This is a genomic window from Shewanella sp. MF05913, from assembly GCF_059758095.1.
Map to the genome: position 1 here is coordinate 115,344 of NZ_JCAYNT010000009.1, position 57,671 is coordinate 173,014.

The window sequence follows — 57,671 nt, forward strand, 5'->3', positions numbered from 1 at the left end:
GTGAATACAGAAGTACGTATTGAAATTGCGGCCTGGTTAACGAGCCTAGGTATTAACAGCCAACCTACAGATGGGTTAGCGACCTCGATATTAATTTTCTCCTGTTTATTGATTGCTGGGGTCGGTTATTACATTGCACATCGTTTTGTGGTGCATGGGTTAAATGTGATTATTCGTCGTTCGTCGGTGACGTGGGACGATATCTTTATGCGTTTCAATGTACTCGAACGCCTTGCGCTATTGGTACCAATAGCGATTCTCGACTTGCTCATACCGATAGTGCTGACGTCACATGACCTTGCCAGCATGATTATTGATCGCTTGCTGAGCTCGTTATTAGTGTTTTTCATCTTACGCGCTATTTACAGCGCATTGAATGCCGCTGATGAAATTGCCGACGTTAATCATATTAACCGCCGCTTACCCGTAAAGAGCTTTGTTCAGTTAACCAAATTATTCTTGTTTTTTATTGGTTTAATTGTTGTCTTCGCGATCTTAGCCGACCGGTCGCCTATTTATTTCTTTAGTGGTTTAGGTGTTGCCACTGGTTTAGTGATGTTGGTGTTCCGCGACACTATTTTAGGTTTTGTCGCGGGTATTCAGTTAGCGGCGAACCGTATGGTGAGTAAAGGCGACTGGATCCAAATGGATAAGTACGCTGCAGACGGTGCGGTAGAAGATGTGACGCTAACCACGGTCAAAGTGCGCAATTGGGACAATACCATTACCATGATCCCTGCCTACGCGTTGGTGTCTGACGCCTTTAAAAACTGGCGTGGCATGTCTGAGTCTGGCGGTCGCCGTATTAAACGTTCAGTGAATATCGACGTTAACAGTATTCAGTTTTTAACCGATGAAGAACGTATTCGCTTAGGCAAAGTTAATTATTTAAAAGAATACTTGCCGCAAGCGTTCAGTGAAATCAGTGCCGCTAATGCCAGTATTAGTGACATTGAGATGAAAGTGAATGGCAGAAGACTCACTAATATCGGTACTTTTAGAGCGTATTTACAAGAGTATTTGCGTCGTCATGACAAAATTCATAAAGACATGACGTTAATGGTAAGGCAGTTGGCTCCGACTACCGAAGGCTTGCCGATAGAGCTGTATATTTTTACCAATGATATCCGTTGGACTTATTACGAGGCGATTCAAGCGGATATTTTTGATCATATTTTTGCGGTATTACCCGAGTTTGGCTTACGTGCATTTCAAATACCGACCGGAAATGATATCCGCAGCATTAAACAAGGTGCTGAATAAAATTGGTCATCGTGCAATATAAAGGAATTTGAAGTGGGTAAGTTATTTGCGCTGATGTGCTTGGCTTTGCTAATGGTGCCTGCACAGGCTAATTGGTTAAACGACATCAATCGGAAAGTCCGTTCTTTGGGTGCAGAAGAAGCACAATTCGCCACACCACTTTCAGCGTTAGAGTTGGCAGACTACCCATCTCAATATCAATATCAACGTGTGATGGTTCCGAGCCATGACACGCCTTTATTTGTGCTCCAAGCAGGGCTTGAGCATCAAGATACCGTGGTACTCATACATGGCCTAGGTGATTTAGCCTCTAAAGATTGGCTTAGAGTTATCCCTGCATTAGCCGAAAAATACCATGTAGTGGCGATTGATTTACCAGGTTTTGGTTTGTCGCAAGGCGTGGTATTTACTTACTCTCCAAAAGAATATGCCAAAGTGATTGACTGGGTTATTGGACAGTATCGTCATGCTGGGCAACTGCGCTTGGTTGGTCATTCAATGGGGGCAGCGATTAGTTTGTATTATGCCAGCCAATATCCTGGGCGTATTGAACAACTGGTATTGGTCGATGCCGCAGGCATTTTAGATCGCACTGCATATATTAAACATCTTTCCACCCGTGATAATGATCAGGCTGATTTACCACAAGGCATGAGGCGAGTATTAGCGCGAGTCGATAACTTTGCCGATAAAATGCTTGAAAAAACCGGCACCGGATTTGACCCAACACGGTTATTTAGCGCTGATTCGTCAGTGCGTAATATGACCATTGGCGAGCAAACGAATATGAATGCCGCATTGGCGCTCATGGAGCAAAACTTTTCGGTGCTCAGTTACCAACAATTGCCTGCCACCCAGATCATTTGGGGGGCACAAGATACCGTAGCACCACTTCGCACAGCCTATGCTTTGCAACATGTGTTGCCTTTGTCTCAATTGCATGTGATTAACGATGCTGGCCATGTGCCGATGAAATCTCACCCTCAGGTATTTAATTCATTATTACTGGCTAGCTTGCAAGCCTCTGCTACCGTGCGCCCATTACGCACGGCTAATCTTAGCCAGCGTGTTGGACGATGTTTTCAAGATGATCAAACCCAATTTAGTGGTCAATACCAACAGATTATATTGAATGATTGTAAGCTCGTGCGTTTTGATAATGTGGATACGCAACAACTCATCATGACTGATTCGATACTCAACATGGCAAAGAGTCGGATTGGTGCAGTAGGCCAAACAATGACAGTCACTCGCAGTGTTATTACTGCAACAGATACCGACATAGTGGGCAGAATGAAAAGTGATCGCAGTCGTTTTGATTTTGCCGGAGTGACTTTTTACGGCGAGTCGCCAGTGTTTGTATCGCAAGCATCGACTCGGCTGGTATTGTCGCTAACAAGAATTATCACTGCTACCCACTCAACACGACTGGGTGGCAGTTACGTATTGGCCGAACAAAGTTTAGAAAGCGCCTTATAAATCGTTTACCGTCGCTCTGTGGGCGCTTGTAATTGGTAAACGGGGATGTTTTTGGGGCGATAACCTGTAATTGAGCGGTAAAAATCCATTAATTGATTCATTTCAGCTTCAATATTACCGGTAGACACCATTGGCGCCGAGAGCACAATTTTTTTACGGCCAAAATCTAATCCCACAGGAATAATCTTAACCTCAGCTTTAACGGCAATATGATAAAAGCCACTTTTCCAGCGGGTAACTGGGCTGCGCGTACCTTCTGGTGCCAGAGCTAATTTATAGTTGGGGTTTTGTTGAAACAGTTGGGCAGCGGCATCTACTAAATTGTTATGTTTGCGTCTATCCACAGGGCTGCCTCCCATTGCACGAAATAACCATCCCCAGGGGGCGATAAACAATTGGTGTTTACCTAAAAAGTGGATTTTAGTGCCTAATGCGCTGCGGGCCATAATACCGATGATAAAATCCCAGTTACTGGTATGAGGGCCGACTATCATCACGCACGGTTGAGTTTTATCGAGTTGTCCTTCAAACGTCCACCCCAGTAGACGCAGTAATCCTGAGCAAAGTGTAGTTAACATATTGAGTCCTAATCAGAGCATTTATGCTTCTTGTTATTAGTTTTTCGCACCCAATCGGTGCGTTTAGTGATTAAAGCATATAACCCATTATTAGCCAATTGTGTATGAGGATGAACGCTGCGGGCTGACTAAGTGAGTCGCGTCCGCAGTGATGTTGCTAAGGGAGTGTTAATGAGTGGTCGGTTTATTAAATTCAGCAATACGTTTGGCTTCGTCTAATATGACTTGTTCTCGCTCTGATTCTGATTTCATTCGTTCAAAATCAAATTTCATCCGTTGCTGTTTAGGCAGCGCTTGGCGTGCGTCCATAATCGGATGGTCTCTGATAATGTCATAGTGAGCGAACAAATTAGGGAAATCAGTGGCGACTTGTTCCGACATTGATAATGCATCAAACAATTTACCGATGCGTACGACACCTTCAGAGAGCTCGCAACGGTCCTCTAGCATGGCCGCCGCAATATAGCGGATATCGGTTAGGATTTGTTGTCTTCGCTCTTCTGCCTTGGCTTGACGTTCAGCTTGCGCTTGTTGGTTAGCCTCAGTACGACGCTTAAGCGTTAATAATAGGTGAGTAGCGTACGCGGCAAGGGCGATGATAATGAGTAATGCAATAACTATGGCGATTGTTGGCACAATTTATCCTTTTTTGAATACAAAACTGGCGCGTACCTAGTTGATTTGGTATTTACCCAATCAACTCGGTGTGCGCCAGTTTATCCCATTCAAATGAAATTCATTGAGTGGTTTAGTCTTCTTTTTGATAATCTTTTAGCAGATCGGCACCCGATTCAAAACGATTCATTAACTCATCGTCAGTCAGTTGCTTTTTAGGGCTTGGCGCTGGCGACTCATCACCTTCAGTTAAGCCTAAGCGTTGCATTAACTGTTCAATTTTATCTAATTGAACGTCTAGCCACTTTTGATCAGCATCAGGAAGATCACGACCTTCTTCAAGTTGATCAAGCAATTGATTCAGTCTTGGATCGTCTTCTAACTTTAATAACTTTTGCTCGTCAGTTAAGTTAGGCTGTTTAGGCTTAACCACTAATGGCTCTGTAATTGATTTAGGCAATGTTAATGCAACCGGCTTTTTACTGCCATGGCGTGCATCTTTTTTTACCGCTGCGCCACTACCTGATGCTTTACTGAGTAAAGCTTCATTGTGGCGGCTGCCAGATTTACGGCCCGTTTCTGATTTCTTACCATCGACCGTGTTGCGATCGGCTTTTTTTACTCTTGGGGCAAACTTAGGGCCGTTTTCGCCGCCTTTGCGAGTTTTTTTACTGCGAGCCATGATGTTCTCGTTAGGTTTTCTAAACACGTCCTTACAGAGCAATTTCTATAAGGCACTAAATATGGATGCGCTTTATATCAGGTTTTGACGATTTTTGCATCAAAACCAGATCTTTCGATGCAAATAATAGCTCAAAATCGCTATTGGAGGCTAAATATTCGAATGTTACTTGCTGATAAAAGCTGACATGAGTGGGATTGTTTTTATAGTGCCACTTTGCAAATAAGGCTTTGTCGGTCATCAATGGCGTACTAATGGCTAACCAACCATTAGGTTTAATCAATTGATTGAGTAATTTCCATTCTCGGTATGGATGCCTAAAGTGCTCAAAAACGCGATAACAGCAAACAAAATCGTAGCTTTGATTTAATACAGATTGATCTGCTGCGAAGAACGGGTCGTATTGATTAACTCGATGACCGGCCTCGGTAATGGTTTGTTGGCTTTTTTCATCTAATACTCTGCCAAAGTTTAACCCTGTTAAACTGCCTGTTTGTTGTTGCGAGATTTGTTGTAATAACGGTAATACAAATTGTGATAATTGCTTTTGTTTTGAGGAACGTTGCGCTCGACCATAGCGTTGTCGTTCTAGGTTAGGCATAAGGTGTGATTTTGGATTAGCGAAAATTAAGCCGCACTGTGAGCAGGCGTAGAAAGCTCTTTTTTTGTCTTGCACAAAAAACGCAGCTGAATGATGACAAAGTGGGCATGGGCTCATTAACGACAGCAGCACCTTAGTAAACAATATATATAGTGATAACAGTAAATTATATCAATGTCCAAATTCTAATGCAGATTATACCATTCCACATTAATAAGTGACCACTCAGAATGCGTCCAGCGGTTTTTGATTAAGGCGTTGCTATGTAGTAATGGTTGTTCCCTTTCAAATAGCGAGAACGCAGAGCAAAAGCGGCTGGTGCATTCCTTTCAGGCGAGTTTTAAAAGGGCTTACACTGCGTTGCATGACTTCGAAAGAGAACAACTATTCATTCAGTCATTCGCCTTGTTTAAGCCCTTTTAAATTCTCGCTAAGAGATCATTTACTAACGCGCAATGATATTAGTAGAAATAGACTTGCAGACGATAGAACCCTAAAAAAAGCATAAAAAAAGGTGGCAGTAAACTGCCACCTCGTAAAACAGTGCTTATACGCACCTTATTCTGATTCCAAGTATCCGTACTTGCTATGTGACTATCCCGGTCAGATCGTAACTTTTATTGTGCTTTCCGTGCTTTTTTAGTTGTTATTGGTCATCTCTGACGCTTTTTTATATTCTGTCGCCGTCCTGACTACAGCTTCCGTAGATGGTCTTCAATGACGCATCATTATCCTAATTGTCTTCTGTGACTAACAGTCAACCATCCTTGTTTTAATGTACCTTCGAGTAAGCTTCTTGTGGGCGCATCTTCAACAATATGTTGGATTTGCGGTTATTTGAATCATTCAAATAACACCAAAAGGGTTACTCTGTTGTGTAAGGCAGTGCTAAATAGCAAATTGACCAGTCGGTCTGTTCCTTACAAATTTTACGACCTGGATTTCAAATTGAAACCGCGACTCATATTATTATTGTTGAGTGGCCTTAAATTATTATTGTTATGTGTTTTCTTTATTCTTATATCTTAAATGTATCAGTCCGAAATCTGCTTGATGTTATTAGATTTATGGTTCAAACAGTTGGGTTTACCTCGGTACGGGGTGTATTTAACTCTAAAACCGTGAACTGTGTCAAGTAATAATCCGTGAAGTTGACGTAAACGTAAACTTCGGGTGGTAAAAAAAGGGCATTTAAATGCCCTTTTTATTATTCAATATTAAGCTAATTACTTCTTAATGGTTGAAATATATTTAGATAATGCTTCGATATCTGCATCAGATAATTTTTTAGCAACATCTTGCATCATGCCATTCAAATCGTTGTTACGAGTACCGTCACGGAACTTAGTTAACTGGATTTTGATGTAGTTAGCATGTTGACCACCAATCATAGGGAAGCCAGCTGCGCCAGCGCCACTACCATCTGGGCCATGACATGCGATACAAGAGGTGATGCCGCGAGCTGCGTCGCCACCTTGGTATAGTTTTTCGCCTGCTTCAGCCCCTTCAACCGCTGGATTAGCTGATTGAGTTTGACTCGCAAAGAATGCAGAGATGTCAGCAATGTCTGTATCGCTTAATCCCATTGCCATACCGCCCATAATAGGGTCCATACGGCCTTCTTTACCACCCGTTTGCATGGCAGCGCGGAATTCTGTTAATTGCTTTTCAAGATATGCAGGGTGTTGGCCTGCAATTTTTGGGTACATATCGATCATGCTATTGCCGTCAACACCGTGACAGGCAGAACATACGATTACTTTAGTTTTGCCGACTTCAGCATTACCTTCAGCCATAGCAGGTGATGACATAGTGGCTACTACAGACAGCGCAAGAGCTAACTTTTTCATGGCGTTCCAACTTCTTGTTAATTTATTGTCCTGAGCTTACTAGGAAGACCCGCAAGCGTGGTAAAATAGTTTTTCCAAGCGCTAATGATGTAGTTTACGTCGTTCGAGTAGAACGAGATCAAATATTACTACATCACACATATCAGCGTTACTTGGGTATATAATGTGATCAAGCTAATATTTTACACGAAAACGTGCAAAAGTAAGCAATTGTTAAACATTTATGGTAATGCGTTTACTGAAAGTAATTAAATTGGAGTGACTAGTGACCGAATCTCGTATCGATTTCCGTAAGGCAAAATTTTTAATCAGTGCGCCAGATATTGCACATTTAGATCAGTATCTACCTGGGGATATCGGGGTTGAGATTGCGTTTGCTGGCCGTTCAAATGCGGGTAAGTCGAGTGCGTTAAATGCACTAACAGAGCAAAAAAGCTTAGCCAGAACCAGTAAAACGCCTGGTCGTACTCAGCTGATTAACGTATTTGAATTAGATGCCGACCGTCGTTTAGTCGATTTGCCGGGTTACGGTTTTGCCCAAGTACCATTGGCATTAAAAAATAAATGGCAGCAAGCATTAGGCGAATACTTGCAAAAACGCGCCTGTTTAAGTGGTGTTGTGGTGTTAATGGATATTCGTCATCCACTGAAAGATCTCGATATGCAGATGATTGAATGGGCGGTATTAAGCCATATTCCGGTGTTAGCGCTGTTGACTAAGTCAGATAAGTTGACCCAAAGCGTCAAGATGAAAACCGTTAATGATGTACGTAAAGCGTTAGGTGAGTTTAGTGACAAGGTACAAATTGAGCCGTTTTCGTCACTGAAAGGCACGGGTAAGCCTAAAGTGCTGAGTATTTTGAATGAATGGTGCCATCCTACATGGTTGGCTGAGCAAAAAGCGTTACGTGAGCAAACCGAACAAGAATAGCCTCTGATGTAATGCTGGCATGTTTTTGAATTAACCGACTTTATGTCGGTTTTTTTATGTAAAAATTCGGATGAAGAAATTGAGGCAAAAAAAAACCGACAACCAAGAGGCTATCGGTACAAAAATTAGCTCTTTTGGGGAGAAGCTAAATTCAACAAGACTCAAGTGCCACCAACTCAATTTGATGACCCTCAATAACCATAGAATAACTGCTTTTTTATCAAAGTTAAAGTATTTACTCTAAATATTTTTAGGTACGAAAAAAAACCAAAAAAAAGCCCCAGCAACCTAAGTTGCTGGGGCGCCGAATTTGGCTAGTCACTATTGCTAGTGAAATAAAGGTTTGAAAGATTGAACATCTTAACCTCTGTACCCTACGACTGAGATAATAGCGCATTCGCCTTAAAATGAAAAACTGTTTTTCATAAAAAGTAACAATAACTGTGATTGTCACTACAAAATTTTGCTTAATTGTTAACCATGTCGTGTGGATTGTTGAGTGTTTTACAAAGTCGTTAAGATTTATAACCATCCGCATGGCGCTTATTTTTAACGAAAGAAATTTTTGTAAAAATAGTGTGCAGGTTTGTAGAGTCCGGCTTATTGAAGACAATTCGCGGTTTGCAACGACGAAGGTATCACTTCATTTGTGTCCTTACCGGCCAGTACAATAAACAACAATGCCGTATTATCAAATACGGCATTGTGGATGGGTGAGTTAATACATTACAAAATGTCAGTGATAAGCTTAATGTGGATTAGTGGGCTTCATCCCAGTTATCGCCCACACCGGCTTCTGCCAGTAACATCACATCAAGTGATGCCGCTTGGGCCATTAGGTCGCACACTTTGGTTTTAAGTGCGTCAGCTTGTGCTTCATCAACTTCAAATACTAATTCATCGTGTACTTGCATAATGAGAGTGATTTCACCTTGCGTGTCTTGATTAATCCACTGGTGAATGGCAATCATGGCTTTTTTGATGATATCGGCAGCTGTGCCTTGCATCGGTGCGTTAATCGCGGCGCGTTCAGAGGCTTGGCGGCGCATTGCATTACGGTCGTTGATTTCTGGCAGGTACAGGCGTCGACCAAATAGGGTTGATACATAACCTTGCTCAGCCGCAGCAGCACGCGTTTCTTCCATATATTTCAACACACCCGGATAGCGAGCAAAATAGGTGTCGATATAAGTTTGTGCCTCGTTACGCGGAATATCTAATTGCTTGGCTAACCCAAACGCAGACATGCCGTAAATTAAGCCAAAGTTAACCGCTTTCGCGCGGCGACGTTGTTCGGTAGTCACTTCTTCAAAGTGAACGCCAAAGACTTCAGCAGCGGTTGCTCTATGGATGTCTTTACCTGCCGCAAACGCGGTTAATAAGCCGTTGTCTTGGGATAAGTGGGCCATAATGCGTAATTCTATTTGCGAATAGTCGGCCGCTAAAATTTTACGCCCGGCTGGTGCGATAAAGGCCTGGCGAATGCGGCGGCCTTCTTCGGTACGAATAGGGATGTTTTGTAAATTAGGCTCGCTAGACGACAAACGCCCGGTTGCGGCATTAGCTTGATGATAACTGGTATGAACGCGGCCGGTGGTGGCATTGACCATGAGCGGCAATTTATCTGTGTAGGTGCTTTTTAGTTTAGCCAGGCTACGGTGCTCAAGAATAATTTTAGGCAGCGGATAGTCTAGTGCTAATTCTACTAACACTTCTTCAGAAGTTGAAGGCGCGCCTTTCGGGGTTTTCTTTTTAATTGGGTAGTTAAGCTTTTCAAAAAATAGCGTTTGCAACTGCTTAGGTGATGCGAGATTAAACTTTTCGCCGGCAATTTCATACGCTTTATTTTCAAGGTCATCGAGTTTTTTGGCCAGTTCACCACTTTGCTGACTCAGTAGCATTGAGTCGATCAACACGCCTTGGCGTTCGACGTCTGACAATACCTGCATTAACGGTAATTCTAATTCGTTAAATACTGAGGCTAATTCTGATTCTTTTTCTAAGCGAGGCCATAAATGCTCATGTAAACGGAGCGTGATATCGGCATCTTCTGCGGCGTATGGTCCAGCAGTCGCTAAGTCAACTTGATTAAAGGTGATCTGTTTGGCCCCTTTACCTGCAACTTCTTCAAAACTGATATTTTTGTGGCCTAAGTATTTGAGTGCTAAGCCATCCATATCATGACGTGATGCCACCGAGTTAAATACATATGACTCAAGCATAGTGTCAAAGCGTACGCCGCCAAGCTTAATGCCGGCATTGGCTAAAATACTCATGTCATATTTTAGATTTTGGCCCACTTTTTGTGGCATTTTACCTTCTAAAATAGGACGCAGTTTTTCTAGTGTTGCGGCTTTATCTAATTGTTGTGGGGCATCCAGGTAGTCATGGGCTAATGGCAGATATGCAGCCTTGCCTGCCTGAGTGGCAAAGGATAATCCCACAAGCTGGGCTTCCATGTAATTGAGACTGGTGGTTTCAGTATCAACAGCAATCAGTTCAGCTTTGCTAAGCTCGGCTATCCATTTATTTAATGCATCTTCGGTGAGGATGGTTTCATATTCTGTTTCTATAGGCGCAGATACAGTGATTTCTTCATCGGTGTCCTGGCTAACAGTGCCAGCGGGTTGCTTGTTGTCTAATACTTCTGCTAACCAGCGCTTAAACTCCATTTCACCAAAGCATTTAATGAGTTCATCGCGGTCTTGAGGTTTAACATTAAGTTGGTGCCAGTCTTGTCCTAACTCAACATCTGTTTTGATGGTGGCAAGTTCGTATGACAGCTTAAGCATATCGGCATTATCGATAATTTTAGCGGGCATGGTTTTTGAGCCTCTAAAGCCTACCGCTACCACACTTTGTGGATCGGCAAGTAGCTGCGCCACACTGCCAACACCAGTTAACATGGCTAATGCGGTTTTTTCACCCACACCAGGCAAGCCGGGTATATTATCGGCTTTGTCGCCCATTAATGCTAAGAAATCGATAATGCGATCTGGGCCAACGCCAAATTTAGTTTTCACTTCTTCTGGGCCCATGATGGTGTCGGTCATGGTATTGATTAAGGTGACGTGTTCGTTGACCAACTGCGCCATGTCTTTATCGCCAGTACTGATTAACGTAGCACGGCCTTCTTTGCTCGCTTGTAAGGCTATGGTGCCAATGACGTCATCTGCTTCAACACCTGAAATGCTAATCAGTGGTAAGCCCATTGCGTGAATAATACGGTGCAGCGGTTCTATTTGACTGCGAAGATCATCTGGCATAGGTGGGCGTTGCGCTTTATATTCGCCATACATGTCGTTACGGAAAGTTTTGCCTTTAGCATCAAAAATCACTGCAATATGGCTAGGGCTATAACGGCTCAATAAACTCCGAAGCATGTTAACAACGCCATAAACCGCACCTGTCGCTTCACCTTTTGAATTTGTTAAATGAGGCGGCGCATAATAAGCGCGATAAAGATAAGAAGAACCATCGACGAGGATAAGCGGATTATTCGGAATTGTTGGCATAATTTGATTTTTCGTATTGTGTATTTTGCGAGACTGATAGGATGACATTATACCCACAGCACCTCAAGGTACTTGTGAGATTGTCGCCAATTTATCTCTTTAAGTGAGGAAGAGATTAATGGTCCGACAAGCCGCACGGTTGGTGAGTTTAGCTTATGTGGTTACAGGGTAAAATGTTGAATTTTATCGACGAAAAATGACCCGCAGCCTGTGGATAAGTCTGTGAGTGAAATAATCAACGTTGCTGGATAGATTTTCTTACGGCTTGAAATGAAATCAGTAACCTGTTGAATTTTATTTATTATTTTTATTTTTGTGAGCTATTTATTAATTTCAATAAATATAACTAATTTGTGGACTTTTTTATTGATGTCAGTTAAGCCACAATGAATTTTAATAATGTTTTATGGCTAAAAAAAGCCCATCAGGTAAATTTGACGTTCTAAGTTAGCACGATTTTTAATCAGATCAACCGTTTTGTTGGATTTATGTTGTAAATTTTACATTATCAATTAAAAGTACAATGAACAGTACAACTAAACGCTCAATTCAAATGCGTCACTGCATAAGGCATTAAGCCGAAGAACCAACGTTATATTACAAATGAAGGTGAATAACATGAAAAAGATAGCCGTGTTACTGAGTGGATGTGGGGTGTTTGATGGCACTGAAATTCATGAAGCCGTGTTGAGCTTGCTGGCCATTACCCGTGCCGGTGCACAATATCAATGTTTTGCCCCAGACATTGCCCAAATGCACGTCGTGAATCATTTAACCGGTGAGGTCAATACTGACGAAACCCGTAATGTATTGGTCGAATCTGCCCGTATTGCGCGTGGAGAAGTGCTTAATGCCAGCCATTTAGATGTCAATGATTACGATGCGTTAGTGATCCCTGGTGGTTTTGGCGCGGCGAAAAACTTATCAAATTTTGCAACAACGGGTAGCCGCTGCCATATCAACCCGATTGTGGAAAACTTTATTCGTGATTTTGCCAACGCCCGTAAACCGGTTGGTTTTGTGTGTATTTCTCCGGTGATGATCCCACTGATTTACGGTCAAGGTGTGACGGGGACTATTGGTAACGACAGTGATACCGCGCAGGCATTTAATGAGATGGGAGGCTTACATCAGGCGGTTAAGGTGGATGATATTGTGGTGGATGAAGTGCATAAAGTGGTGAGCACGCCTGCATATATGTTGGCAACGTCGATTTTAGAAGCCCATGTAGGTATTGAAAAACTAGTTAATAAAGTGATTGAAATGATTGATTAATGGTTGCTGTTGTTAAAACAAAAACCATCGATTAAGGTGGTTTTTTGTTTGAGGCTATTGGCTGTTTTGCTGTAGTTTACGGCTGTCAAACAGTGCTTGTGCCAGGCCGACGAGTAAACCGCCGATGTGGGCGCCATTCGCAATTGGCATACCGAGTAAATCAGTGAATCCAAGCACTAACCATATCATCATAAAACCCATATACGCCTGTGGTAAACGAATGCCGCAGCTAGGTTTTCGAATGCCCATTAACCAGGTGTATCCTACTACAGCATAAACTACGCCAGACAAGCCGCCAAAGTTTGGCCCCGTCATATAAAACTGCACTACGCTCGGTAAGGTGCCAGCAACAAGCAGTAAAAATAGCAATGGCCTTGTGCCAATGTTGGTTTCGATTTTGCCACCTAAATACCACCACCACAGTAAATTAAAGATGATATGCATGGCAGAAAAGTGCATTAAACTTGGGGTAAACAAACGCCATATTTGGCTTATGTCACTTTGTGGTACGGCGCTGAAAAACGATAGTTGAGTGTATATTGCGTCAGCAAAGCCTAGATTCATCCCTACAAATACCGCGACACAAGCAAAAAACGTAATGAGTGTAAGTGGGCCTGCACCGCTTAAAAATTGTTGCAGCAATCCTTTAGCGCCTGGGCCATAGTTAAACTTTGCTGAGGTGTCACCATTGTCCCATGAGGCTTGTAAATATTTGCTGTCATAGGGATTTTTAGCAAACAGCTCGAGCTCCGCACGCGCTTGTGGTTCATCTGCAGGATTGCTAATGATTAGGCCAACACCTTGGGCATGTTGCACAGCATGGCATTGAATGTTCAACCCTTTAAGGTAATCAATAAATGCTTGCGCAGCGCGGGCGTTAGGAAGTTGGCCTATTTCTATCATGAGTTGGCGAGGCTCCAGGCACTGAAGCCACCGTCAAGACTGTAGACGTCATCAAAGCCTTGCTCATTTAAATAACTTGCCGCGCTTTGGCTGCTCATGCCGTGATAACACACAACCACAAGCGGCTTATCCATATCTGCAGCTGCAATATAGTGGGCTAAGTTTTCGTTGGTTAAATTAACGGAATGTTGAATATGGCCTGCTGCAAAGCTAGCTGCGTCACGAATATCAACAACCTGCACCTCGTTAGATGCCTCAGACATATGGATTAGCTCATTAACAGACAAGTGTTTAAAACCAGACATGGTATTACCTATAAAAAGTTTACAGAAAGCGTTTGTATGGAAGCCAGTTTGCAACAAGGGGCTGTATAAATACAACCCCTTGAGAGTGCCGACTGTATAATCTTGGGGATTAATCCCAGCTTAAAATCACTTTGCCAGATTGACCAGAGCGCATTGCATCGAAGCCTTGCTGGAAATCATCCACATTAAAATGGTGCGTAATGATTGGGGTTAAGTCTAAGCCTGATTGGATTAAGCTGGCCATTTTATACCAGGTTTCAAACATCTCACGGCCGTAAATGCCTTTGATGATTAAGCCTTTAAAAATGATTTTGCTCCAATCAATGGCCATCTCGCCACCTGGAATACCCAGCATGGCAATTTTGCCACCATGGTTCATGGTGTCTAACATGGCGTGAAATGCTGACGGTACACCAGACATCTCTAAGCCGACATCGAACCCTTCGGTCATGCCGAGATCTTTCATCACATCTTTTAAGCTTTCTTTGGCCACGTTCACCGCGCGAGTCGCGCCCATTTTACGGGCTAAATCTAAACGGTATTCGTTAACGTCAGTAATGACAACATGACGTGCACCTACATGTTTACACACGGCTGCTGCCATAATACCAATCGGGCCAGCACCGGTAATTAATACATCTTCGCCAACTAAATCAAATGACAAGGCGGTATGCACTGCATTACCAAATGGATCAAAAATGGCGGCTAAGTCATCAGAGATGTCTGCTGGGATTTTGAACGCATTAAACGCCGGTAATACTAGATACTCAGCAAAGGCACCATCACGGTTTACGCCTACGCCAGAAGTATTACGGCATAAATGAGTACGACCACCACGACAATTACGGCAATAACCACAGGTAATGTGGCCTTCACCAGAGACGCGGTCGCCAATGGCAAAGCCGCGCACTTCTTGGCCCATGTCGACCACTTCGCCCACGTATTCATGGCCGGCAATCATAGGCACTGGAATGGTTTTTTGTGACCATTCGTCCCAGTTGTAGATATGCACGTCGGTTCCGCAAATAGCGGTTTTACGAATTTTAATTAATAGATCGTTATGACCCATTTCTGGTTTTGGTGCATCAACCATCCAGATGCCTTCTTCAGGCTTTAATTTGCTTAATGCTTTCATCTTAGTAACCTAATATTCCCGAGCTTATTGACGTGAGCGAGTTAGATAATACCCATTTCTTTACCGATACGGGTAAAGGCGCTGATAGCATGGTCTAGTTGCTCGCGAGTATGTGCAGCAGACATTTGGGTGCGAATACGCGCTTGGCCTTTTGGTACCACAGGGAACGAAAAGCCGATTACGTAGATATGTTCAGCAAGCAACTTGTTTGAAAAGTCACTGGCCAGTTTGGCATCGCCAATCATGACCGGAATAATCGCATGGTCGGCGCCGCCCAAAGTAAAGCCTGCAGCTGACATTTTCTCACGGAAATAACGGCTGTTTTCCCATACTGCTTCACGTAAAGCTTGGCCTGTTTTAAGCATTTCAAGCACGTGAATTGAGGCACTAACGATTGACGGCGCTAATGAGTTTGAAAATAGGTAAGGGCGCGAGCGCTGGCGTAACCATTCAACCACTTCTTTTTTGGCTGCGGTAAATCCGCCTGAAGCACCGCCTAATGCTTTACCTAACGTACCGGTAATAATGTCTACACGGTCCATTACATCGCAGTATTCATGAGTGCCTCGGCCATTGTTGCCAATAAAGCCAACAGCATGTGAATCATCAACCATCACCAGTGCGCCATATTTATCGGCAAGATCACACACACCTTTGAGGTTGGCGATAACGCCGTCCATTGAAAATACGCCGTCGGTGGCAATTAAAATATTACGCGCGCCAGCAGCTTGAGCGGCAATTAATTGCGTTTCAAGGTCAGCCATGTCGTTGTTGGCATAACGGAAACGTTTGGCCTTACATAAACGCACACCGTCAATGATAGAAGCATGGTTTAAGGCGTCAGACACAATCGCGTCTTCTGCATCTAATAAGGTTTCGAATAAACCAGCGTTAGCGTCAAAACATGAAGAATAAAGGATAGTATCTTCCATGCCCAAAAATTCACTCAGGCTTGCTTCTAATTGTTTGTGAGTGTCTTGAGTTCCGCAAATAAAACGCACAGATGCCATACCAAAACCATGGCTGTCTAAGCCGGCTTTGGCAGCTTGAATAAGCTCTGGGTGATTGGCTAAGCCTAAATAGTTGTTGGCACAAAAGTTAATCACTTTTTCGTGATTTACTTCAATGGCTGTTTGCTGTGCAGAAGCAATGATGCGTTCACTTTTGTATAAACCGTCGGCTTTAACATCGACAATTTGTTGATTGATACGGTCGTAAAAAGAGGTAGATGCCACCTGTGTTCTCCTAAATATGGTTATTATGCTTATCCAAATCACGCAGTAAAACACCGCTGTAATTGAAGGGTGTTTTGGAGTTATTGGCATTCTAACCTTTATTTTTGCCGCTCCACAGCGTTTTTTTTAGTCGTCAGACCAACATGAATTAGATTAGGGCTAGTGATTGTTCACATTAAAAAAACTAATCGTTAACAACTGTAATAGTGGGGTTTTATTGCTGGAAGTAGCGCAAAGAAAACCCGCACATATCAGAGCACAATTGTAGTCGGATATTGGCGGATTGAAAGGCATTGCCATGCGCGTAATGTATGGCTTGCACGTCAACTTTTATTACGCGGCTTGATGGCGCTCTTGGCTGGCGATGTCGAGATAATGTTGTTCTAATCGGCTAAACGTTGCCGACGATGCTGGCGTTTCATAAGCCTGGAATATCATCAACACCCGTAATAGGCCATCATACAAGGTTGCTTTAGTGATACTCGATGTGCTCGATTGGGTTAGCTGATAGCTAATCCAAAAACTCACCATCATTTTTATGGTGTCAGCTAGTGCGGTCACTTTGTTGTCGTCAACATCAAGAAAGCCATCTTTTTTCAGCTTACGCAAAATATCACTCGAGCGATTGAGCACTTGTTGTTGTGCATGTAGGTAACGTTTTTTGAGCGCATCATCGCGACTTAAAATATCGGCTAAGTTGGCGTACATAAAGCGGAACTGCCACAAAGTATAAAACATGGCGTCAAAGTAACCCATTAATAATTCGATAGTAATGGGCACATCATCATAGGCTTTAAAGCCCGACTCTAAGTGACTTTCGTATAGGGCGAAGATTGAGTTGATAATGTCTTCTTTATTGCGAAAGTGATAATACAAGTTACCCGGACTAATGCCTAAGTGAGCGGCGATGTGGTTGGTGGTAATACTACGTTCACCGTGTTCGTTAAACAGTTCTAGACTGGCAAAAACGATCTTGTCGCGGGTTTTCATATGATTTCCATATTCATTATTAGCTTAGGGTATTGGCTTATTACAGCGATAACATTTCATTAAGCCGACTCAATATGAGTATGTTAACATTGTGTTTATCTGACAAGCAAAAATCGATGACTCTTCTGTTATGAACCGTACCATTTATTCTTTCATTTTGTATCTTCTATTTCCTCTGGTTGTCATGTATTTGGCTTTTCGAGCGATTAAAAGTCCAGATTATCGTCGTCGATGGTCTGAGCGCTTTGGTTTTGCCAAATTAAAGCCAACGGATGTGTTAGTGCATAGCGTATCGATGGGGGAAACCTTAGCGGCCATTCCGTTGATAAGAAGGCTCATGGCGCAATATCCGCAATATACCTTTACCGTGACCACAACCAGCCCAACAGGCTCTGCAGAAGTAGTAAAAGCCTTTGGGGACTCGGTGCAACATTGTTATTTACCTTTTGATTTTGCATACGCAGTTAAGCGTTTTTTGCGCCAAATACAGCCTAAACATATGGTTATTATGGAGACAGAGTTATGGCCTAACTTACTTTGTTTTGCTAAACAGCAAGGGGCCTCATTGATATTGGCCAATGCACGATTGTCAAAAAAATCTGCTGACAAGTATGCCAGCAAGCCACGTTTATCAGCCCCAATGTTAAAGCTGTTAGATGTGATATTGGTGCAAACGCAGGCTGAGTCTGAACGTTTTATTGCCTTGGGCGTTCAAGCGCAAAAAATACACGTTTGTGGCAGCCTTAAGTTTGACCTCACAATTGACCCCGATAAAAAACAACAGGCGATAGAAACTCGAAACCAATGGCAGCGTACAGATAAACCTATTTGGGTTGCTGGCAGCATTCACCCCGGAGAGTTTGATGCCATTTTAGCTGCGCATAAACAGCTGTTAGTCAGTTTTCCTGATGCATTGCTGATTATGGCGCCTCGTCATCCAGAACAATTTAATTTAGCGGCTATTACCATTACTCAAGCCGGTTTTAAGCTGGCCCGTCGTAGTATGAATGATGACGTCAGTATTGATACTCAAGTGTTACTCGGCGATACCATGGGGGAATTATTAATGCTCTATGGCGCAGCCGATCAAGCTTTTGTGGGGGGCACATTAATTGAGGGCGGTGGGCATAATCCGCTAGAACCCGCAGCGATGGGCTTACCTGTATACGTAGGCCCTAATCATTGGAATTTTGCTGAAATTACTGAGTTACTTGCCAATGCAGGTGGATTGCAGTGTGTTGCCGGAGCCGACGATCTTGCTCAAGTATTAGCGGCTAAGTGGAATAACGACAATCAATACCAACAAGCATCGACAGCCGCGTTAGCGGTAGTGACGCAAAACCGAGGCGCATTGGCGAAACAATTTTCGTTTATCGATTCACTTTGGCAATCATTTAATGATCTAAATAGGGTGTAGACTCCGGTAACCATCAAGTAGCTGTTGCCAACATTGCTGTGAAAACGCCAGGCTAGGTAGCTTACCTTGCTCTTTATTAAATGAGCGTAATAATCTGTCTAGGTTAGCTTGTTGCCAGCTTGCGTTGGGTTGACGTAACTCGCCGCGGTCAAAATCGATTAAATAAAATTTCTCATGTGCTAATAAGATATTTTTGGCATTAAGGTCGGCATGATATACGCCACGTAAGTGAAACTTAGCAATTGTTTGCCCAAGTGCATACCATTGTTGCTCATCCATAGGCTGCTGACTTAAATAGGCCACTAAATCTTTAGCGCCAGCAACATGCTCAATAATAATGTCGGCGTTGTAGCATAAGCCTGAACGTGCAACATGGGCAGCGATGGGCCTCGGTACCGCAAAGCCTTCTTGGTAAAGCGTTTCTAGAATCGCTAATTCCGCCATTGCACGGGTTTGCTTAAGGCCGGTGTATAGATAACTGTCGCGGTTAAACTTACCTATCAATCCGCCGCGCCAATAATGGCGTAATACCCAGGTTTGTGATGAGTCCGTTTTGACAAACCACGTGGTATAGCGACCTTTAGACTGGCCTACAACTGCGGCTTTGGTTTGCCAAACATCCACAGAGAAATCTTGCGGCGTTAGGGTAGCGGCACTGGGTTCGCACCAGGCGATATGGCCTTGCTGGGTAGTTTTTATTTGCATCTAATTATCAAATAGCACGGGCTTGATTGTGGATCGAAATAACATTATACCTTAAGATCACTCACTTGCATTCCTTCCATCTTTTTCACTGACGCATATTGGATATTCAATGAAAGCTGACTTTAGTTCGATACGTTCATTATGTTTACTGCGTTTGTCTGCTATAGGCGATGTGTGTCATGCCGTGGCGATGGTTCAAGCAATTCAAAAGCATTATCCAGATTTAGCTATCACATGGGTGATCGGCAAAGTTGAGTATCAATTACTTAAGCATTTACCGGGTATCAAGTTTGTTATTTTCGATAAATCCAAAGGTTGGCGCAGTTATGCACAGCTACGCAGTGATTTAAAAGGTCAACAATTTGATGTGCTGTTGCATATGCAAGTGGCATTGCGGGCGACAATCGCGTCATTGATGATTAAGGCGCGTATTCGGGTCGGATTTGATAAAGCGCGGGCTAAAGAAGGCCAGTGGTTAGTGACCAACCATGCTGTTGAGCCTATCGCTGAGCCACATGTGTTAGATGGTTTTATGGGCTTTGCTAAGGCTATTGGTGTGACAGACTTAAGCCCAAGCTGGAATATTCCTGTACCGCAAAGTGATAGTAATTTTGCTGCCCAGCTGATTGGTGGTGACAAAGTATTGGTGATTTGCGCCGCCGCCAGTAAAGCAGAGCGCAACTGGTTACCAGAGCGTTATGCTGCCGCCGCTGATTATGCTATATCGCAAGGGTTCAAAGTCATGTTATGCGGCGGGCCTACAGTATTAGAGAAAAACCTCGCTGATGTTATTCAGTCTCATAGTCAGCACACCTTCGACAATCAAGTGGGCAAAACAACCTTAACCCAATTATTAGCCGTGTTAAAACAAGCAAGCTTGGTGCTAGCCCCTGATACTGGTCCATTACACATGGCGGTGACTCAAGGTACCCCTGTGATTGGTTTGTATGCACATTCTAACCCCGGGCGAACTGGGCCTTATCATTTTCGTCAATATACAGTGAGTGTTTATCCGCAAGTCATCGCCAAGCAGTTTTCTGCTGAAGTTAAGTGGGGGACTCGCGCAAAAGGTGAGCATTTAATGGCGATGATAGAAGCTGATGATGTGATACAAAACATGAAAAAACTCATGGCTGATCATGGCATGAGTTAGCGATTAATACTCCAGTCAGGGTGACGGTTGATAGAGTTACATTTGCTTTGCTGTGATATTCATTTTTATTAAAAAACCAACATACTCAGCGTATCGTGCTTAAGTATTGTGGAAGGGAAACAGTTTATATGAGTAAGAAACGCTATTTATTCTACATTTCACAAAATTATTCTTACGCGATATTAAGACCATTGCAAAAGATCATTTTAGCGCGTGGGGATGAGGTGAGATGGTTTCTAATGGGAGATCAAGTTGCTGACAAGTTTCTTAAACCTACAGAGCAGCGATTATTGACGATAGAAGATACGATTCAATGGCAGCCGCATGCGGTATTTGTGCCGGGCAATGTGGTACCTAGTTTTATTCCAGGGGTAAAAGTTGGAGTGTTTCATGGTTTTGATTCTGGAAAAGTTGATAGTTTAGGGCGAAGTGATCATTTTAATATTCGTAATTGTTTTGATCTATATTGTACTCAAGGCCCTGACTCTACATTGCCATTTGAAATATTAGCTAATAAACATGGTACTTTTAATGTCGTCGAAACGGGTTGGCCAACGCTCGATCCATTATTTGAAAATGATACAGACACCTCAGTGCTGATCAAAAATGATGAGCGACCGGTAATTCTTTTCTGCTCGACTTTTTCACCACGATTTACATGTGCACCTATTGTTTTCGACAAAGTGAAACAGATGGCTCAAGATGGGCGCTGGAGGTGGATCGTTCAATTTCACCCTAAAATGAGCAAAGAGATTGTTAACAAGTACAAGCAGTTAGAGAGTGATAATTTATCCTTTATTGAAACTGACAATGTTCTGCCTTTGTTAAAAGAAGCTGATGTTATGTTATGTGATACATCTTCAGTGCTTATTATGTTTCTTCTGCAAGGCAAGCCTGTGGTTACTTTTAATAATAAGACTAATTGGCCACATCTTCTGAACGTTAGTGATGTTGATGAACTAGAGCCCGCTATTGAAAACGCTTTGAGTAAGCCACCAGAACTACTTGAAGAAATTCAACGATATTGCGATCGTATACACCCAAATCGTGATGGTCGCTCTAGTGAGCGAGTATTGGCTGAAACAGATAAGTTAATCGACAATGGTTTAGCGGGATTAAAGCGTAAGCCATTCAATATTATAAGAAACCTAAAAATGAGAAAAGCATTAGGTTATTGGAAGTTATAAGGTTTGATGGTTTACATTGGTCGCGTTAATAGAGTGCCACAATCTGTGGCGCTCTATCATATTAAAGGATCTAATTAGGCGATACTTTATTTAGGGGTAATATTAAGCTTTTGTTTTAATACGGTCGAGCTTACGTTAGGGGTGTAGTCAAAATAGACCATCTCACAGCTCACTTCAGGGTATTTCCCTTTCCAGTCTGAACCCACTGAAATCGCATCTATTTGATATTCATCAACGACTTTCTGTTTGTCTTTATCTATTTGAGGTATGACTTCATCAACGTATCGGTTGGCTTCTAAAATCGAAATACGCTCTTCAAATGGAATGATTGGTGGGCGTCCTTTAGATTGCTCAATAAGTTCATCTGTCGAGACTCCAACAATCAAATAATCGCATAAAGCCTTGGTGCTTTTTAATATATTTAAATGCCCTTGATGAAAGATATCAAAGCAGCCTGAGGTATACATTCTGCGGTACATTTTATTTGATGTTGGCTTGTTTGATGGCTCTATTGCAGCAAAATCACTTTTTAGGGTTTTTAATAGTTCTGCTTTAAAGATGGCGTCGAGTTGTAATTCATCCACTAAGCTTGGAGCTTTAGGCCATTGGCTGTCGGTAAATTCTTTACCACAAAACTCTATCGGGAACTCGTATCGCGGGATGATATGAAAATGCACCGCAGGATCAACCATCATTAGCATCAAATAATTGACTTTGTGACAGTCAAACCGGTGTTTTAACACGCTTTCAATATCAGAAATAATGTGTTTTTGTTCATTAGCCGCTTCTGCTGAAATGCCTGAGTATTGGTGAACATTTTCTTTACACACTAAAACCATTGAACCAAGAGTCGGTTGATCTGGTCTGAGTAACAAATACCAATGGTGATATGACTTAATTAAGCTCTGTGGATAATCAAATTTTCGTAAAGTAGATTGTGGCATGCTAAGGCTTTATCGTTCTAAAATTTGCTTATATCTTAATTTATCAGAATCTATGAGTCTATCTAAGTCAGGATAATTCAAGCGCTATCTTAATATTTATGTGTTTCAAAGCTATTTTTAGATGCCTGTCATAAGTCGCTTTCATAGAGATAACAATTTGTTGTTAAGTTGTTATAATCTACTTTTGCTGCATCAAGGCAGCCTGTTTTCCGATCCGTCAAAGATTAAGAGAGTATTATGTTTATCGTTTTCGATACATTAAATGTGTACTACATCCCGCAGTATATGCCCGTTATTCAAGAGTTAATGCATCGAGGTCACACGGTAAAATTAGTGTGTTATAGCAATAAAAATGACCAAGAAGCACTGGCAAAAACATTTGATGAGGTCGGTGTCGAATGTATTTGGGTCACTGATACTCAAGAAGCTGAGCAAGTTTATTTGACGATAAAACCGGATTGGATATTTTTTGGTAATCAATTTCCTCACCTAGATTCAGTACATCAATATTCTAAAACGGCGCAATTAGGCCACGGTGTTGGACCTAAGCCTTCGTACTATCATAAATCTATTACACCAATGACAGTGAGGTTTATAGAGGGCTCGCTGCGGCTAGCAAAAATCAAACAATACTATCCAAATGATAATTTTATTGAAGTGGGATTTTGTAAGCTAGACCCGTTATTTAAACATCAAGATTTGGGCTTCGATTTAACGGCATTAGGCTTAGATACCAGCAAAAAAACCATCTTATATGCACCGACGTTTAATCCAAGCTCTTTAGAGTGCTTTCCTGATAATTGGCCCGATGATTTTAAAGAATATAACATCCTAATTAAGCCTCATTCGCTAACACAGGTGAGGAAACAGTATGCTAACCAACGTGCTAAATTAGCTAAATGGTCAGCATATTCAAATGTTTATGTCGCCAATGAAAACGACATATCTTTACTCCCCTTTATTCAACACGCAGACATTTTGTTGAGTGAGGCGTCTAGTACATTGTTTGAGTTTGCTGCGGTAGACAGACCTGTGATTGTGTGTAACTTTTTTAAATTAAAATGGTCTTATCGAGGGATTTTTAAGTATCGATTTGAAAAACGTTTTGGTAAAGATAATGTGCTGTATAACGGTATTGGGTTGCATGTAGAAAAATATAAGTCGCTAATCAAAGCTATTCCTGAACAACTGGCTAACCCGCAGTCTTACCAAGTAAATAGACTGCAATATACTCAAGAGCACGTAGGCCCTACTGACGGCTTGGCATCGGAGAGAATCGTGGATTATATTGAGAAATACGATAAGTCCTAGTTATACCAATCAGCACAAAAATGTGATCATTCTTACTGGTTAAAATCGCTTATAACGTCGTTAGAAATTTTGAAGGTAGAACAACTAACTCACTGCAATTTCTGCCTTATTCTAAGCAACTTTTCCTACGCAATCTCTGAACACTTATTTATCCTGATTGGTATTATTGACAAGAAACGATGATTCAGAAAAGATATAAAAAAGGCAGAACGTAAAAGTTCTGCCTTTTTATTATGAAGTGTAAAGGTTGGTTATTTCACGGTACTTGGTTTGTTCAACCAAGGCGCTCTGGCATCTGTGCCACCATAAAGCTCAAATTTGCGACCCAGTTTTTGACCGCCATCTCGGGTTAATGGTTGCCACGCTAGACTGCCTCGATTTGATACTGGTGTCGGTAAAATCGCATCGAAAGGAACTGAAATATAGAATCCTTTAGTAAAGCTGCCTTCGCCAAATTGATCGGCAGATAAGTTCGTTTTCGATGCAAATGCACCAACGATTACGCCGCTATCAAATTGTTTAGAGAAATCGACAGTCACACCACGATCTTCCGCTAAATACTGACCGTAACTGACTTTAAGCAACACATCATCGAACCAGCTTGGCTGGTAATAAACACTGGCGTGGCCGGTAAACGTACCAGTTTGAGCTCGATACTCACTCCCAGATTCAGCATCAAAGTTTATTTCTTTATTAAAAAAACCGAATATATTGTCAGGGTCGCGTTGTTTGACGTAGTTTGCGTCAACACCAAAAGCCCATTCGCCGTTCATTGGGCGATAGAGTACTTCACCACCCACACCACCAAACATCATTTCGAGGTAGCCCACATAAGCTTGCGCGTAGATATTTTCACTGAGTTTATCGAGCCAGGTTAACTGCAAGTTATCAACACGTACCGGTGTATCAGAAACATACTGTCTCACTAGCGTTCTAACTCGTTTAAGATCGGTACCATCAGGTGGTGTTTGATATTTAAACTGATCGTAGTTATCAAACAGGTTGATGTAGACTGAACTACTAACTTCAATATTCTCAGTCAGCCAGCGACTCGCGCCGCCATTGATGCCAACATTAAATAAGTAAAAGTTTTCCGAACCACCAAAAGATTGAACTATCTTTGGTGCAAAACCATAATTCCATTGATTAGGCGTGTCCCAATCAGGTGCTTCAGAGGGTAATGTCGGTTCTACAACTGTTGTACTGTCTGCTACTTTTGCATTGATGTAGTTATGTTGCACCGCATTGGTAAATTGCTTTGCATCTATATGGGTTTCAGTGGTCGGCAAATGGCCCGCAACTTCAATTATTTTGAAGGTTTTTGCTTGTGGGAAATGATTAACTAAAATTCGGCCAGCATGATCGTGAGCATATTTCCTATCACGGTATTTCGTTTGCGTCGCAACAACGGTAACCTCATCATTTTTGATGTAGATTTTGGCGCCTTTGTAGCCAGCATCAAAAGCCAGTTGTTTGTTAAGCTCCGGCAAGTCAATTTTGCGATCGGCTAAATCGGGCTTCTCTTCAATCTGTTGCTTTGGGGTGTCGCGCCAGTTTGATTTTAAGGTATTAAAGTTAGTCGCCAGACTAAAACCGAGTGTCCAGGTATTGCCACGCTCATAACTGAGTTTAAAGTCACCCCAATTACTGACACGGTATAGCATCCCATAGTTGATAGGACTGTCTTGTTTTAGCTCGTTACCCGTGCGTAATGCAGCAAAATCAGACTTATAATCATTACCATCGTATTCCACCTTCAGGCGCAAAGGGTCCCAAGGTGTTTGGTACTCGATACCGGCGAAAATGGCACTACAGCCTTTAAACCAGCGTTCAAAGTCAACATTGCCACCTTTACCCTTGTAGCCTGTATTTCGAGCGCAATCTACCGATGATTGTTTGTTGGTATCAGTGACATTACCTCGGTTGCCAATATAACCCCAACCAAAACCAACAGTCGCATCAAAAGGGCCAAAGCCTTTTGTCATAGCAATATATTCGCTATCAAATAAACCGGTACCGCCGATGTCGCGAACGCCGATAGAGGTCTCTGGGATCCAGTAGCTTTCTTCCAACAAACGTAATTTAACGTCGATACCTTTGTCGGTGTAATAGGTATCACCGCTAAAGCTTGGATCATCACTGTAGAGCACATCGGGGACTTGGGTATAGCGAATAGTGGTTTCTAACCAGGGAAATAACTGCAGTGATAATGCACCGTGATAATAATCTTCGTTAAAGGTTCCGCTGACACTAAACTCGCCTTCAGCTGCCATTCTACCCGTCGGCATTTGAATGAGGCCCACGCCACCGAAATCATATTGTGAAGGTGTCAGTTTTGGCGTTGATAGTTCATCGCTGTGCGCTGTTGTACTAATAGCTATCCCGCTTACCATGAATGAAATGGCTAAAACAGAAAAGACAGATTGTTTTGCTTGCTTCATGGTTAACGTATCCAATGTCTTATAAGTTCAAGAATTTGTTGGTTTAACTCTTGTTCGTTATCCCTAACACCGTCAAAATCAAGATAGATAATCGCCCCAGGTGCAATATCGATATGTTGTTGGTTCCAATAAGCAATAGGATATTTTTCTATTTGCCCATCTGGCTGAATCAGCCAGGCAAAGCTATTTTGTGATGCATTTAATGGCATGGCATTCTCAATATATTGAGAAGCATTTTGTCTCACCACGAAGGGTTGCGAGCCATTTTGAGTCACGGCGCCTAAGACCATCACATCTTGAGGTTTACGAGGAAGCGTGAGTAAGTATTTTCCTTGTAAAAGTGGGTTCAGTTCTTCTTTTAATCGAATCACATCATAATCAAGTGGAATAAACTCACGTTGAAGAAATTGGTTATTTGCAATCCATGTCGCTAGTGTTTTTAACGCCTGAATATGATCTGGCTTACCCATATCACTATATTGTGTTTTAAGGGAATTAAGCACCAATTGTCGCTGTCTAAAAAAAGCCGCTTCTGTACTGAAATCATACAAGCCTGCTCCTAGCCAATAAATGGGTAAAGGAGCAGATTGATCTGAAGAAAGGTTAGTATTTGATAAGCTATCTTGAATGACTTGTACTAAGCGTGGTGGGCTAACATATGTTAATGATGCGGTTGAGTTACTGTATACCGATTGAGTAACAGTGACTTCAGTTTCGGCATAACTAAGTTGTAAATTACAAATTAATAGCATTAAAGCTGAACATAATTGAATTAGCGGCTTCATTTCACGTCCTCAAATCCATAAGGCTTCAGAAGAGTCATTTCTATGTAGGGTAAGTTAGGGGCAATTTTTTGATAACTTTTGATCACTTTGCCCGTCGATTCATCAATCCAAAATTGGTTGTCATATTCGATATCGAGTTTAGCGACGACAACATGCTCATTGAATTTTTTAAGCGTTACGGTTTTATCATTGATAGTGAGTGTTTCATCACTAACAAAACTAAAGGTGGAGTGCTGTTGATAATTGATATGATAACCAGGTTGCCAATCGATAGTACTTTGCCATTGCATTGGTGTACTACTTAGATGCAAGCCTAAAGCGACAGGATCAGTTTGTTCGCTGTTAATGTTAAGGCGATTACCAACAAATAAATTTACTGATTTCAATAAACGACCATTACGCGTCACTAACAAACCTTTGTCAGCTGAGAGCCATTTAAGCTCAATATTTTTAGAATCAATGCGGGTTAATGGCAGTGTTTGTGGGGCTTCAGCATATGCAAGTACGATATATGATCTATTTGTGTTATTGATTCTGACGTGGATGCTGGCATAAGGACTTTGTTCTATTTCGGCAACAGTGACATTATCATCAGGGAAACCTACGACGCTTTCTTTAAGCATGCCACCAATCTGTACGAAGGTGTTGCTACAGCCTGTTAAGATGAAGAAGAAAAGCAAAGGGAGTAGACTTTTTTTTTGAAAAATGGAATGCATACGAGCTCAGTTCCTTAAGCTTTGGCTTTATGACAAAAAAAAGAAAATAAAAAAGCACATTAAAAAATGTGCTTTTTTAACAGGCTTACGAATTAGTTTGTTACTGAAGTCGTAGTAGTGCCTGTGCCAGTACCTGTACTAGTTGTAGTAGTACCAGAACCTGTACCTGAACCATCTTCAGAATTGCTGTCGTTTGCAGCTGTTGCAGCAACGGCAACAATAACTGATCCAGCTACAGCTGCAATACCAGCAGTAACACCACCAATTGCACCACCAGTAGCACCGCCAGTAGCACCACCAGTTGTAGACGTTGTAGTTGTATCAGTAGGTTCTGCTGCATAAGCTGAACCGATCATTAATAAAGCAGTAGTTAACGCGATAGCTGATTTTTTCATATTCAAAGTCTTCCCGTAAATTATTCAAACACACCTAAATGGAAGATTAGCATATAATCGATTCACTTCCATATATAATTCGACACAAATGCTTAATAAATATTCAGCTTGATCGAGTTGCTAATTTACACGATTTTCAGTTTTTTTACAAAAACAGTTTAATTAATTATCAATTACACGTGTGTTGGGCTGGCATGAGCTGTTAAAATATCAGCAACCCTAACACCCACATTATGGCGTTGAATGATGCATAGAAGAGCAATTTACCCTGGTACATTTGATCCTGTGACTAATGGTCATGCAGATTTAATTGAGCGTGCAGCGCGTTTATTTAAGCACGTTATTATTGGTATTGCCTCAAACCCGTCTAAACAACCGCGTTTTACGCTTGAGGAACGTGTTGCTCAGGTCAACCTTGTCACTGCTCATTTAGATAATGTTGAAGTCGTTGGGTTTACTGGGCTTCTGGTGGATTTTGCTAAAGAGCAGCATGCCAGCGTGTTAGTTCGTGGGTTACGGGCGGTATCTGATTTTGAATACGAATTTCAGTTAGCCAATATGAATCGCCGTTTAAGCCCCGATCTCGAAAGTGTTTTTTTAACCCCAGCAGAAGAGAATTCGTTTATATCGTCTACTTTGGTTAAAGAGGTTGCTCTTCATGGCGGCGATGTGAGCCAATTTGTTCACCCATACGTTGCCGCAGCATTGAAGCAAAAAATCAATGCAACAAATAAAGGATAACTCGATTGATGTTAAAGGGATTTTACTTGAGTAAGTTAGCGATCTCATTGGGGTTAAGCTCGGCTTTATTATGCTCTGTAGCGCAAGCGGCACCCTGGGTCGATACCAGTGATATTTACTTACGTGCAGATATACAAGCGCTTGCAGATGCCGGGGTAATAACGTCTCCTATTAATACATACCCATTAATGTGGTCTGGTATTGGGGGTGATTTAGCGCGAGCTGAGCCATCGTTATTGAGTAAAGCATTAATTGATGCTTACGCTCGGGTTAATTTTTACTATCAAGCAGCAGTGAATAACCGAGGCAATACGCGTGTCAAAGTAGCTGCGGCAACTGATGCGGCTCGTTTTCAGCATTTTGGTTCTGATTATCGAGAAAAAGGCCAAATACAAGGCTCGCATGAGTATTTGGGCCAAAATCTTGCTTATAAACTCTCAGCGTCAGCAAATTACTATCCGAATGACGATAAAGACTTTCGTTTTGACGATAACTATATCGCGGTAATTTTAGGTAATTGGGTGACCACATTTGGTACTGTTGCGCAGTGGTGGGGCCCGGGGTTTGACTCTTCTTTGCACATGTCGACAAATGCAAGGCCAATGTCTTCGTTGATGATAAGTCGTAATAATCCTCAAGCATTTGAAACACCTTTGCTTTCTTGGTTAGGTGCTTGGACGCTGACCGCTGGGGTCAGTCTCACAGAACAAGAACGCGATGCACCCAATGCGTTACTGTGGTCATTTCGCAGTGCGATAAAGCCATTAAAGCAGCTTGAAGTCGGCGTATCGTGGACCGCGATGTTTTGCGGTGAAGGGCAAGAGTGCGATGTGGACAGTGCTTTTGATGCTATTACTGACCCTCAAGAATGTAATTCCACTGATTGCAGCAGTAATACCAATCAAATGACAGGTTTTGATGTGCGTTATAGCGATGACTGGTTTGGTATTCCTGTCGGTTTATATGTAGAGCAAACCTGCGAAAATGCTTCAAACGCTTCGAGTATGTCTGGTTGCGGACAGATGTTCGGTGTCGACTCGCGATTTAATTTTTCAAAACAGCAATATAAAGTGTTTTTTGAATATTCCGACACTATGGTCAATTGTGATGCGGGATCTGAATATAACTGTTTTTATGAACACTCAACGTACCAAAGTGGTTCACGTTATTATGGCCGTACCTATGGCAGTACCTATGAAAGTGATGCACAAACCTATGTTCTTGGTTTAATTGGGCAGTTTGAAAACAGTCATGGTTTTACCTCTATATTGCGATATGCCCAGCTAAATAAAGATGGCACTAATCGTGTTAGTGAATGGGCTCTACAGCCATTAAAAGAAGATTTATTGATGCTTGAGTTGTCTTATCGTATGCCTGTGTTTAATGGCATGTTGACCTTGGGTGGCAGCGTAGCTAACTCTGAGTTTGAAGTACAAGACGACGATACGCAGGCGGCGGTATTTTCAACTTTTGAGTATCGATTTTAAATTGAACCTCATCGAATTAGACTAAATAGCAGCATGCATTAGGGAGCCAAATTGGCTCCCTTTATATAGTTAAATAAATTATTTTTAATTGTCGCGTTATCGCTGCTGGCATATACCGCAAAATACCGTGGTACGTTGGCCTAGTTTGATTTCACTCAATAAATTACCGCAATGGGTGCATGTTTCGCCGCCGCGGCCATAGACATGTAGCTTTTGCGCAAAGTAACCTGGTTTTCCATCAGCGTTAGTAAAGTCTTTTAGGGTGGTGCCACCTTGCTTTATAGCATGGGCTAAAATTTGTTTCACTTCACTGACTAGCACCGTTAATCGTTCAATATCAATGCTGCCCGCTTCGGCTTGAGGGTGAATGCCCGCGGCAAACAAGGCTTCATTGGCATAGATATTCCCAGCGCCCACCACAATGTGATTATCCATTAAGCACTGTTTAATGGCTTTCTTTTTGCCTTTTAATGCGGCTTGTAACTGCTGCGGGGTAAAGTCTGCACTTAATGGTTCTGGGCCCAGTTTTGACAATAATGGGTGGGCTTCTTCGGGTAATTCGTACCATAACCAGGCGCCAAAACGCCTAGGGTCATTAAAACGCAGCATGCGGCCATTATCTAACACTAAGTCAATATGGTCGTGTTTTTCAGCAGGCGTGTTACGCGGTAAAATACGCAAACTCCCTGACATGCCTAAGTGGACGATAGTCATGCCTGCATTGGTATCGATTAATAAATATTTAGCACGACGACGAACGTTGTTAATACGTTGGCCGACAATGTTTTGCGCAACATCCGGCACCGGCCAGCGTAGTGAACCATTACGTATAATCAACTCACTGACAGTTTGTTCAATAAGGAACGGGCTGATCCCCTGGCGGGTAACTTCAACTTCTGGTAATTCAGGCATAAAAACTCATTATTTTGATTGAGGCATTTCAGCAAGTACTGGCTGTAAATCAGCGCGTAAGCTTGGTGGTATTTTGTACCAATTTTTATTTGATGACTGCAATAAGCCATCGTCGGGGAAATAACGCCATTGCTGTGCGGTGTGGATATTGCTTATCGCGATAGTCAGCGTTTGTTCATTGGTGCCATGCTCTGGTTGAGCTGTTAATGGCGACACACTAATATTTTGCCACGCTTGGGCCCATTGTTGACAGTTAAGGACCTGCTCATGACACCACCACTTATCTTCTTTTTTACTTAGCCATTTGTCATCTAGATGCAGTTGCACTAACGGCAGTTGCGGGTCGAACAGCGCCACAGCGTCATCGGGAAGATTAGCGGTTTTGTCATCAATAAATGATAACACCGCGATCATAAAGACACTGGCACCGATAATAATGTAATTCCAATTTTTTCGAGAAAGTGCCATAAAAGAGTCCTTTTCATTAGATGCAGCAGTATGCTGATTTTTTTAGTTTATCACCCACGCGATAAAAAACGAATCTAGCGATGCAAGACTAACAGCGAGTTACCAAGGGATGAGTAAGATTATACGGTTGTAGCTGGGATTTAGATTAGCGATAAAGAGAGTGGTTGATAGCGATAAAGTATAACCTTACTCGACAATCACTGCGCCCAGCAATGATTGTCGAGGCTTAAAGGCTTAAAGGCTTAAAGATTTAAAGCAAGTCGGCAAAAGGCTGAATAAACACCCTATCACCGGCAGGAATAGTTGCAGTGTCGTCGGCGATGACAATAAGGCAATTGGCATTCACCATCGAATTCAACATTCCTGAGCCCTGTGCACCAGTGGTACTGACATGTATTTGTCCGTCACTGCCGATACTATAAACGCCACGTAAAAACTCCGTTCTGCCTGTTTTACTGCGTAAAGCGTGGTCTGCAATGGCAGGAATAAACTGAGGTTGCCAATTATTTTCACCGGCTAATTTACGAATAGCGGGTTGGACAAATTGCATAAAAGACACCATCACAGCAACGGGGTTGCCCGGTAAACCAAAAAATAGACTTTGATTGATTTTACCTACCGCGAGGGGGCGACCTGGGCGCATATTGATGCGCCAAAAATGGGTGTTGCCAACATTGGCCAGTGCCATTTTGATGTAATCAGCATTGCCTACTGACACACCGCCTGAGCTAATGACAATATCCGCTTTTGTCGCGGCGTCGCGTAATGTGTTGGTTAGGGTTTGTTCGTTATCGTCGATAATCCCAAGGTCAATAACCTGACAACCGAGTTTCTTTGCCATCGACAAAATGGTGTAGCGATTAGCATCAAAAATACAGTTGGGCTTTAGCTCATCACCGGGTTGACTCACTTCATCACCTGTTGAGAACACCGCAATCACGGGCCGCTTAAAAAGAGGCAAACGATTAAAACCCAATGATGCCATTAAGCCTAATTCTGCAGCGCCTAATCTGCTACCTGCAGATAGTGCCACTTCACCTAGGGCTATGTCTTCACCGGCAAGTCTTACATGCTGGCCTTTGACGATGTATTCAGTCTCAAGCAAGGTGACCTTTTGGCCGTTTTCTTCGGCTAACTCGCGAGCTTGAATGGTGTCTGCACCTTGTGGCACGGTTGCCCCAGTCATAATGCGTACGGCTTCACCAGCATGGAGAAAATTTGGGTAGTTATGCCCAGCAAGCACTTCTGCCACAATCTTAAGTGGCGCAGTCGACACACTGTCAAATGCAAAAGCATAACCGTCCATGGCTGAGTTGGTTTGTTGCGGCACATTAATTTCTGAAATAATGTCGTGAGCAAGAATGCGGTTATCAATATTAATAAGTTCAACCAGTTCTGTTTGGCTAGTCGCTTTCACTTGGCTTAATACTTTACTGATACCTTGCGAGACGCTAATACCATATTCAGATTCTGGTTGATCTCGTAACGCTTCGTCGTCAAAACAAATGGGTAATTTAACGGGAGGGGCCTGCCAATGTTGTTGGTAGTGCTGAACAAAATCAGCAATTTGCTGCACATTGTTTAAATCTAATCGCGTCAAGGTGTCTGGCACCTGGGTGTCTTCGCAGCAAGCGATAGCGACAATATTTTCGTCATGCACATGAATAAATGGTTTATTGTGAGCAGCACGGTGTAATTCAATTTTGGGTAATGCTAATTTTTTAAAGCCTTCGACTAATACAATATCGACTTTGTCAGCTTCAATTTGGCGCAGCAAATGTTGTAGTTGAGGATCGTCCTCGACAGGATCTTCAGTCATTAATGCCCAGCGCACATGAGAGGCGACCAATACTTGCTTGGCACCTGCTTTTCGCATCTCAAAGCTGTCTTTACCAGGAATATCAACATCAAAATTATGATGCGCATGTTTGATAACGGCTAAACGAATACCGCGTTGATTGAGTTCAGGAATAAGCTGGGTTAACAGGGTTGTTTTACCGGTGCCGCTGTATGCACAAAACCCTAAAACGGGAATAGGTAATGGGTTACTAAAGACTACTGTCATCGTGGACCTCTTAATAAATTACTTGGCAATTTGCTGGGCGAGTTGCTGTTTTTGTTCTGGTGTATTGACGTTAACAAAAGCATTGGGCTGATCGGCAAAGCTCTCTACTGCCACTTGATGTTGGCGATACCAAAAATCAATTTTACGCTCACCGGCATCCAAAAATGCCTGCATAGACTCGGCTAAATAGGGTTTAAGCAAGAGCACGACCGGCTGTTCACGTTCACCATCGCTCGCAACAGCAATATCGGCATTTTGCTTGGTAAGAGCGGCTAATAATCGCGATGCTAAATCGTCTGGTAACATCGGGCAATCACAAGGCACCACCAACAAATATTCTGCTTGAGTTTGTTTTAACGCCGTGACCATGCCAGCTAATGGACCTAAGTAGCCACTGTCTTGATCACTAAAAACGCGGTAACCCCATTGTTCATATTGAGTTTGGTTGCGGTTGGCATTAATCATAATGCGATCAACCTGACTGCTGAGTTTATCAATGGTATGGCAAATCATTGCTTGGCCGTTTAGATCGACTAAGCCTTTATCGTTACCGCCCATTCGTCTTGCCATGCCGCCCGCTAAAATTACTGCGTCAATTTGTGGTGCCATAATGTAATTCCGTTGTATTAGTCTGATGCACAGTCTCTGCTGTAGGAACATGCATGCTGGTATGAATGGTACGTTGCTTAATATGCCAATGCTGTTGGCATAGGGCTGTGAGGCCGCAAGTCTGGTGGCTACTGATTAACAGGCCTGTGCCGTCTTGTTTTAATTGATTTATCATCGCCAGTACTAAACGTTGCGAATGTTTGTCCATATTGGAGATGGGTTCATCGAGCATGAGTAGTTTGGGTTGGGTAATCCACGCTCTGGCAATTGCCAGCCGTTGGCGTTCACCGCCAGATAAATCACTTGCATGGTGGCTTAATAAGTCGTCCAGTTGAGCCATATTAATGGCTTGCTTAATTCTGCTGCTACGCTCGCTTGGCGTTAATTTCAACTGATTTAGTGCATAAGTTAAATTGTATTTTACTGACCCATCAAACAAATATGGGTGTTGATGTAAATACACCGCTTTGCCTAATAAGCTGTCTGCCTGCCACCAGGGTTTAGGCGTAAAGCCATGGCCCAAAACCACACCCTCGGTTGGCTTAATCAAGCCCGCAAGAATTTTCATTAGGGTTGATTTTCCAGAGCCATTATCGCCCTGCAAATAGATCACATCGCCTTGTTTAAAATTCAGTTCATCCACGCTAAACAAGGTGTTTTTTTGAAACTTCATCAGCACATTCTGAGCATGGATCTGTACCGGGTTGCTGGTGGATAAGCTATTTAATAAGGCCATCTTAATGACTCCTTGGGAGGGCTTTACCTCGCAATGAACCTAAGATGAAGTTTAGTACCAAGGCTAAAATTAATAATACTAATCCTAATGCAATGGCTTGAGCAAAATCACCCTTACTGGTTTCCAGTGCGATAGCGGTAGGAATATTGCGTGTGACATTCATAATGTTCCCTCCCACCATCATTGAACAGCCAACCTCAGTAAGAATGCGACTAAAGGCGGCAATAATGGCCAAAAGCAGTGGTACTCGCAGTTCTCGACATAATGTCCATACCGCGCGTAACCATGATGCACCTAGCGTACGAGATGTTTCCCAGGCGCGACGATCTACACTCGAAAACGCCGCCTGTGAAAGTGCAACCATCACCGGTGCGCAAATTAACATTTGTCCTAAAATCATACCTTGTTGGGTAAACAACCACTTTAAATCACCGAGCACCCCTTGGCGAGTCAGCAATAAATAAACCAATAGGCCAATGACAACAGTTGGAATCGATTGCAAAGTTTGAATGAGGTTGGTTACCACCCAGCGGCCACGAAAATGGCTAAATGCCAGAATAAACCCTAAGATAATTGATGGAATAATCGTGATCAGCAGCGCCGCAAAGGACACCGAAAAAGAGATATTAATAATCGCCCAAACATCTGGGTCAAAAGAGAGCAGCAAGCTAAATGCTTGCTGCAATAGGGCTAACCAGCCGTCACTCATTTTTTATATGTTGCCTTGAACAATTGCTCTCCTTGCACTGTGAATTCATTAATCATAGTTTGTGTCGCTGGGCTAATTAGCCAATCACTGAACGCTTTTGCACCTTTATGATTAAGATCTGGATACTTTTCTGCATTAATTAATATGACTTGGTAAGGGTTGGCTAACGCTGCGCCGCCTTCAAAACTAATGGTTAAATCAAGTTTAGCTTTATAAGCAATAAAAGTACCACGGTCTGCTAACGTATAAGCTTGTAATTCATTTGCCATTAACAAGGTTTTACCCATGCCTTGGCCTACTGAAGTATAACCGGCAAAGTCAGGTGTTACGCCAGCCGCTTGCCAAATTTCAAGCTCCTTCATGTGGGTGCCTGAGTTATCCCCTCGTGAGATAAACTGACTTGGTTTAGCCGCAATTTTACTAAATGCTTCCGTTGCATCTTTGCTTGATTTTGCCGCTGCGGGATCATCTTTAGGCCCAAGAATAATAAAATCGTTTTCCATAATACCGCGAGGCTCAACACCATAACCATCGGCAACAAATTTGGCTTCAGCTTCTGGCGCGTGGGTCATTACTACATCAACATCACCCTGGCTGCCTAGCTTTAATGCCTGACCTGTCCCTGTCGCAATAACTTGTACGCTGTAGCCAGATTCAGCTTCAAACTTTGGTAAAATAGCCCCTAATAAGCCAGAGTTTTCAGTACTGGTTGTTGTGGCGAGTTTAATCACTTCACCTGCTAACGCGACTGGGCTGAACATTGCGCTACTAAAAACCGTTGCGGCTAATAACATGCTGACACTTGCTTTAAGTTTTAACATTTCCATTCCTTGTAGTATTAATGACCAGATTTTTTTCTTAATTACCAAAGCCATAAGCAAGTTAAATGCCAAATGATTTTAATGCAAATACAGTTCACGCCTGAAATCGAAATTGTGAACTTGATCCCAAGCTTGAAGTAATTATGATAGACAAATTGTCCCACGATCACTTTTCTGTGGTTCATAGTGACCCTGTCATTTCGATTCAATGGTAGAGTAAGTTCAAAGCGTGTCAAAATGTCCTAATAAGAGTCCATTTATGAGTCCAGACGAACAGATTACCCCAGTAGCCCAAACCACAATGTCGGTATTAATCGTAGATGACGAGCCCGGCATGCGCAGTTTTTTGATGAAAGCCTTAGCCAAAAAATTCGCCCTAGTTGAAACCGCATCCACCATCGCGCAAGCAGAAACGCTCCGTAGCCAAGGTCATTTTGATTTACTCATTGTCGACATTAGACTCCCTGATCGTTCTGGCATTGAGTGGCATGAAGCATTAAACGATCGCGAGAGACAATCGGACATTATTTTTATGACGGGTTATGCCGATATGGATGTGGCGATTAAAGCGTTACGGGCAGGTGCTTCTGACTTTATTATGAAGCCATTTCACCTTGAACAAATGATGACCGCAGTTGATCGCTGCATTGAAAAGCGCTTGTTAAAACGCGAAAACTTTATGCTAAGGCGCGAATTGGCCCATGGGCAGTCATCAACTATTATTGGTAACAGCGAAGCTATCCGTGATGTTAAACAAGTCATTGAACGTATTGCTCCCACCAATGCTGTGGTATTGATTGAAGGAGAATCTGGCACGGGTAAAGAGCTCGTTGCAAGGCAATTACATCAACTCAGTGGCCGCAGTGGTGCTTTTGTGCCTGTTAACTGTGGTGCTATCGCCCCAGAATTATTGGCCAGTGAGTTATTTGGCCATACAGCAGGAGCATTTACGGGTGCCAAAGGCAATCGTGAAGGCCTGTTTAGTTATGCCTCTGGTGGGACCATTTTTTTAGATGAAATTGGCGAAATGCCAATGAACATGCAAACTGCATTATTGCGTGTGCTCGAAGAGCGATCGATTAGACCCGTCGGCAGTGAAAAAGAAATCGATATTGATGTGCGAGTGGTTGCCGCAACCAATCGTCTATTGATTGATGAAGTCGAAGCGGGACGTTTTCGTCGAGATTTATTTTACCGTCTAAATGTACTCAATATTGTGATCCCTTCTTTGCGCTCTCGCCCTGAAGATGTCGTTGAATTAACTCATTTCTTTACCTTGCAGCTATCACAAGAACTGGGCATAAAAGATATTATTTGGAGCCATGAAGACCTGCAGGTTCTTCAGCAATATGATTGGCCAGGTAATATCCGTGAGTTACGCAATATGATTGAACGTTGTATTTTATTGGGAAAACCCCCCGCAGAATATTGGAAAAAGCCTGTTGTGACCGTGATACCTGAAGCTATGGGTTACCCGCTTGAATGGCCTCTAAAAGAAGTGGAAAAGCAGCATGTTACTCAGGTCGTTGATGCTCATAATGGTAATAAATCTGCTGCAGCACGAGACTTAGGGGTGTCGCGTAAAACGCTCGACCGTAAATACAAAGAGTGGGCTCATCACGACGATGACTGTGATGGAGTAGCGCCGTAGTGGCTAAAAAATCGGGTTTATTCACTCGAGTATTTGGCATTAGTTGGCTACAGATGCAGTCAAAGGTGCGCTATCGCATTTTATTTCTAACCTTATTGCCGATCTTATTAACCCTGGTGAGCTTAGTTTTTATCACGATTTATTGGAACGTGATATATACAGGCAACCAATTGTTTATGAAGGTGAAAGCCGATCTTGTTGTAGCCGAAAGTACCTTGGAACAGGTGCAGCAACGACAACAACATCAGCTTAGTACCATTAGCGGGTCGTGGGATTTTCAACATGCTTTTCAGTTGCTTAATCACAGTGACTCTCAACCTAATGCCGCCGCGATTAATGCACTCAATATCTTATTGGCCCAGCAACAACAAACGCTAGGCTTAGACTTTTTACGTCTCATTAGTCTTGCAGATGCCGCCGCCGATCCTGATTTACGGATAATGCTGCACCAAACACAACAGCATGCAATATCAGGACTAATGGTTTTGCCCGGCACTCGACTCGCGCGGATCAATTTGGCCCTTGCAGAGCAAGCTGAAATTGAGCTTGTTGCCACTAGGCATGCGGCAGAACCGCCTAAAAAATCGGAAAGTCGCGGGTTATTAAGTCGCACACTAATGCCTGTAGCCGACCGGTCTGGTAATGTGTTTTGGTATATTGATGGTGGTGTGCTGCTTAATCGTAACACGTTGATTGTCGATCATATTCGGGACTTGGTTTATGGTGAGGGGACGTTACCTGAGCGCTCAATTGGCACCGTGACACTATTTTTAGATAATATCCGTATTAGTACCAATGTGCCTTTCGAACAGTTTCCAACTGATCTGAGCAAACAAAATAGAGCCATTGGCACTTTAGTATCAGACGAAGTGTATCAGCAAGTGTTAATCGAAGGCGAAAACTGGATTAACCGAGCCTTTGTATTGAACGAATGGTATATATCGGGCTATTCACCCTTGTATGATATTCGCGGTAAACGTGTCGGCATGGTTTACGCCGGATTTTCTGAAGCGCCATTTTTACATAACTACTTATTAAACATTATTGAGCTCGGCACCATTTTGGTGATCGTGTTATTTCTGTCTGGCTTTTTGGTGTATCGCGGCGCAAATAGTTTATTGCAGCCCATTGAATATATTCACCAGGTTGTGACCGCTGTGCAATCGGGGCGCAATATCCGCATTGGTAAACTGGACTTAACTAGCGATAACGAATTAGCACAATTAGCAGAGCAGTTTGATCGTATGCTCGACCAATTACAGCGACGCAATACACAAATTCAAGCAGCAGCAGAGCAACTCGAAATCAAAGTTGAACAACGAACTCGCAGCTTACAGGATAAAACAGAAGAGCTTGAACGAAACGTCGCCTTATTACATGCCACTCGCCAGCAATTGGTTACCAATGAAAAACTCAGCGCATTAGGTGAGTTGATTGCCGGCATAGCTCATGAAATCAATAATCCCACCGCGGTGATTTTGGGCAATATGGAGCTATTAAAATATGAGCTTGGCGATGGTGCAAAGGTCGTCGAAGAAGAAATTGAGTTAGTTATTCAGCAGGTAGGACGCATCACCACGATTATCCGCAGCTTATTACAATACAGTCGCCCAGGGGAATTTAATGCGCCAATAGAGTCACAGGCGATTACGCCTATTGTAGAAGAAGTGCTGTTATTGGCGCGTCACTCCATTGAGCAACAAAAAGTGGAATTGGTGAAAGAGTTAACCGCCAGCACACTGGTAGAGGTTAATCGACCACAACTATTGCAAGTGTTGATCAATTTAATGGTTAATGCGGCCCACGCTATTAAGGTTAATGGTCGCATTTGGGTGAGAGCGTATGATTGGATTGAAAATGACCAGAGTATAGGGGTGAAAATTGAAGTTGAAGATGAGGGCGTTGGTATCTCGAAAGAGGATTTAAGCCGCATATTCGATCCATTTTATACCACCCGTAAAGACGGTACAGGCTTAGGTTTATCATTAAGTTACGGTATTATTAAACGTCTTGGCGGCACCATTGAAGTTAAATCAACGCTTAATGTCGGTACCGTCTTTACGATTGGTTTGTATCATAAAGCAAAAGATGATCAACAACTTGGACCATACGATGGTTTACAGTTTGGCGATAAAATATAATATAAATGCCTGTAAAAAACAGGCAAAAAAAAGCCGGGAATAATTCCCGGCCACAAAGAGTGTGTGAGCAATGTCGTGCTTGCGAACTCAGTAGACTGTTTAAAGGTGATGAAGTCTCTATTGAGTAAACTGAGTTTTGGAGCGCGCATTAATAATAATCATTCTCATTTGTGTTTGCAAGTCATTAAACGATAAAATGATCATCTTTACATTGTCATCATTAACAGAATCAATAGCCTTAATTATGGGGACATCTCGTTAATCGAATCGATGTTTGGGTGATGTTATTAGTAGAGAGCTGTTTACTCATGTTCAATGTCTAGTTTGCATCGCGTCGACTAATTTGAACTTTGAGCTTTGATGTGAATTGATGGGGTGGGATTTAACCATCAAGCTTAGCAATCACGACGACTAAGCTTGATGTATGACTATTTCGAGTTCAGATTATTTATTCGCTTCAATAATGACGTTTTCGTTATTGATAGGGCTATCGAACAAAATCTTGTCTTGAAGCACTTTGAGTAACACGCCATAAGCTGGTAAGAATAAGCCTAAACTGACGATTAATTTAAAGCCATAATCTACCGTAGCGATTTCGGGCCAATGGGTAGCCATAAACGTGTCGCTAGATGCATAGAAAGCCACACTAAAGAAGACTAACGTATCGACCAGATTACCGATTAAGGTCGATGCCGCAGGAGCAACCCACCATGCTTTTGCTCGGCGTAACTTAGCAAATACCGTAATGTCCATCAACTGGCCAATCAGATACGCTACAAAGCTGGCAAAGGCAATTCTGAATACGAAGCTGTTCCATTCTGCTAACGCTGAAAATGCTTGTAGCTGACCTTGATGAAATAACACGCCCACCAAATATGACACCAATAATGCAGGGATCATGGCTTTGAGAATAATACTTCTGGCAGCTTGCTGGCCAAAAATTCTCACGGTTAAGTCAGTGGCTAAATACACAAATGGAAAGCTAAATGCGCCCCACGTGGTGTGGTAGCTAAACAGCTGAAAAGGTAATTGAACAAGGTAGTTACTTGCGCAAATAATTAAGATGTGAAAACTGACTAATAGCATCAGTGCTCGGCGATATTTCGCCTGGGATAACTGCAACATATTGTGGCCTTTTTAATTGGGTTAGCGCGGGGTGAGGGAACCCGCTATTGATACGGTTAACAGTATTTATGTATGTCAGTTTAGCGACATATCGCTATAAAGCGGTTTCATAAATGACTACTACAGAGAATATTATCATTATGGTTGTGTTGCTACTTAGCGCTTTTTAGCCTGGTTAACTTAAGCGGAAAAAGGGCTGCAAACACGGGGGCGGGATAATAGCATGGGTAATATTCAAGCGAAAGATTTAAGCGCGGTTAAAAGTCGATTAAAATAGACAGCACAGTGGCTAATTTATTTTCTAATTCTTGCCATTCAGCCAACGGGTCTGAGCCTGCAACAATTCCTGCACCTGCAAATAAATTGATTCTGCGCGGCTCAATTAATGCGCTACGGATTGCCACCGAAAATTCAGATTCGTTACGATTAAAATAGCCACAAGCACCAGCGTACCAGCCTCTGACATATCCCTCTCGTTGACGAATAAAGCTCAATGCTGCTTCACGCGGTAATCCTCCAACCGCAGGCGTAGGGTGTAATGCGCGCAATAATTCAAAGTCACTGACGCCGGGTTGTAATTGAGCCCTAATGGAGCGATGTAAGTGCTGAATATGATTTAATTTAAAAATTTTAGGGTGTTCATCAGCCCCAAGGTATTGGCTTAGTGGTGTTAACACATCGACAATATGTTGTCTTACTAGCTGATTTTCATGGCTGTTTTTAATATCATCTAATAAAGCTTGCGCCAGCAGATTGTCTTCATCTGGGTTAAGCCCACGCACAGTCGTACCTGCCAATGCTTCGGTAAATAGCTCTTGTTGGCGGCGCAAATATAAACGCTCAGGCGAACATGAAATAAAGGCTCGTTGCGGACTAAATTGAAAACCAAACTGAAAACTGTTGGGGTTTCTGCCTTGCCAACATGCTAATACTGTCCACGGATCGATATCATCACTGACATCAATTTGAGTATGCCGTGACAACACGACTTTAGGCGTGGTGCGATTAAACTTTTTTTGAGTGACTTGCTCAACGAGCTCTTTCCAGCGTTCATAACGGGGTAAATCACTGCGCCCCATTAAAGTCATTTTGTGCGGCGGCGGCAAAGGCTGCGGTTTATTCACTTGTGCAATGGCAGTCAATGCAGCTTGTATTTCTTGTTGAGCGTCGGTTCCCTCAAAATTGAGATTAACCAGTATTCTGAGTGTATTGCCGGTTCGGCGTAATTCAATTCTGGGCAACACAAAATGCGCGCGGCCAAACTCAGGCCAACTTTCTACTGTGCGGTCAAAGGCAAGGCCACCATAATAGCGAATGTCTTGCTGATTGGTTTTATTACGTTGTTGCTGATAAATCTGTGCCAAGACATTGTCGTCGACTTGGTCTTCAAAAAAGAAGCTTTTACAGGCACCAATCGCAGCGACATCTTCATCTCGATCTCTACCGTGCCAATAAATTTTCGGGAATTGATTTTGAGCAGCTAACCAGGATAGTAAGGGCAATGCTGGAGCATCTACCGACAATTGGATAATAGATTCACGCGCAGGCACTTTACTCAGCTGGTTAAGCTTAGTAATCAGTTCATTAAATTGTGATGAAAAGGAGTGGCCCAAAAAGAAATACCTCACGTATAAACACTACAGAGTTAAGGTAATAAAGCGATTAAACACTGTCAATTAGCAAGGTTAAATCGTGTGATCTGAATTACTAATATAATCATTTAGACAGTTTGAAAGCGGCATATTATGTTATGCAGCTATGAAAAACACTTACCTAACTTTGTAAGCGCTTACTATTAACGAGGTGGTGATAACTGGTTTGTTAAAATCGACAGCTAACAACTAACATAAGAATTGTTTATTTCGATGAGTCATGTATAAACATAAGTCACAATAATACCGTGACCAAAAGGCTACACTGACTAAAATCGATAGAATAATGGTGTAAAGTAGTTCAAAATAGTAGCGTTCAATCTATGAGCTAAGTCTCATTATTAAGTTTTTCTTCCCGGAGTACATGTACATGGGTGATTCAGTTGAATCAAGCAATGTCATTAAGATCCCTGTTGATAGACTTGCCCTTGGCATGTTTGTTACCGCTATCGATCGTCAACAAAGCAAAGTCGATATTCGCAATCCTGGTCAAATAAAACATCGTGACGCAATTGTTAAGCTCAAAAAGAACAATATTGCAGTGGTGTGGGTCGATGTTGATCGCTCGTCAGACACCTGCGGATTAAAAAAAGGTGACCGCGCTAACGCACCCTCTAATCCATTGGCACGTAAAGCAACGGTGACTCGCGATGGCCAGCAGGCACAAGCTAAAAAGTTACTTGCCGAAGCCAAAGGTTTGATCAAAAAAGTGATGTCGGAAACTTTCGAGGGTAAACCTATCGAAGTGGGTCAATTTGAAGACGTTGCCGACAAAATGATTGAGTCGGTGATGGACGATGCCGACGCGTTTAAATGTATCTCAGCATTACGCACTAAAGATGCCTACCTGCTTGAACACTCAATTAACGTCGCATTCTTACTGGTTACTTTTGGCAAGCACCTAGGGCTTGAGCGTGAATTGCTTAAGCAAATGGCTGTGGGCGGTATTTTACATGATATCGGCAAAATCAAAGTCGATAATGAAGTGTTACATAAACCTGGAAGGCTAACTCCGGAAGAGTTTGAGCACATGAAGTTGCATCAAGTGTATGCCGCTGAAATTATGCGCGAGACCGAAGGATTGTCGCAAGTGAGTAAAGATGTGTGCTTAATGCATCATGAAAAGCTTGACGGCAAAGGCTATCCTCATGGACTCACCGAAGACCAAATTCCTCAACATGGTCGCATGAGCTGTATTGTTGATATTTTCGATGCGCTAACCGCAACTCGCTGTTACAAAGAAGCCATGAGTCCGGCGGCAGCATTTAAAATTTTGCTCAGTTTGACGCCGTTTCATTTAGACCAAAAACTGGTTTATGAGTTTATCCGCTGTGTGGGTATTTACCCAGTGGGTTCGCTTGTGCAACTGTCTGATGAACGTGTGGGTATTGTATGGGACTCAAAAGGACGTGATGCTTTACATCCTATTGTAAAATGCTTTTATTCGTTAAAGCATAAACGCTATACAGAAGTGACGATGGTTGATTTACATAAAACAGAGCTGAATATCGAACGTGGTATATCACCAGGGACGCTAGAAATCGACCCAACGCCATTTTATTAAGGCAAAATGACATCGCAGTCAGTGAGTGCTGCGATGGATAACTTCTTTGACGGCCTATTTAATGATAGGTAATGTCTTGATACATAGGGGCGAGCTTAGCCAGTAACGCATTACGTGTACCAATAGACACATTTTGTTGTGTTAATGCGTTAATCAAATGACCGACAACGGCATCAAAATCTGCCTGACTAATATGCAAGCCAATATGCGCATCAAACATAGATGCTCCTTGATACTCACAGCCTCCACCACTGACAACACATAAATGCTCAATTAAACGTTGGCGAAATATCTCAATGTCAGTTTGAGCAAAGTGATGCACTATGCGTTTATCTTGTGACAGGTTTACCAAAAAATCATCAGTAATTAGGCTAATGCCAGCATTACCGCCCAACTGTTGATACAAGGTTGTCGGTTGATTAGCGCAGCCTGAACCGACTAGCAGTAAGCCAACGAATAAGCTGATGAAATAGTGCTTAGCAGTGAGCATTACAATGTCCCCTCAATCGATAAATACCAGCCTTTTTGTTGCTTAAACCCCGCAATACTACCCAAGTCGACATATGCACCTACAAGAGACATATGTTTATTGATAAACCAGGCAGCAAAGATATCCTGCCAGTCATCTTCCTTGGCAAAGCCGAGTTGATTAGGTTTTTGTTTGTATTCATAACCCACAGCAAAGCTGTCGGTTAACAGTAACGCAATAGAAGCTTCTGCTTGCAGGTGATAATTGTTGTTTGTCGCGGTGCCAAAACCCAGTAATCCAGTTTGATTAGCCTTGGTGGCTCTGAGGGTTAAATTTGTTACTAGGTTGCGACCGGCAATGGCATCAAAATACACTTTACTGGCCGCAAGATAGACATCTAGCCCCCAATCACTTCGTGATCCCACCGCTTGTGGAATGGCAAAGTCATCAACGCGTTTGTATTGCATGCCTACGCTTATTTGCGGCAGATTACTGTAAAGTAATTCGCCTGCAAGTTTGTATTTAACGCCAACAATATCTTGGCCAAGCTTGCCGCCCATAGTGTCGAGATCGAAAGTCTGTTTAGCTAAACTTAACTCGAATCGATTATTGATACTCAGCGATGCCCCAACGGCATGTAAAGTAAAATCATCAACTGAAACCTGGGTATTCATTGCGGTTACTGACCATTGGTCTGAGCTGGCATAACCATTTATGACTGCCCATGGCACAATTCCGCCGCCCGCCGTACCTTCAATGGTGGTGGCACCACCAGTGGCAATCACTTTGCTCGTATCGGCATGTGCTGGTAGGCTTATACCCGCCACAATATATAGGCTGATGATGAATATATTTCGAAACATTAACTCACCGTATCTTTGAGTTTAGCGGCCAGATCGGCCTGATTAAATTGGCTAAACCATATTGCAAAATCATCCGCTTTAAGCGGTTTTGAATACACATAACCTTGCACTATATCGCAATCGAGTCGACGTAAAATGTCGATACCTTCTGTTGACTCAACCCCTTCAGCAACCACAGACAAATTAAGCCCTTTAATGAGCCGAATACTGGTGTCGACAATCATTAAATCTGTGGCATCTGTATGAATATCTTTAATAAAGCTGCGATCAATTTTCACTTCATTTACGGGTAACAGCTTTAAATAGGCCAGTGACGAATGCCCGGTACCAAAGTCATCAATGGCGATGGCGATGCCAATACCTTTAAATTGCTGCAATACCGCGATAACCGTTTGAGCGTCCTTCATCACCGCACCTTCGGTAACCTCTATTGACAGTGCTTCAATCGGTAAATCATGATCAGCTAACAGCTGTTTAATATCTTGAGGCAGTTGGGCATTAGTGAGATCGTGAGCCGATAAGTTAATCGCAACTTTTAGCTCAATTCCCTGAGCTTTCCATTGGGCTAATTGTTTCACTGTGGCGTTAAGCACCCAGTCACTGATCATCGAAATATTGCCCGAGTTTTCAGCTAAACGAATAAATTCATCTGGGGGAATAAACCCGAGTTGCGGATGCTGCCAACGAATTAATGTCTCGGCGCTATTGCAGCGATTGTTGTGAATATCCACTTTAGGTTGAAACACCAAATGCAGCTGCCCCTGACTAATGGCAATCGGTAAATCGCGAATAATCATTAACTCGCGCAGATAACGCTCATCCTCGCCTTGCAAATAAGTGGCAATGGCTAACGATTCAATACGGGCTTGATTTAATGCAATTTCTGCGTGGCGAATTAACTTGTCGATATCATTGTGGTCATAGTCATCACTCAACTCAACCAGCCCAACACGCACATTCACGCTGATTTTAGAGCCTTCAATATCATAAGGCTTAGTCAGTTGCTGTAAATAAATATCGAGTTGTTCACGGCTAATAACGGGTTGAAATAACAATAAAAATGAGTCGCCATCTAAACGGGATATTAATGCAGCCGTTGGCGATAAGCTTTCTAAGCGACTGGCAAACAGCATGAGTAAATTGTCGGCATTCGCAAAGCCGATAATATTATTTAAATGTCGAAAGTTTTTAATGTCTATCATCGCGATGCAGCCATGCATTTGCATTAAAAGTTGGCCGAGTTGTTGTTTCGCCGCAACACGGTTATACAAACCGGTTAAGTTGTCATGTTGTGATTGGTAGACTAAATCGTGTTCGCGCGACTCAATATTCTCCCGCATTACCGACAAGGTATTGGCTAACACTTGCAGTTCCGCTGGCGCACCCATAATGGGTTGCGGATTTTCACCTTGACCGACTTTACGGGCAAAGTTAACCAGGGCGTAAATAGGCTGGGTGAGCCCGCCTGCAAACCAGGCGGCTATTAAGAATGCCAATAAACAGGTGATTGCAAATATCACCAGCATATTGTTACGCAGCGCATCGTAACTTTGTTGCCATTTTTCATTTGACTGGTGTAACACCGCCCATTGGTGGCCACTGTTTTTATCAAGGGCAATCGTAGTGGATAAATACTCGCTGACAACCGTGTCGCTAAAGTTATCCACGTTTTGTGCTATTTGGGTGATGTTTGCCAACACTTGTTGCTGTAAACCTTCGGGCAACGTTGACACGATATCGACTCTACCTGACTGGTTAATAAAGCTAATATCAATGCCAGTAATGGTCTTGGCTTGGTCAGCTACCGCTTTATCCATGGTAAACCCCATGCCCACCCAAGCAATTAATGTGGGTGCTTTTACGGGTTGTAACACAAATTGGTAGCTACTGTGGTCAACATTAAAGATATCGAAACTGGTTGAACGATTTTGGGTTAAAGCAAATAGGTCATCGATATTTTCTGGCGTAAGCCCTAGCAAACTTGATGACAGTAATGTGCCTTTTGGCGACAATAATATGACCGCATTGGCGTTAATCCGTCGACCGTGATTAGCTAACACCGATGATATGGTGTCTTGCTCTCCCGTGGCGACAGCGCGTTTAAAGCCAAAGTCAGCACTCAATAATGACAAACTCTGACTGAGCTGGTCGCTTCGATTTGACAACATTTCAACAAAAATATTTGATCCAATATTGAGGTTTTGAGCTTGCTGTTGGCGGTAGTCTCGTTGCGTTGCGGTCAGCACAAACAGCGCTGTGGTTAACTGCATTAGCGTTAATATGAGTAAAAAAGCAATAATCAGCCGGCTACGGAAACTATTTGGCATGTTGTCCTACGTGTGAACTTGCATTGAGGTTAACACCAAATCCGCCAGGCGGTGAAGAAGGCTTATCTTGTCTATCAACATCCAATGTTAATGTGACAGCATCAATCTCTTTATTAATCATCATTGTCGTCGGGGCCGTTTCTGCTTGTTGCCAAGGGTGCCAAAGCGTCACGCTATATTCGCCAGCCGGTAAATCGGTAATGTTGGCCAATCCCTTGTCATCGCTTGACGCAAAATAAGGGCTTTTTGCTACATAAATAAAGGCTTGCATATAGTCGTGAATATTACAGCCAATGGCCACTAAACCTGGCTGATCAAATAAAATTGGCGACTCAGTTTTGCCAACATACAGCTTTAATTCAAATTGCTTGGCTTCAGAAAAAGAATAAACATGATGGCGAGTGCGGTCTAAGTTAGGGAAATCGACTTGAGCACCTTGAGGTACAGCAAGTACAAACGGTGAAAAAATACGATCTTGTTGGCGCATTTCATAATGCTGCGGCGTTGTGGGTGGTAACTCTGTTGCCGTGATGGGGGTTAATTCTACAACGGCATCACCTAATGCGACGCCCTGATTATCGGTGATGGTTACCGTTAAAGAGGCAGCACTTAGCGAGGAACACACTAAATAAGATAAACACAATAAACAGTAAGTGAGTCGAGTCATTGGTCTTTATTCGCCTTCTTGGTATGCATGTAACATAAAAGTTAACCCGGTAAGCATTGTCCATCATAACCCACAACATTGATAAATACGTCATCCCTATCAGGGTTAGGGACGCTTATTTCGGACGATACTCATTAATCACATAAATGTTTGTAACCGATTGATTATAATTAACACTATAACAATAAAGACCGTGTTTCTATCAGTTTAGCTTATATATCGAAAAGGTCGTGCGTAATGGTTAAGTAAATTGAGTGCTAAAGGCATAAATCTCATACAGAGGTGAGTATTAAGTCGCGATATTTCGTGACTTGGTTATACTGGTACCATGATTTGTAACAGATGTGGCGAAAATGGCTCATTCAGATACCGATTTAATCGTAACAGCTAACCATTTTTTACCTGAAAACACCTTATTGTTGAATGCCATGACCGAAGGCGTATACGGTTTTGACTTAGACGGAAATGCGGTATTTATTAACCCCGCCGCTGAACAAATGACTGGCTGGAAAAATGAAGAGTTGATCGGCAAAAATATCCACGATTGTCATCATCACAGCCATGCTGATGGGACTCATTATCCGCAGCACGATTGCCCCATTTATCGCACCTTGCATGACGCGATACCGCGGCAAGTTTCTGATGATGTTTTTTGGCGTAAAGACGGCAGCAGCTTTCCGGTGTATTACAGCTCAACGCCAGTTTATCATCAACACAAACTCGTGGGCGTTATCGCGATATTTCGTGACGTTAGTATGCAAAAGCATACAGAACATTCCCTTAGGCAAGCGTTAGCGCAAGTGCAGGCATTGTCTGAACGCCTCGCATCAGAAAACCAATATTTATTGACTGAACTGCAAGGCCAACAAGGTGCGCTTGGGTTGTCAGGCAACAGCCAACCGATTAAACAGTTAGTGCAACAGATTAACCTCGTGGCCAATACTGACAGTACCGTTTTGATTTGCGGTGAAAATGGCACAGGTAAAGAATTAGTTGCCCGTAGTTTGCATCGCTTGAGTCATCGAAAAGATCAGCCCATGGTGAGCGTCAACTGTGCGGCTTTTTCCAGTGCATTATTAGAAAGCGAGCTGTTCGGCCATGAAAAAGGCGCATTTACCGGTGCAACAGCAAGACGTAAAGGTCGGTTTGAGTTAGCGCACAATGGCACATTATTTTTAGATGAGATTGCTGAGCTGAGTTTGTCTGCCCAATCAAAGCTATTACGCGTTATTCAAGAGCACAGTTTTGAGCGGGTAGGCAGCAGCGACACCATTAGCGTAAACATCCGTTTAATTGCCGCGACTCACCATGATTTAGCAGCCCGAGTTGAGCAGGGGTTGTTTCGAATGGATTTATATTATCGCTTAAATGTATTTCCAATCACCGTACCGCCGCTACGAGATCGCCGTGAAGATATTCCACAATTGGTGAGCGATTTAGCTGCGTCATTGGGTAAAAAATTAGGCAAAAAAATCACTAAAGTCAGTACCAAAGGATTAAAAAACTTACAACAGTACAGCTGGCCCGGTAATGTACGAGAACTGCAAAACTTGATTGAGCGAGAAATTATTTTATCGCCTAACGGCCAATTGTCATTTAATACCTTACCCGCAGTTGTGGCGTCACCGCTAGCGACCAGCACTTTAACGATGGCCCAAGCAGAAGCGGCTCACATTGTTGCGGTGTTAAATGCTACCCATTGGCGTATTTCAGGGCCTCAAGGCGCTGCAGCCATGCTCGATATGCCTGCTAGCACATTACGTTCGCGCATGAAAAAACTCGCCATCACACGCTAAGTGATTCACTTATTATCCAGCAACTATTTACATCTATCTCACTCATTATCTCAATAACGCGTTCTTTAATTTTTACAGCGAGTCGCGATATATCGCCATTTACGTGTTATATCGTGACTCGTTGCGAGCGGGGTTTATTTAAAAATAATTTAAATCATATGGTTATGTTTAATTTGTAGTTGGCGCAGTCTTTGCTATAGCAAGGCAGTATCGTGTTATAGGAAACCAGTTATGCCCAACTCATCAAATCACACCGCGCCAGTGGCCGAGCCGAGTGCCAACATCCGCACGTCGCAACGTATTCCGGTGGTTCAAATTGCCACACCGTCGACTAAAATTCATGTGCGTGAGCAAAAGGGAATATTTCAACGATTACGTCAGTACAGTAATACCCTATTAATCGCGGTATTTTTTCTGCTGCCATTTATTAATTACCAGGGGCGCCAAGCGATTCTGTTTGATGTTACTGAGCAACAATTCTTTTTCTTTAATCTCACCTTATGGCCACAAGACTTTACCGTATTAGCATGGTTTTTTATGGCGGCCGCCTTTGCGCTGTTTTTTGTGACCGTGTATTGGGGCCGAGTATGGTGCGGTTTTTTGTGTCCGCAAACCGCTTGGACATTTATTTACATGTGGGTTGAAGCAAAAGTTGAGGGTAACCATCATCACCGGGCAGCGTTAGACAAAGCGCCGTGGTCGTTAAGTAAATTGCGTAAACGTGTCACTAAGCATGCGCTGTGGATAGTGTTTGCGTTGCTTACGGGCTGCGGATTTATCAGTTATTTTATGCCTGCGCGTGAACTGTACATTGATATATTTAGTGCAAGCAGTGGTTTTTGGACCGGTACGTGGGTGTGGTTTTTTGCTATTTGTACTTATTTAAACGCCGGTTGGATGCGTGAAATGATGTGCCTGCATTGTTGTCCGTATTCACGTTTTCAGGCGGTGATGTTTGATGCAAATACCAAAACGGTAAGTTACGATGCTGCGCGTGGCGAGTCTAGAGGGCCGCGTAAACGCTCACAAAAAACAGATTTAGGTGACTGTGTTGACTGCAATTTATGCGTTGATGTGTGTCCAACAGGCATTGATATTCGTAACGGCTTACAATACGAATGCATTAACTGTGGGGCCTGTGTTGATGCGTGCAATCAAACCATGGACAAATTTGGTTATGCACCCAATTTAATCAGCTTTACTAGCGAAAACGTGTTGAAAGGCCAACCCAAAGCCAGTTTGTTTTCGTTAAAAGCTTTAGGGTATGCCAGTGCTTTACTGATTATGATTGGGTTAATTATTATCGATTTAAGTCAATTGAGCGATATTCAGCTTAATGTGATTCGCGACCGTCAAACCTTGTACCGTGAAGTGGGTATCGATACTGTCGAAAACAGTTATCAACTTAAAATTCGCAATAAAACCCAGCAAGCTGCGGTTTATAAGATTACGGTGCTCAGTGATAAAGCGCCAACGTTTACCATAGTGACCGATACCGTGGTGCAGATAAAACCCGGTGAGCAATTAGATTACCCCATTACGGTTAGCGCTCGTCGCAATGAGCGAATCGATGATGCGAGTCAGCAAACACTGCAATTTAGTGTGAGCCAAGTTTACAGTGCGGTAAATCCAACACCAGTAGAGCCTGAAAATCACGTGGCGCAGCAATCACGCTTTTTTTGGCCGTAATCACCAGGTTATTAATGTTCGACTAACACCATAACAAAAAGGCTTCTCACATTGATTAAATGGGAGAAGCCTTTTTTGTTTAATGGCCGCAATTTTATTGTCACTATTTACTGTGTTAAATATCTATTGCTACCACAATGCATCGTTTCGAGTATGTATTAACGCTGATGTAGTGCGTAATCGCTACCGTCTTTAGCGGTAAATACCTTGCAGTTGCCTTCTGTAGGCTGACAGCTAGTGTGTAATAAGCTGATCCACTGCTTGTAAGGTGTTGGTAAGTTTTTAATTGGCATAGACACCTGAATATCTTCAATATTAGCGTCGTCATTAGCACCTAGCTTACCTAGGCGGTCAAAACAAATTTCAACATGGGTATCGTTGTTTTTTAATACCACAGAAGTCGGTTCATTTTTGTGACCCGTTAACGCCACAAATTGACATGGATTTTGTAAGCCACACTGGGTGCCATCTTTTAAGAAAGCCAGTAAGTGATTGTAGTAAACCACATAACTAGACACATCTTGATGTGAGCCATCGGCTAATGGGAATTGCGCATCCAAAAATTCTTTCGCATTTGTGCTGCGGTCATTTTGATTAGTGGTCGCCACAAATTGCTCACCAATGAAGCGGTTAAGGTTTTGGGTGGCTGTAGAGCTTGCTTGAGTAGACATATTCATCGCCTTATTCCTCTTCGTATTGTTGTAGGTCACAGAACCATTTTAATTATTGTTTATCATTAAGCCTTGTTCGCAGCTTGATTTTTAGTCTATGCTATTTTTACAAACAATTTCACAATAAAAATTTTACAGTGTGAATTATACAAAATGAGAAATGAAAAAAGCTTAATGCGAAAGACCCATTTTTTGGGCACAAAGATAAGAAACTTGCGTAAACGCAACAACTTAACAATGGAAGACTTGTCGGCACGTTGTGTACGTGTTGACTCGAGCAATTCGCCATCTGTGTCATATTTGTCGATGATTGAACGCGGAAAACGGGTTCCTAGTGCAGATATGTTGGCGGTGATTGCGGTTGTTTTCCAAAAAGAAGTGGGTTGGTTTCTCGATGACGTGCCCGAAGATGAAGCTATTACGCCCGAAAAAGGTAACAAAGGTGGCATCAGTGGCATGCCTCTGGAGCCAAGTTTTTTATTTTCTAATGACATTCTGCAAATTGCCATTCCTGAAATGCTGTCGCAAACCGGCACCAGTGGTCGTCAATTTGCGCATTTGCTGATCCGCGCACACCAGGAGCATCATCAAAATCACTTTCCAGATTTAGAGCGTGCCGCCGAAGAAGTGGGCTTAAAACGCATGCCGTTGGCCACCGAAGATATTATCGATATCGCCAAAGGTATGGGGTTAAAAATCAAGTGGATTGACCGGGCTCCGAAAGAAGTTATCAATGAAATGGGGTTGAGTTCTAAGCAATTAGTCACCTCGTTTTTTGAACCGCCAGGCACTATTTATATCAGTAACGTGTTGAAAAATAGACCCAGTAGATTGAGGTATGATTTGGCGGTGCACATCGGCCATTGCGTGTTGCACAATAAAGACGGCTTAAAGAGTGTGATGATGTCGGGCCGCCGTGATGACTTTGACGATGCACTCGTGCCTCAGTCAAATACCTTAAACGCGCAAGATATTTTGCACGCGTGGCGTGATTTTGAATCAAGCTTTTTTGCCGGCGCGTTATTGTGTCCTAAAGTGCCGTATCGACAATTACTTGACCGTCACGGCTATGAAATTAGCGTGCATAAACAATTGCAAGTGTCAGCCTCAGTGGCCATGCGCCGCATGACCGTGGTATCGCCTTACCCGCACTGGCATTACTTTGATGCTTATGCACCTGGTAAGCTTAAAGCGGTGTATCGAGGCAATGGTATTCCACTGCCGTGGGGCAATATGCGCCTAGTGGAAGATCCGTGTCAGCACTGGGCTGTATTTAGAATGATCAGCGAACCGGTTGAAGGCACATCGGCGCAAATATCGATTTTAAATGTTGGCAATGAACCGCGAATTTACTGTTGTGAGTCGATCAAGGTCGATGACTCGGCTGGTAACCCACATGTGCTGTGTGCCGGTATCGATTTAAATCCAGCAATTGAGGCGCAAGGCAAGGACGCGCAATCTATTGCCAACGATTTAAAACAAGCTTGCGCTGGTAACGGTGGCTCAATTGTTATTCCTAAACACATTAAAAAAGACCTCACCAGCGTGGCGAAAATCCTCAATATTAATTGGATTGAACGCGGGATTAAAAGCGAAGCGCGCTTAATTTGCTCTCGTGGCGCAGTATGTCCTCGCCAACCAAGCTGTTATGCCGCAGGGCGTAATTTGTGTGAAGATAATTAATTCACACAAATTGCGCATCAAGTAGCTCAAATAAAAATTGGTCAAGTTGGGTTTGATGTTGTTGAGTGTGTGGCCCTGTGGTTATTGGGCATTCATCAGCAAAAAACTCAGTTAGCTGCTCTATTTGTTTAGCATCCCATTCAGGATGAAATTGCAAACCAATGGCATGCTGATGGCGGTACATTTGTACCGGACATTGTTCACTTGAGGCCAATACTGCAATATGCTGCGGCAAGGTGATGGCTTGTTCATGCCATTGCGGAACCGTTAATACGCTGCCGTCATTAAAGCGAATATCTTGCCAGCCTTGTTCTGGTGCTGGCATTTCAATGATCTGGCCGCCAAGTTGAGTCGCCAGTAATTGTGCCCCTAAGCATATGGCTAAAATCGGTCGTTGTAATACTAACGCTTGTGTAATCAATTCAGCTTCAGCTTGCATCCATAGCGGGTTATCAGCCACATTCATTGGCCCACCCAACACAATCAAACCATGAAAATTAGCTAGCGATTTTGGTAAATCCTCCGGTGCATAAAAGCATACCAGTTTGATGTTGTGATGTTGTGCCCATAATGCAATGCGCCCGACTCCTTCGGCGGGGTGATGCTGAAATACAGCGAGAGTGCATTGGCTCATTTTAACTCACCGAGTTCAAGGTAAATACGATGCACACTGGTGACATCAGGTAGCGCGGATGATAATTGCGCTTCAGTGTTAAATAAGTGCTGCTCTGCGGCGAGTGTTACCGTTTTAGGCAAAGAGGCGTTTACCTCATCAAGACGCACAATATGGTCAGCATCTGGGCGAGACGTCAGTGTGTTAACTAAAAACTGCACCTTGTCATTTGGCTGATAATTGAGGTTAAGGTAATGATTTTCAGCCTCTTTTGCTAAGCCACTTTCAAGTGGTAATGGATTAAATAATTCCATTTTATCGACATTGATTGTTTGCGCCTGCCACTGCATTTCACCACCGCGTTCAAAGTGTCCTTTAACCACATCTACCGTAAGTTGAGTGATGTTTTGTGGGTGCTGTGGAGCTAATAGTGATAAATCAAAAGTGGTAGGTACTATGGTCCAAACGGGGTCATTACTGTTAGCAGACGCGCGAATACCCTTAATGACTTCAGCCTGGATTTTTGGGTCCGCAAACGACAATTTATACACCACTTGCGCGTTATGCGGTTGATGGAACATAGGCAAGTGAGAGGCAAAAAGGCCGTATTGACTACCAAAGAGTAACATTCCATGTAAACCCATTTTTACCGGATGCTCTGCATGTTGGCTGTGATCTTGCTGCTCTGCTGCATGGCTATTTATGCTTAATAAGCTCAACGCAAATATTAAGTAAGGTATGAATTTAGACGCTTTTTTAATGAGAGATTGAGATTGGCCGATATCGCCAAGGTTCTTTAAAGATAACATCGCAGTGAATTTGGAATAAAGCAGCATGGTGGTGGCTCCTGTCTGAATATGAACAGATGGGGCCGTCCCCGGGTGAAGTCCTAAGTATTTATTTAGGTTGAGGTCGTCCTCAGGCAAATATGTTAACGATTTACAGCATAAAAAACCAGCCACACAGCTTGGACTGTATTCCAAAATAGCAATCAGTTAACAGTTTCTTGTAAAGTAATACCTACAATTGATTAGTTAACATTGAGCCTTCTTTTCACCAAACATTAACATTAGTTCCCATTTTGGAATTGATTCCATCGATATGATGAAGCGTCAATAATATAAAAAGGGGTGATAACCTATGAGCAATATAGATCTATTAGGGCGCCGTAAGTTTATTGCAGGTCTAGGTATTGCTGCTGGTGCAGCGATGGTAGCACCAGCAATGGCAGTGTCTGAAAAGGCTGACGGTGTTAAATGGGATAAAGAAGTCGAAATCGTTATTATTGGTTCTGGCTTTGCAGGTTTAGCAGCGGCAATTGAAGCGACTAAACATGGTGCAAAAGACGTCCATATATTTGAAAAGATGTCCTACTTTGGTGGTAACTCGGCGATTAACGGTGGCTTATTTGCAGCGCCTGGTACGCCAATGCAAAAGAAAGAAGGTGTAGAAGATTCGGTAGACCGAATGGTTAATGACCAATTGGCTTCAGGCCGTGGTATTGCCGATGAAGCTTTGTTGCGCCACGTTGCATCGCATGCAGTTGAAGCGTTACAAATGACCTTAGATGCGGGTTCTGAATACCATCCTTACTTACAACAGCTAGGTGGTCACTCGGTTGCACGTACTTACCAAACGTCAGTAAGCTGTGGCGCAGGTATCACTCAACCATTGTACAAAGAGTGTAAACGTATTGGTGTAAACACTCACAATCGTTCAAAATTTGAAGGCTTTTTAGTCGGCCAAAAGGGTGAAGTTGTCGGCGTTAAAATGCGCCAAAATTATCATTTCGGTGAAGACC

At 42.8% G+C, this 57,671-nt stretch carries 50 protein-coding genes (1 of these 50 only partly in view); 17 read left to right on the plus strand and 33 right to left on the minus strand.

Annotation, left to right across the window (positions count from 1 at the left end; genetic code table 11):
* The gene (locus tag AC19MV_RS12495) at positions 1 to 1,263 is read left to right on the plus strand and encodes a mechanosensitive ion channel family protein (RefSeq protein ID WP_498307932.1); all 1,263 of its coding nucleotides are present in this window, start codon (positions 1 to 3) and stop codon (positions 1,261 to 1,263) included.
* 33 nt (positions 1,264 to 1,296) lie between these two features.
* Positions 1,297 to 2,742 carry an alpha/beta fold hydrolase gene (locus AC19MV_RS12500; protein ID WP_498307933.1) on the plus strand — a complete coding sequence of 482 codons (1,446 nt, stop codon included), beginning with the start codon at positions 1,297 to 1,299 and terminating at the stop codon, positions 2,740 to 2,742.
* Positions 2,743 to 2,747: 5 nt separating this feature from the next.
* Here AC19MV_RS12500 and AC19MV_RS12505 read toward each other — a convergent pair whose 3' ends face one another.
* From AC19MV_RS12505 to AC19MV_RS12525, 5 genes are all read right to left on the minus strand, one after another.
* Positions 2,748 to 3,320, minus strand: coding sequence for a lysophospholipid acyltransferase family protein (locus tag AC19MV_RS12505; RefSeq protein ID WP_498307935.1), 573 nt, complete (start codon positions 3,318 to 3,320; stop codon positions 2,748 to 2,750).
* A gap of 168 nt (positions 3,321 to 3,488) precedes the next feature.
* Entirely contained in the window at positions 3,489 to 3,956 is a 468-nt protein-coding gene (locus AC19MV_RS12510; RefSeq protein WP_498298485.1) for a DUF2489 domain-containing protein, read from the minus strand.
* Positions 3,957 to 4,068: 112 nt separating this feature from the next.
* A complete protein-coding gene (gene yihI, locus AC19MV_RS12515; RefSeq protein ID WP_498298483.1) occupies positions 4,069 to 4,617 on the minus strand; it encodes a Der GTPase-activating protein YihI in 549 nt (182 codons plus the stop codon).
* A 55-nt stretch (positions 4,618 to 4,672) separates the two neighbouring features.
* Positions 4,673 to 5,335 (minus strand): class I SAM-dependent methyltransferase, encoded by a 663-nt coding sequence (locus AC19MV_RS12520; protein WP_498307937.1) that lies wholly within the window; start codon positions 5,333 to 5,335, stop codon positions 4,673 to 4,675.
* Positions 5,336 to 6,444: 1,109 nt separating this feature from the next.
* Positions 6,445 to 7,068 carry a c-type cytochrome gene (locus AC19MV_RS12525; protein ID WP_498307939.1) on the minus strand — a complete coding sequence of 208 codons (624 nt, stop codon included), beginning with the start codon at positions 7,066 to 7,068 and terminating at the stop codon, positions 6,445 to 6,447.
* Positions 7,069 to 7,333: 265 nt separating this feature from the next.
* Between AC19MV_RS12525 and yihA the strand changes: the two genes are divergently transcribed.
* Positions 7,334 to 7,999: a ribosome biogenesis GTP-binding protein YihA/YsxC gene (gene yihA, locus AC19MV_RS12530; RefSeq protein ID WP_432402265.1), complete on the plus strand. Its 666-nt coding sequence runs from the start codon at positions 7,334 to 7,336 to the stop codon at positions 7,997 to 7,999.
* A 758-nt stretch (positions 8,000 to 8,757) separates the two neighbouring features.
* Here the strand turns inward: yihA and polA are convergent.
* Positions 8,758 to 11,514, minus strand: coding sequence for a DNA polymerase I (polA, locus tag AC19MV_RS12535; protein WP_498307941.1), 2,757 nt, complete (start codon positions 11,512 to 11,514; stop codon positions 8,758 to 8,760).
* Positions 11,515 to 12,132: 618 nt separating this feature from the next.
* Between polA and elbB the strand changes: the two genes are divergently transcribed.
* The gene (elbB, locus tag AC19MV_RS12540) at positions 12,133 to 12,789 is read left to right on the plus strand and encodes an isoprenoid biosynthesis glyoxalase ElbB (protein ID WP_498307943.1); all 657 of its coding nucleotides are present in this window, start codon (positions 12,133 to 12,135) and stop codon (positions 12,787 to 12,789) included.
* Positions 12,790 to 12,843: 54 nt separating this feature from the next.
* Here the strand turns inward: elbB and glpG are convergent, their stop codons facing one another.
* The 5 genes from glpG to AC19MV_RS12565 all read right to left on the minus strand — a co-directional run bounded on the left by glpG (position 12,844) and on the right by AC19MV_RS12565 (position 17,357).
* Entirely contained in the window at positions 12,844 to 13,692 is an 849-nt protein-coding gene (glpG, locus tag AC19MV_RS12545) for a rhomboid family intramembrane serine protease GlpG (RefSeq protein ID WP_498307945.1), read from the minus strand.
* Positions 13,689 to 13,997 (minus strand): thiosulfate sulfurtransferase GlpE, encoded by a 309-nt coding sequence (glpE, locus tag AC19MV_RS12550; protein ID WP_432402273.1) that lies wholly within the window; start codon positions 13,995 to 13,997, stop codon positions 13,689 to 13,691. Before glpE ends, glpG begins: the two co-directional genes overlap by 4 nt.
* Before the next feature lie 109 nt (positions 13,998 to 14,106).
* Positions 14,107 to 15,132 carry an L-threonine 3-dehydrogenase gene (gene tdh, locus AC19MV_RS12555; protein ID WP_188918508.1) on the minus strand — a complete coding sequence of 342 codons (1,026 nt, stop codon included), beginning with the start codon at positions 15,130 to 15,132 and terminating at the stop codon, positions 14,107 to 14,109.
* 41 nt (positions 15,133 to 15,173) lie between these two features.
* Positions 15,174 to 16,367 (minus strand): glycine C-acetyltransferase, encoded by a 1,194-nt coding sequence (locus tag AC19MV_RS12560; protein WP_498307947.1) that lies wholly within the window; start codon positions 16,365 to 16,367, stop codon positions 15,174 to 15,176.
* 333 nt (positions 16,368 to 16,700) lie between these two features.
* A complete protein-coding gene (locus AC19MV_RS12565; protein WP_432402277.1) occupies positions 16,701 to 17,357 on the minus strand; it encodes a TetR/AcrR family transcriptional regulator in 657 nt (218 codons plus the stop codon).
* Between the two features lie 130 nt (positions 17,358 to 17,487).
* Here AC19MV_RS12565 and waaA point away from each other — a divergent pair, with 130 nt between their 5' ends.
* Positions 17,488 to 18,774 carry a lipid IV(A) 3-deoxy-D-manno-octulosonic acid transferase gene (gene waaA, locus AC19MV_RS12570; protein WP_498307949.1) on the plus strand — a complete coding sequence of 429 codons (1,287 nt, stop codon included), beginning with the start codon at positions 17,488 to 17,490 and terminating at the stop codon, positions 18,772 to 18,774.
* Here the strand turns inward: waaA and AC19MV_RS12575 are convergent.
* A complete protein-coding gene (locus AC19MV_RS12575; protein ID WP_498307951.1) occupies positions 18,760 to 19,479 on the minus strand; it encodes a 3-deoxy-D-manno-octulosonic acid kinase in 720 nt (239 codons plus the stop codon). The genes waaA and AC19MV_RS12575 overlap by 15 nt on opposite strands.
* A gap of 109 nt (positions 19,480 to 19,588) precedes the next feature.
* On the opposite strand from AC19MV_RS12575, the gene AC19MV_RS12580 reads away from it, so the two are divergent.
* Together AC19MV_RS12580 and AC19MV_RS12585 are read left to right on the plus strand one after the other, a co-directional pair.
* Positions 19,589 to 20,632, plus strand: a complete 1,044-nt coding sequence (locus AC19MV_RS12580; protein WP_498307953.1) for a glycosyltransferase family 9 protein — start codon at positions 19,589 to 19,591, stop codon at positions 20,630 to 20,632.
* Between the two features lie 128 nt (positions 20,633 to 20,760).
* Positions 20,761 to 21,819, plus strand: a complete 1,059-nt coding sequence (locus tag AC19MV_RS12585; protein WP_498307955.1) for a CDP-glycerol glycerophosphotransferase family protein — start codon at positions 20,761 to 20,763, stop codon at positions 21,817 to 21,819.
* 86 nt (positions 21,820 to 21,905) lie between these two features.
* Here the strand turns inward: AC19MV_RS12585 and AC19MV_RS12590 are convergent, their stop codons facing one another.
* Positions 21,906 to 22,763: an adenylyltransferase/cytidyltransferase family protein gene (locus AC19MV_RS12590; protein WP_498307957.1), complete on the minus strand. Its 858-nt coding sequence runs from the start codon at positions 22,761 to 22,763 to the stop codon at positions 21,906 to 21,908.
* 237 nt (positions 22,764 to 23,000) lie between these two features.
* Here AC19MV_RS12590 and AC19MV_RS12595 point away from each other — a divergent pair, with 237 nt between their 5' ends.
* On the plus strand, positions 23,001 to 24,074 hold the full coding sequence (locus tag AC19MV_RS12595) for a CDP-glycerol glycerophosphotransferase family protein (RefSeq protein WP_498307959.1): 1,074 nt from the start codon (positions 23,001 to 23,003) through the stop codon (positions 24,072 to 24,074).
* Positions 24,075 to 24,325: 251 nt separating this feature from the next.
* Here AC19MV_RS12595 and AC19MV_RS12600 read toward each other — a convergent pair whose 3' ends face one another.
* The 4 genes from AC19MV_RS12600 to AC19MV_RS12615 form a co-directional block, all read right to left on the minus strand.
* The gene (locus AC19MV_RS12600) at positions 24,326 to 26,515 is read right to left on the minus strand and encodes a YjbH domain-containing protein (protein WP_498307961.1); all 2,190 of its coding nucleotides are present in this window, start codon (positions 26,513 to 26,515) and stop codon (positions 24,326 to 24,328) included.
* Positions 26,516 to 26,517: 2 nt separating this feature from the next.
* Entirely contained in the window at positions 26,518 to 27,300 is a 783-nt protein-coding gene (locus AC19MV_RS12605) for a capsule biosynthesis GfcC family protein (RefSeq protein ID WP_498307963.1), read from the minus strand.
* The gene (locus tag AC19MV_RS12610; RefSeq protein WP_498307965.1) at positions 27,297 to 28,016 is read right to left on the minus strand and encodes a YjbF family lipoprotein; all 720 of its coding nucleotides are present in this window, start codon (positions 28,014 to 28,016) and stop codon (positions 27,297 to 27,299) included. The genes AC19MV_RS12605 and AC19MV_RS12610 overlap by 4 nt, the downstream gene beginning before the upstream one ends.
* A 92-nt stretch (positions 28,017 to 28,108) precedes the next feature.
* Positions 28,109 to 28,411 (minus strand): hypothetical protein, encoded by a 303-nt coding sequence (locus tag AC19MV_RS12615; RefSeq protein ID WP_498307966.1) that lies wholly within the window; start codon positions 28,409 to 28,411, stop codon positions 28,109 to 28,111.
* A 246-nt stretch (positions 28,412 to 28,657) separates the two neighbouring features.
* Here AC19MV_RS12615 and coaD point away from each other — a divergent pair, with 246 nt between their 5' ends.
* Both coaD and AC19MV_RS12625 read left to right on the plus strand, forming a co-directional pair.
* Positions 28,658 to 29,152, plus strand: coding sequence for a pantetheine-phosphate adenylyltransferase (coaD, locus tag AC19MV_RS12620; RefSeq protein WP_498308003.1), 495 nt, complete (start codon positions 28,658 to 28,660; stop codon positions 29,150 to 29,152).
* Positions 29,153 to 29,160: 8 nt separating this feature from the next.
* A complete protein-coding gene (locus AC19MV_RS12625) occupies positions 29,161 to 30,639 on the plus strand; it encodes a capsule assembly Wzi family protein (RefSeq protein ID WP_498307967.1) in 1,479 nt (492 codons plus the stop codon).
* 96 nt (positions 30,640 to 30,735) lie between these two features.
* Here AC19MV_RS12625 and mutM read toward each other — a convergent pair whose 3' ends face one another.
* The 7 genes from mutM to AC19MV_RS12660 all read right to left on the minus strand — a co-directional run bounded on the left by mutM (position 30,736) and on the right by AC19MV_RS12660 (position 36,959).
* Positions 30,736 to 31,551 carry a bifunctional DNA-formamidopyrimidine glycosylase/DNA-(apurinic or apyrimidinic site) lyase gene (gene mutM / locus AC19MV_RS12630; protein WP_498307969.1) on the minus strand — a complete coding sequence of 272 codons (816 nt, stop codon included), beginning with the start codon at positions 31,549 to 31,551 and terminating at the stop codon, positions 30,736 to 30,738.
* 9 nt (positions 31,552 to 31,560) lie between these two features.
* Positions 31,561 to 32,019, minus strand: coding sequence for a hypothetical protein (locus AC19MV_RS12635; RefSeq protein WP_498298457.1), 459 nt, complete (start codon positions 32,017 to 32,019; stop codon positions 31,561 to 31,563).
* Between the two features lie 250 nt (positions 32,020 to 32,269).
* Positions 32,270 to 34,084 (minus strand): bifunctional molybdopterin-guanine dinucleotide biosynthesis adaptor protein MobB/molybdopterin molybdotransferase MoeA, encoded by a 1,815-nt coding sequence (locus tag AC19MV_RS12640; RefSeq protein ID WP_498307971.1) that lies wholly within the window; start codon positions 34,082 to 34,084, stop codon positions 32,270 to 32,272.
* 18 nt (positions 34,085 to 34,102) lie between these two features.
* Complete coding sequence (gene mobA / locus AC19MV_RS12645; RefSeq protein WP_498307973.1) at positions 34,103 to 34,693, minus strand: molybdenum cofactor guanylyltransferase MobA; 591 nt, start codon at positions 34,691 to 34,693, stop codon at positions 34,103 to 34,105.
* A complete protein-coding gene (locus AC19MV_RS12650; RefSeq protein WP_498307975.1) occupies positions 34,677 to 35,429 on the minus strand; it encodes an energy-coupling factor ABC transporter ATP-binding protein in 753 nt (250 codons plus the stop codon). The genes mobA and AC19MV_RS12650 overlap by 17 nt, the downstream gene beginning before the upstream one ends.
* A 1-nt stretch (position 35,430) precedes the next feature.
* Positions 35,431 to 36,138: an ABC transporter permease gene (locus AC19MV_RS12655; protein WP_432402309.1), complete on the minus strand. Its 708-nt coding sequence runs from the start codon at positions 36,136 to 36,138 to the stop codon at positions 35,431 to 35,433.
* Complete coding sequence (locus AC19MV_RS12660) at positions 36,135 to 36,959, minus strand: ABC transporter substrate-binding protein (RefSeq protein WP_498307977.1); 825 nt, start codon at positions 36,957 to 36,959, stop codon at positions 36,135 to 36,137. The genes AC19MV_RS12655 and AC19MV_RS12660 overlap by 4 nt, the downstream gene beginning before the upstream one ends.
* A gap of 259 nt (positions 36,960 to 37,218) precedes the next feature.
* On the opposite strand from AC19MV_RS12660, the gene AC19MV_RS12665 reads away from it, so the two are divergent.
* Both AC19MV_RS12665 and AC19MV_RS12670 read left to right on the plus strand, forming a co-directional pair.
* Positions 37,219 to 38,610 (plus strand): sigma-54-dependent transcriptional regulator, encoded by a 1,392-nt coding sequence (locus tag AC19MV_RS12665; protein WP_498307979.1) that lies wholly within the window; start codon positions 37,219 to 37,221, stop codon positions 38,608 to 38,610.
* Positions 38,611 to 38,663: 53 nt separating this feature from the next.
* Positions 38,664 to 40,751 (plus strand): sensor histidine kinase, encoded by a 2,088-nt coding sequence (locus AC19MV_RS12670; protein WP_498308004.1) that lies wholly within the window; start codon positions 38,664 to 38,666, stop codon positions 40,749 to 40,751.
* Positions 40,752 to 41,195: 444 nt separating this feature from the next.
* Here AC19MV_RS12670 and AC19MV_RS12675 read toward each other — a convergent pair whose 3' ends face one another.
* Both AC19MV_RS12675 and AC19MV_RS12680 read right to left on the minus strand, forming a co-directional pair.
* On the minus strand, positions 41,196 to 41,876 hold the full coding sequence (locus tag AC19MV_RS12675; protein WP_498307981.1) for a 7-cyano-7-deazaguanine/7-aminomethyl-7-deazaguanine transporter: 681 nt from the start codon (positions 41,874 to 41,876) through the stop codon (positions 41,196 to 41,198).
* Positions 41,877 to 42,133: 257 nt separating this feature from the next.
* Positions 42,134 to 43,489 carry an isochorismate synthase gene (locus tag AC19MV_RS12680; RefSeq protein WP_498307983.1) on the minus strand — a complete coding sequence of 452 codons (1,356 nt, stop codon included), beginning with the start codon at positions 43,487 to 43,489 and terminating at the stop codon, positions 42,134 to 42,136.
* 409 nt (positions 43,490 to 43,898) lie between these two features.
* Between AC19MV_RS12680 and AC19MV_RS12685 the strand changes: the two genes are divergently transcribed.
* Complete coding sequence (locus tag AC19MV_RS12685; protein ID WP_498307985.1) at positions 43,899 to 45,092, plus strand: cyclic di-GMP phosphodiesterase; 1,194 nt, start codon at positions 43,899 to 43,901, stop codon at positions 45,090 to 45,092.
* A 58-nt stretch (positions 45,093 to 45,150) separates the two neighbouring features.
* Here the strand turns inward: AC19MV_RS12685 and AC19MV_RS12690 are convergent, their stop codons facing one another.
* The 4 genes from AC19MV_RS12690 to AC19MV_RS12705 are packed head-to-tail and all read right to left on the minus strand — an operon-like array spanning position 45,151 to position 49,418.
* On the minus strand, positions 45,151 to 45,582 hold the full coding sequence (locus AC19MV_RS12690; protein ID WP_498298446.1) for a group I truncated hemoglobin: 432 nt from the start codon (positions 45,580 to 45,582) through the stop codon (positions 45,151 to 45,153).
* Entirely contained in the window at positions 45,582 to 46,424 is an 843-nt protein-coding gene (locus AC19MV_RS12695; protein ID WP_498307986.1) for a DUF3034 family protein, read from the minus strand. The genes AC19MV_RS12690 and AC19MV_RS12695 overlap by 1 nt, the downstream gene beginning before the upstream one ends.
* Entirely contained in the window at positions 46,424 to 48,751 is a 2,328-nt protein-coding gene (locus AC19MV_RS12700) for a putative bifunctional diguanylate cyclase/phosphodiesterase (protein WP_498307987.1), read from the minus strand. The genes AC19MV_RS12695 and AC19MV_RS12700 overlap by 1 nt, the downstream gene beginning before the upstream one ends.
* Positions 48,741 to 49,418 (minus strand): methylamine utilization protein, encoded by a 678-nt coding sequence (locus AC19MV_RS12705; RefSeq protein ID WP_498307989.1) that lies wholly within the window; start codon positions 49,416 to 49,418, stop codon positions 48,741 to 48,743. Before AC19MV_RS12705 ends, AC19MV_RS12700 begins: the two co-directional genes overlap by 11 nt.
* A gap of 353 nt (positions 49,419 to 49,771) precedes the next feature.
* On the opposite strand from AC19MV_RS12705, the gene AC19MV_RS12710 reads away from it, so the two are divergent.
* Entirely contained in the window at positions 49,772 to 51,214 is a 1,443-nt protein-coding gene (locus AC19MV_RS12710; RefSeq protein WP_432402329.1) for a sigma-54 interaction domain-containing protein, read from the plus strand.
* Positions 51,215 to 51,445: 231 nt separating this feature from the next.
* Positions 51,446 to 52,903, plus strand: a complete 1,458-nt coding sequence (ccoG, locus tag AC19MV_RS12715; protein ID WP_498307991.1) for a cytochrome c oxidase accessory protein CcoG — start codon at positions 51,446 to 51,448, stop codon at positions 52,901 to 52,903.
* Positions 52,904 to 53,061: 158 nt separating this feature from the next.
* Here the strand turns inward: ccoG and AC19MV_RS12720 are convergent, their stop codons facing one another.
* Positions 53,062 to 53,580 (minus strand): aldolase/citrate lyase/malate synthase family protein, encoded by a 519-nt coding sequence (locus AC19MV_RS12720; protein ID WP_498307993.1) that lies wholly within the window; start codon positions 53,578 to 53,580, stop codon positions 53,062 to 53,064.
* 147 nt (positions 53,581 to 53,727) lie between these two features.
* On the opposite strand from AC19MV_RS12720, the gene AC19MV_RS12725 reads away from it, so the two are divergent.
* The gene (locus AC19MV_RS12725) at positions 53,728 to 55,257 is read left to right on the plus strand and encodes a DUF3612 domain-containing protein (protein WP_498307994.1); all 1,530 of its coding nucleotides are present in this window, start codon (positions 53,728 to 53,730) and stop codon (positions 55,255 to 55,257) included.
* A gap of 1 nt (position 55,258) precedes the next feature.
* Here AC19MV_RS12725 and AC19MV_RS12730 read toward each other — a convergent pair whose 3' ends face one another.
* On the minus strand, positions 55,259 to 55,891 hold the full coding sequence (locus tag AC19MV_RS12730) for a type 1 glutamine amidotransferase (protein WP_498307996.1): 633 nt from the start codon (positions 55,889 to 55,891) through the stop codon (positions 55,259 to 55,261).
* Positions 55,888 to 56,706: a hypothetical protein gene (locus AC19MV_RS12735; RefSeq protein WP_498307998.1), complete on the minus strand. Its 819-nt coding sequence runs from the start codon at positions 56,704 to 56,706 to the stop codon at positions 55,888 to 55,890. Before AC19MV_RS12735 ends, AC19MV_RS12730 begins: the two co-directional genes overlap by 4 nt.
* A 304-nt stretch (positions 56,707 to 57,010) precedes the next feature.
* Here AC19MV_RS12735 and ardA point away from each other — a divergent pair, with 304 nt between their 5' ends.
* Positions 57,011 to 57,671: the beginning of an acrylate reductase flavoprotein subunit ArdA gene (gene ardA, locus AC19MV_RS12740; protein ID WP_498307999.1), read on the plus strand. Its footprint extends 860 nt past the window's final position; only the first 661 of its 1,521 coding nucleotides appear in the window; it begins with the start codon at positions 57,011 to 57,013; its stop codon lies beyond the right edge, outside the window.

Coding starts and splice junctions, on each gene's coding strand:
- AC19MV_RS12505 (WP_498307935.1), bottom strand. CDS start 3,320: ATGTTAACTACACTTTGCTCAGGATTACTGCGTCTACTGGGGTGGACG.
- yihI (WP_498298483.1), bottom strand. CDS start 4,617: ATGGCTCGCAGTAAAAAAACTCGCAAAGGCGGCGAAAACGGCCCTAAG.
- AC19MV_RS12520 (WP_498307937.1), bottom strand. CDS start 5,335: ATGAGCCCATGCCCACTTTGTCATCATTCAGCTGCGTTTTTTGTGCAA.
- AC19MV_RS12525 (WP_498307939.1), bottom strand. CDS start 7,068: ATGAAAAAGTTAGCTCTTGCGCTGTCTGTAGTAGCCACTATGTCATCA.
- polA (WP_498307941.1), bottom strand. CDS start 11,514: ATGCCAACAATTCCGAATAATCCGCTTATCCTCGTCGATGGTTCTTCT.
- elbB (WP_498307943.1), top strand. CDS start 12,133: ATGAAAAAGATAGCCGTGTTACTGAGTGGATGTGGGGTGTTTGATGGC.
- glpG (WP_498307945.1), bottom strand. CDS start 13,692: ATGATAGAAATAGGCCAACTTCCTAACGCCCGCGCTGCGCAAGCATTT.
- glpE (WP_432402273.1), bottom strand. CDS start 13,997: ATGTCTGGTTTTAAACACTTGTCTGTTAATGAGCTAATCCATATGTCT.
- tdh (WP_188918508.1), bottom strand. CDS start 15,132: ATGAAAGCATTAAGCAAATTAAAGCCTGAAGAAGGCATCTGGATGGTT.
- AC19MV_RS12565 (WP_432402277.1), bottom strand. CDS start 17,357: ATGAAAACCCGCGACAAGATCGTTTTTGCCAGTCTAGAACTGTTTAAC.
- waaA (WP_498307949.1), top strand. CDS start 17,488: ATGAACCGTACCATTTATTCTTTCATTTTGTATCTTCTATTTCCTCTG.
- AC19MV_RS12575 (WP_498307951.1), bottom strand. CDS start 19,479: ATGCAAATAAAAACTACCCAGCAAGGCCATATCGCCTGGTGCGAACCC.
- AC19MV_RS12580 (WP_498307953.1), top strand. CDS start 19,589: ATGAAAGCTGACTTTAGTTCGATACGTTCATTATGTTTACTGCGTTTG.
- AC19MV_RS12585 (WP_498307955.1), top strand. CDS start 20,761: ATGAGTAAGAAACGCTATTTATTCTACATTTCACAAAATTATTCTTAC.
- AC19MV_RS12590 (WP_498307957.1), bottom strand. CDS start 22,763: ATGCCACAATCTACTTTACGAAAATTTGATTATCCACAGAGCTTAATT.
- AC19MV_RS12595 (WP_498307959.1), top strand. CDS start 23,001: ATGTTTATCGTTTTCGATACATTAAATGTGTACTACATCCCGCAGTAT.
- AC19MV_RS12600 (WP_498307961.1), bottom strand. CDS start 26,515: ATGAAGCAAGCAAAACAATCTGTCTTTTCTGTTTTAGCCATTTCATTC.
- AC19MV_RS12605 (WP_498307963.1), bottom strand. CDS start 27,300: ATGAAGCCGCTAATTCAATTATGTTCAGCTTTAATGCTATTAATTTGT.
- AC19MV_RS12610 (WP_498307965.1), bottom strand. CDS start 28,016: ATGCATTCCATTTTTCAAAAAAAAAGTCTACTCCCTTTGCTTTTCTTC.
- AC19MV_RS12615 (WP_498307966.1), bottom strand. CDS start 28,411: ATGAAAAAATCAGCTATCGCGTTAACTACTGCTTTATTAATGATCGGT.
- coaD (WP_498308003.1), top strand. CDS start 28,658: ATGCATAGAAGAGCAATTTACCCTGGTACATTTGATCCTGTGACTAAT.
- AC19MV_RS12625 (WP_498307967.1), top strand. CDS start 29,161: ATGTTAAAGGGATTTTACTTGAGTAAGTTAGCGATCTCATTGGGGTTA.
- mutM (WP_498307969.1), bottom strand. CDS start 31,551: ATGCCTGAATTACCAGAAGTTGAAGTTACCCGCCAGGGGATCAGCCCG.
- AC19MV_RS12635 (WP_498298457.1), bottom strand. CDS start 32,019: ATGGCACTTTCTCGAAAAAATTGGAATTACATTATTATCGGTGCCAGT.
- AC19MV_RS12640 (WP_498307971.1), bottom strand. CDS start 34,084: ATGACAGTAGTCTTTAGTAACCCATTACCTATTCCCGTTTTAGGGTTT.
- mobA (WP_498307973.1), bottom strand. CDS start 34,693: ATGGCACCACAAATTGACGCAGTAATTTTAGCGGGCGGCATGGCAAGA.
- AC19MV_RS12650 (WP_498307975.1), bottom strand. CDS start 35,429: ATGGCCTTATTAAATAGCTTATCCACCAGCAACCCGGTACAGATCCAT.
- AC19MV_RS12655 (WP_432402309.1), bottom strand. CDS start 36,138: ATGAGTGACGGCTGGTTAGCCCTATTGCAGCAAGCATTTAGCTTGCTG.
- AC19MV_RS12660 (WP_498307977.1), bottom strand. CDS start 36,959: ATGTTAAAACTTAAAGCAAGTGTCAGCATGTTATTAGCCGCAACGGTT.
- AC19MV_RS12665 (WP_498307979.1), top strand. CDS start 37,219: ATGAGTCCAGACGAACAGATTACCCCAGTAGCCCAAACCACAATGTCG.
- AC19MV_RS12670 (WP_498308004.1), top strand. CDS start 38,664: ATGCAGTCAAAGGTGCGCTATCGCATTTTATTTCTAACCTTATTGCCG.
- AC19MV_RS12675 (WP_498307981.1), bottom strand. CDS start 41,876: ATGTTGCAGTTATCCCAGGCGAAATATCGCCGAGCACTGATGCTATTA.
- AC19MV_RS12685 (WP_498307985.1), top strand. CDS start 43,899: ATGGGTGATTCAGTTGAATCAAGCAATGTCATTAAGATCCCTGTTGAT.
- AC19MV_RS12690 (WP_498298446.1), bottom strand. CDS start 45,582: ATGCTCACTGCTAAGCACTATTTCATCAGCTTATTCGTTGGCTTACTG.
- AC19MV_RS12695 (WP_498307986.1), bottom strand. CDS start 46,424: ATGTTTCGAAATATATTCATCATCAGCCTATATATTGTGGCGGGTATA.
- AC19MV_RS12700 (WP_498307987.1), bottom strand. CDS start 48,751: ATGCCAAATAGTTTCCGTAGCCGGCTGATTATTGCTTTTTTACTCATA.
- AC19MV_RS12705 (WP_498307989.1), bottom strand. CDS start 49,418: ATGACTCGACTCACTTACTGTTTATTGTGTTTATCTTATTTAGTGTGT.
- AC19MV_RS12710 (WP_432402329.1), top strand. CDS start 49,772: ATGGCTCATTCAGATACCGATTTAATCGTAACAGCTAACCATTTTTTA.
- ccoG (WP_498307991.1), top strand. CDS start 51,446: ATGCCCAACTCATCAAATCACACCGCGCCAGTGGCCGAGCCGAGTGCC.
- AC19MV_RS12720 (WP_498307993.1), bottom strand. CDS start 53,580: ATGAATATGTCTACTCAAGCAAGCTCTACAGCCACCCAAAACCTTAAC.
- AC19MV_RS12725 (WP_498307994.1), top strand. CDS start 53,728: ATGAGAAATGAAAAAAGCTTAATGCGAAAGACCCATTTTTTGGGCACA.
- AC19MV_RS12730 (WP_498307996.1), bottom strand. CDS start 55,891: ATGAGCCAATGCACTCTCGCTGTATTTCAGCATCACCCCGCCGAAGGA.
- AC19MV_RS12735 (WP_498307998.1), bottom strand. CDS start 56,706: ATGCTGCTTTATTCCAAATTCACTGCGATGTTATCTTTAAAGAACCTT.